General features: G+C 52.7%; 41 protein-coding genes (1 of these 41 cut by a window edge). 21 read left to right on the forward strand and 20 right to left on the reverse strand.

Annotation, left to right across the window (positions count from 1 at the left end; genetic code table 11):
• Positions 1-117 carry the 5' portion of a YebC/PmpR family DNA-binding transcriptional regulator gene (locus LWL52_RS13160; RefSeq protein WP_242920535.1) on the reverse strand. Its footprint begins 642 nt before the window's first position, so only the first 117 of its 759 coding nucleotides appear in the window; the start codon lies at positions 115-117; its stop codon lies beyond the left edge, outside the window.
• A gap of 697 nt (positions 118-814) precedes the next feature.
• Between LWL52_RS13160 and LWL52_RS13165 the strand changes: the two genes are divergently transcribed.
• The 5 genes from LWL52_RS13165 (at position 815) to LWL52_RS13185 (ending at position 7,163) form a co-directional block, all read left to right on the forward strand.
• Positions 815-2,242 (forward strand): DEAD/DEAH box helicase, encoded by a 1,428-nt coding sequence (locus tag LWL52_RS13165; protein ID WP_242920699.1) that lies wholly within the window; start codon positions 815-817, stop codon positions 2,240-2,242.
• Between the two features lie 385 nt (positions 2,243-2,627).
• Entirely contained in the window at positions 2,628-5,042 is a 2,415-nt protein-coding gene (locus tag LWL52_RS13170) for a TonB-dependent receptor domain-containing protein (protein WP_242920537.1), read from the forward strand.
• An 86-nt stretch (positions 5,043-5,128) separates the two neighbouring features.
• Positions 5,129-5,743, forward strand: a complete 615-nt coding sequence (pncA, locus tag LWL52_RS13175) for a bifunctional nicotinamidase/pyrazinamidase (RefSeq protein WP_242920539.1) — start codon at positions 5,129-5,131, stop codon at positions 5,741-5,743.
• Between the two features lie 328 nt (positions 5,744-6,071).
• The gene (locus LWL52_RS13180; protein ID WP_242920541.1) at positions 6,072-6,518 is read left to right on the forward strand and encodes a hypothetical protein; all 447 of its coding nucleotides are present in this window, start codon (positions 6,072-6,074) and stop codon (positions 6,516-6,518) included.
• Between the two features lie 156 nt (positions 6,519-6,674).
• A complete protein-coding gene (locus tag LWL52_RS13185) occupies positions 6,675-7,163 on the forward strand; it encodes a GNAT family N-acetyltransferase (RefSeq protein ID WP_242920543.1) in 489 nt (162 codons plus the stop codon).
• 87 nt (positions 7,164-7,250) lie between these two features.
• Here LWL52_RS13185 and LWL52_RS13190 read toward each other — a convergent pair whose 3' ends face one another.
• The 4 genes from LWL52_RS13190 to rocF all read right to left on the reverse strand — a co-directional run bounded on the left by LWL52_RS13190 (position 7,251) and on the right by rocF (position 11,766).
• The gene (locus tag LWL52_RS13190; protein WP_437179357.1) at positions 7,251-8,147 is read right to left on the reverse strand and encodes a 1,4-dihydroxy-2-naphthoate polyprenyltransferase; all 897 of its coding nucleotides are present in this window, start codon (positions 8,145-8,147) and stop codon (positions 7,251-7,253) included.
• 144 nt (positions 8,148-8,291) lie between these two features.
• On the reverse strand, positions 8,292-8,912 hold the full coding sequence (locus LWL52_RS13195) for a glutathione peroxidase (protein WP_437179348.1): 621 nt from the start codon (positions 8,910-8,912) through the stop codon (positions 8,292-8,294).
• Positions 8,913-9,004: 92 nt separating this feature from the next.
• Positions 9,005-10,795, reverse strand: coding sequence for an arginine--tRNA ligase (argS, locus tag LWL52_RS13200; RefSeq protein ID WP_242920547.1), 1,791 nt, complete (start codon positions 10,793-10,795; stop codon positions 9,005-9,007).
• The gene (gene rocF / locus LWL52_RS13205) at positions 10,795-11,766 is read right to left on the reverse strand and encodes an arginase (protein WP_242920549.1); all 972 of its coding nucleotides are present in this window, start codon (positions 11,764-11,766) and stop codon (positions 10,795-10,797) included. Before rocF ends, argS begins: the two co-directional genes overlap by 1 nt.
• A 75-nt stretch (positions 11,767-11,841) precedes the next feature.
• Between rocF and LWL52_RS13210 the strand changes: the two genes are divergently transcribed.
• From LWL52_RS13210 to LWL52_RS13230, 5 genes are all read left to right on the forward strand, one after another.
• A complete protein-coding gene (locus LWL52_RS13210) occupies positions 11,842-13,251 on the forward strand; it encodes a type III PLP-dependent enzyme domain-containing protein (protein WP_242920552.1) in 1,410 nt (469 codons plus the stop codon).
• Positions 13,252-13,328: 77 nt separating this feature from the next.
• A complete protein-coding gene (locus LWL52_RS13215) occupies positions 13,329-13,496 on the forward strand; it encodes a hypothetical protein (protein WP_242920554.1) in 168 nt (55 codons plus the stop codon).
• A 335-nt stretch (positions 13,497-13,831) separates the two neighbouring features.
• Positions 13,832-14,677 (forward strand): alpha/beta hydrolase, encoded by an 846-nt coding sequence (locus LWL52_RS13220; RefSeq protein WP_242920556.1) that lies wholly within the window; start codon positions 13,832-13,834, stop codon positions 14,675-14,677.
• Between the two features lie 3 nt (positions 14,678-14,680).
• Entirely contained in the window at positions 14,681-15,172 is a 492-nt protein-coding gene (locus tag LWL52_RS13225) for an RNA polymerase sigma factor (RefSeq protein ID WP_242920558.1), read from the forward strand.
• Positions 15,159-15,761 (forward strand): hypothetical protein, encoded by a 603-nt coding sequence (locus tag LWL52_RS13230; RefSeq protein WP_242920560.1) that lies wholly within the window; start codon positions 15,159-15,161, stop codon positions 15,759-15,761. The genes LWL52_RS13225 and LWL52_RS13230 overlap by 14 nt, the downstream gene beginning before the upstream one ends.
• Before the next feature lie 30 nt (positions 15,762-15,791).
• Here LWL52_RS13230 and LWL52_RS13235 read toward each other — a convergent pair whose 3' ends face one another.
• The gene (locus LWL52_RS13235) at positions 15,792-16,313 is read right to left on the reverse strand and encodes a D-glycero-alpha-D-manno-heptose-1,7-bisphosphate 7-phosphatase (RefSeq protein WP_242920562.1); all 522 of its coding nucleotides are present in this window, start codon (positions 16,311-16,313) and stop codon (positions 15,792-15,794) included.
• 168 nt (positions 16,314-16,481) lie between these two features.
• Here LWL52_RS13235 and hemG point away from each other — a divergent pair, with 168 nt between their 5' ends.
• The 8 genes from hemG (at position 16,482) to LWL52_RS13275 (ending at position 25,105) form a co-directional block, all read left to right on the forward strand.
• Positions 16,482-17,828, forward strand: a complete 1,347-nt coding sequence (gene hemG, locus LWL52_RS13240) for a protoporphyrinogen oxidase (protein WP_242920564.1) — start codon at positions 16,482-16,484, stop codon at positions 17,826-17,828.
• Positions 17,829-17,845: 17 nt separating this feature from the next.
• On the forward strand, positions 17,846-18,580 hold the full coding sequence (locus tag LWL52_RS13245; protein ID WP_242920566.1) for a polyprenol monophosphomannose synthase: 735 nt from the start codon (positions 17,846-17,848) through the stop codon (positions 18,578-18,580).
• 216 nt (positions 18,581-18,796) lie between these two features.
• The gene (locus tag LWL52_RS13250; protein WP_242920568.1) at positions 18,797-19,735 is read left to right on the forward strand and encodes a TerC family protein; all 939 of its coding nucleotides are present in this window, start codon (positions 18,797-18,799) and stop codon (positions 19,733-19,735) included.
• A 298-nt stretch (positions 19,736-20,033) separates the two neighbouring features.
• Positions 20,034-21,140, forward strand: coding sequence for a chorismate mutase (locus LWL52_RS13255; RefSeq protein ID WP_242920570.1), 1,107 nt, complete (start codon positions 20,034-20,036; stop codon positions 21,138-21,140).
• Positions 21,141-21,407: 267 nt separating this feature from the next.
• On the forward strand, positions 21,408-22,301 hold the full coding sequence (locus LWL52_RS13260; RefSeq protein ID WP_242920572.1) for a prephenate dehydratase domain-containing protein: 894 nt from the start codon (positions 21,408-21,410) through the stop codon (positions 22,299-22,301).
• Positions 22,298-23,491 carry a pyridoxal phosphate-dependent aminotransferase gene (locus LWL52_RS13265; RefSeq protein WP_242920574.1) on the forward strand — a complete coding sequence of 398 codons (1,194 nt, stop codon included), beginning with the start codon at positions 22,298-22,300 and terminating at the stop codon, positions 23,489-23,491. The genes LWL52_RS13260 and LWL52_RS13265 overlap by 4 nt, the downstream gene beginning before the upstream one ends.
• Positions 23,478-24,593, forward strand: a complete 1,116-nt coding sequence (locus tag LWL52_RS13270; RefSeq protein WP_242920576.1) for a chorismate mutase — start codon at positions 23,478-23,480, stop codon at positions 24,591-24,593. Before LWL52_RS13265 ends, LWL52_RS13270 begins: the two co-directional genes overlap by 14 nt.
• Before the next feature lie 173 nt (positions 24,594-24,766).
• Entirely contained in the window at positions 24,767-25,105 is a 339-nt protein-coding gene (locus LWL52_RS13275; RefSeq protein ID WP_242920578.1) for a DUF3817 domain-containing protein, read from the forward strand.
• Between the two features lie 7 nt (positions 25,106-25,112).
• Here the strand turns inward: LWL52_RS13275 and LWL52_RS13280 are convergent, their stop codons facing one another.
• On the reverse strand, positions 25,113-26,102 hold the full coding sequence (locus LWL52_RS13280) for a bile acid:sodium symporter family protein (protein ID WP_242920702.1): 990 nt from the start codon (positions 26,100-26,102) through the stop codon (positions 25,113-25,115).
• Between the two features lie 252 nt (positions 26,103-26,354).
• Here LWL52_RS13280 and LWL52_RS13285 point away from each other — a divergent pair, with 252 nt between their 5' ends.
• Positions 26,355-27,104: a tetratricopeptide repeat protein gene (locus LWL52_RS13285; RefSeq protein ID WP_242920580.1), complete on the forward strand. Its 750-nt coding sequence runs from the start codon at positions 26,355-26,357 to the stop codon at positions 27,102-27,104.
• Positions 27,105-27,168: 64 nt separating this feature from the next.
• Here the strand turns inward: LWL52_RS13285 and LWL52_RS13290 are convergent, their stop codons facing one another.
• On the reverse strand, positions 27,169-29,145 hold the full coding sequence (locus tag LWL52_RS13290) for a biosynthetic peptidoglycan transglycosylase (RefSeq protein WP_242920582.1): 1,977 nt from the start codon (positions 29,143-29,145) through the stop codon (positions 27,169-27,171).
• Positions 29,146-29,490: 345 nt separating this feature from the next.
• Between LWL52_RS13290 and purB the strand changes: the two genes are divergently transcribed.
• Together purB and LWL52_RS13300 are read left to right on the forward strand one after the other, a co-directional pair.
• Positions 29,491-30,843: an adenylosuccinate lyase gene (gene purB / locus LWL52_RS13295; protein WP_242920584.1), complete on the forward strand. Its 1,353-nt coding sequence runs from the start codon at positions 29,491-29,493 to the stop codon at positions 30,841-30,843.
• Positions 30,844-31,010: 167 nt separating this feature from the next.
• A complete protein-coding gene (locus LWL52_RS13300; protein ID WP_242920586.1) occupies positions 31,011-32,093 on the forward strand; it encodes a fatty acid desaturase family protein in 1,083 nt (360 codons plus the stop codon).
• Positions 32,094-32,123: 30 nt separating this feature from the next.
• On the opposite strand, the gene LWL52_RS13305 is transcribed toward LWL52_RS13300, so the two are convergent.
• From LWL52_RS13305 to LWL52_RS13360, 12 genes are all read right to left on the reverse strand, one after another.
• A complete protein-coding gene (locus tag LWL52_RS13305) occupies positions 32,124-32,927 on the reverse strand; it encodes an NAD(P)H-binding protein (RefSeq protein ID WP_242920588.1) in 804 nt (267 codons plus the stop codon).
• 258 nt (positions 32,928-33,185) lie between these two features.
• A complete protein-coding gene (locus tag LWL52_RS13310) occupies positions 33,186-34,097 on the reverse strand; it encodes a TolB family protein (RefSeq protein WP_242920590.1) in 912 nt (303 codons plus the stop codon).
• A gap of 98 nt (positions 34,098-34,195) precedes the next feature.
• Positions 34,196-36,646, reverse strand: a complete 2,451-nt coding sequence (locus LWL52_RS13315; RefSeq protein ID WP_242920592.1) for a hypothetical protein — start codon at positions 36,644-36,646, stop codon at positions 34,196-34,198.
• 11 nt (positions 36,647-36,657) lie between these two features.
• Positions 36,658-37,812, reverse strand: coding sequence for a DUF4249 domain-containing protein (locus tag LWL52_RS13320; RefSeq protein ID WP_242920594.1), 1,155 nt, complete (start codon positions 37,810-37,812; stop codon positions 36,658-36,660).
• 5 nt (positions 37,813-37,817) lie between these two features.
• Positions 37,818-40,595 (reverse strand): TonB-dependent receptor, encoded by a 2,778-nt coding sequence (locus tag LWL52_RS13325; protein ID WP_242920704.1) that lies wholly within the window; start codon positions 40,593-40,595, stop codon positions 37,818-37,820.
• Positions 40,596-40,682: 87 nt separating this feature from the next.
• On the reverse strand, positions 40,683-41,459 hold the full coding sequence (locus LWL52_RS13330) for a hypothetical protein (RefSeq protein ID WP_242920596.1): 777 nt from the start codon (positions 41,457-41,459) through the stop codon (positions 40,683-40,685).
• A gap of 621 nt (positions 41,460-42,080) precedes the next feature.
• Positions 42,081-43,223 carry a glycosyltransferase gene (locus LWL52_RS13335; protein ID WP_242920598.1) on the reverse strand — a complete coding sequence of 381 codons (1,143 nt, stop codon included), beginning with the start codon at positions 43,221-43,223 and terminating at the stop codon, positions 42,081-42,083.
• Complete coding sequence (locus LWL52_RS13340) at positions 43,223-44,197, reverse strand: glycosyltransferase family 2 protein (protein ID WP_242920600.1); 975 nt, start codon at positions 44,195-44,197, stop codon at positions 43,223-43,225. Before LWL52_RS13340 ends, LWL52_RS13335 begins: the two co-directional genes overlap by 1 nt.
• A gap of 5 nt (positions 44,198-44,202) precedes the next feature.
• Complete coding sequence (locus LWL52_RS13345) at positions 44,203-44,721, reverse strand: DUF4199 domain-containing protein (RefSeq protein ID WP_242920602.1); 519 nt, start codon at positions 44,719-44,721, stop codon at positions 44,203-44,205.
• A 27-nt stretch (positions 44,722-44,748) separates the two neighbouring features.
• Positions 44,749-45,258: a DUF4199 domain-containing protein gene (locus tag LWL52_RS13350; protein WP_242920604.1), complete on the reverse strand. Its 510-nt coding sequence runs from the start codon at positions 45,256-45,258 to the stop codon at positions 44,749-44,751.
• A 52-nt stretch (positions 45,259-45,310) separates the two neighbouring features.
• Positions 45,311-46,582 carry a dihydroorotase gene (locus tag LWL52_RS13355; RefSeq protein ID WP_242920606.1) on the reverse strand — a complete coding sequence of 424 codons (1,272 nt, stop codon included), beginning with the start codon at positions 46,580-46,582 and terminating at the stop codon, positions 45,311-45,313.
• A gap of 1 nt (position 46,583) precedes the next feature.
• Entirely contained in the window at positions 46,584-48,587 is a 2,004-nt protein-coding gene (locus tag LWL52_RS13360; RefSeq protein WP_242920609.1) for a BatA domain-containing protein, read from the reverse strand.
• Positions 48,588-49,039 lie beyond the last annotated feature (452 nt).

Raw genomic sequence — 49,039 nt, forward strand, 5'->3', positions numbered from 1 at the left:
GCCTTCTTTTACAGCAACAGTAATTTCCTTGATGAGTTTGGTGAATATTTTTGAGCGCTTGGCGTCGAGGGCACCCTTTTTACGCTTGATGGTCGACCACTTGCTATGTCCTGACATACGGGTATGCTGTTAATGGAGACTACGTGTCCGTTCCTATACTTAACAGCACAAAATACGACATTGATTCCTCAAAAACCACAAAGGAGCAGCACTACCCAGCGGGTAATGCTGCTCCTCAGGTATAGGAATGCCGCCGTAAATACCGGCTAGCGCAGTAGCATAAAAATGGCGTTGATGATATTTAGCCCTAACAACAGGAAGAAGTTAGGCGAGTTTAGTATAACTTTTTTCATGGTCCTTCCTTAATAGCAGTTACATTTCCGAGGACTGATGCGCCGGATTTATCTGATTTACGCCGCAACACCTTCAAAGTTGCAGCAAAATATAATTTTACATATATATCACTTAATATATTCTGAATATCATATGTTTAGAAGCTGCATTTTTATTCCAAAAATCACGTTTTCAGGTGGAACAGTTCTCCGGGATAGCCTGTTGTTAATTTGCACCCTTCCGGAAGTTTCACAATCCGGTAACCGCATTATGCAGTAATCAGGCCGTAAAGAAATTGTACTGCCGGGCTGCTAGGTAGTATTGCACATACAAATTATTTTTGTTGTATCTTTACATAGAAAAGAACCAGCCGGCTCCCACTCAGGGAGAGGTGTTGCTTCGTAATTAATCACCAAATTGATCGATTTTGGATTTTCGCTCCTTTAACTTACACGACGACGTACTAACCGGTATTGAGTCAATGGGATACCGTACGCCCACCCCTGTGCAGGAACAGGCGATACCGCTTATACTTGAACAAAAAGATATGATTGCCTGCGCCCAGACCGGCACTGGCAAAACGGCCGCTTACCTACTCCCGCTCCTGGACCGCATCTCGCACGGCAACTACGACCATACCAGCACGCTGGTACTGGTGCCTACCCGCGAACTGGCCAAGCAGATAGATGAGCAGGTAGAAGGCTTTGGCTACTATGTTTCGGCCAGCTCTATTGCCATTTATGGCGGTAGCAAAGGCGATGAGTGGGACCAGCAGAAACGCGCCCTCACCAGCGGAGCCGACATAATTATTGCTACGCCGGGCCGCCTGATGTCGCACATGGCCCTGGGCTATGTGAAACTGGACAAGCTCAATTACCTGGTGCTGGACGAGGCAGACAAGATGCTGGACATGGGCTTTATGGATGATATCCTGAAGATCGTGCGCTCCCTGCCCACTGAGCGCCAGACACTGCTCTTTTCGGCCACTATGCCCAAGAAGATCCGCGACCTGGCCCAGCAGATCCTGAAAGACCCGGCCCAGATAAACCTGGCAATTTCCAAGCCAGCCGAAGGCATTGACCAGCGCTTATACTTAGCCTACGATAACCAGAAACTACCTCTGCTCGAGCACCTGCTGCAACAGCAGGACGTGCAAAGTATGATCATCTTTACTTCGCGCAAATCAAACGTGAGCCAGATCGTGCGCTCGCTCCGCAAAATGGGCTTCGCTGCCGATGGCATTCAGTCGGACCTGACGCAGGAAGAACGCGAGAAGGCGCTACAGGGCTTCAAAAACAAGCAGTACCAGATCCTGGTGGCGACCGACATCATGTCGCGCGGCATCGACATCGACAGTCTGAGCCATGTGGTAAACTTCGATATGCCACAGGATGCCGAAGACTATGTGCACCGTGTGGGCCGTACCGCCCGCGCAGCTTCTACGGGTGTAGCCATCACCTTTGTGAACGAAAAGGATATGTACCGCGTGCGCAAGGTAGAGCAACTCATTGAACGCGAGCTGCCAAAACTTCCTTTACCGGATGGCTTTGGCGCAGCACCCGCCTATGACCCGACCCGCCGTGATGATGGCCGGGGCGGTGGCCGCTCAGGCGGTGGTGCCCGCACAGGTGGCGGCGGCAGCAGCCGTTCTTCTGCAGGAGGCCGCAACCGCAGCAACGATCGCAGAGGCCCTAAACCAGGCGCACCCCGCCACGAAGGAAACGACCGGCCTATAAAAGCGGCCAACCATACGCCCCGCACCGAAGGCACACCAAAAGCAGCCGACGGGCAGCAGCCGGAAGCCAGCCCACGCAAGCGCAACAACCGCCGCAACAACCGTAACCGGCCGAAGAGTGCGGCCACACCGCAACCAAATGCCCCGCGCAACCAGGATACGCCACAGGAATAGTAAAGACAAGCATATGCTTATAAGAAGAGCCGCCCGATGGAGCGGCTCTTTTTTGTTTGTGATCATCCCCTCCGTTTTTCTGCATACACGCCTCCTTGTTTCCAACTTAACTCTTCACCTTGTCACCATTGGTTTTACCATACGTCTTTGCATTGTGCTATCACCTGAATTAAAAACTCAAAAAAAGCCTATTCCCTTAAAAATAAATAACTATATTAGTATAAATATATTGTTTGCAGAATTATAACGTTACTCTCTTAAATACTATAACAAATTCCATTCTGAAGGAATACAGTCGTTTTACTTAGAAGCATTTAAAAGCAGCGATCCGGCTTATTACGGGCAGTATAGATCACTAAAATTAGCACCAAATAATCTACTTTATATGAAACAAACGCTACTGGCAGCGCTGCTGTGTTGCTTTCTCTCTTCGTTTGCCGCTGCGCAAACGGGCACCGTAAAAGGCACCGCCCTCGATTCTGCCACCACCAAACCCCTGAGCTATGTCACCGTGCTGGTGCAGGAACAAGGCAAAACAGAAGCCCTTAAAACCACCTTTACCCAGCCAGACGGCTCTTTCGAGCTGGCCGGCCTGCCTCTTGCCGGGCAGTACCAGTTGCTGCTGACCTATGTAGGCTTTCAGACGAAAACGATCAAGCTCCCGGCCTTTACAGCTGACAAACCGCTTATCGCGTTAGGCAAGATTACCCTGGCGGGAACCACCAACAAGCTGCAGGAAGTGCAGGTAACCACCGAAAAGCTGCTGGTAACGCAGGACATCGACAAGATCAGCTATAACGTAGAGGCCGACCCGGAAAGCAAGACCATGACAGCTCTGGACATGCTGCGCAAGGTACCGCTGCTGACCGTGGACGCCGAAGACAACATCAAGCTGAACGGCAGCGGCAGCTATAAGGTGCTTGTTAACGGCAAGACCTCCTCGCTGTTCGTCAACAGCCCCAAAGACGTGTTTAAAAGTATGCCGGCCAGCTCCATTAAAAGTGTGGAGGTGATCACCAACCCACCCTCGAAGTATGAGGCGGAGGGCGTAGGCGGCATTATCAACATCATCACCCACAAAAACGAGAACAACGGCTATAACGGCTCTGTCAATTTAGGCCTTGGCCTTCCCAAATCCTCGTATGGCAGCGGGTTCTTTACAGCCGTACAGGGCAAGTTCGGCTTCTCGGGGTATGGCGGCATGGGCAACAATAATTCGCCCAGCAACAGGAGCACCTTGTATCGCCAGGACCCGTCCGGCACGATCATGGACCAGGAGGGCAGCGGCAAAAACAGCGGCCGCCATGTATATTTTTCCGGCGAGCTAAGCTTTGAGCTCGACACGCTCAACCTGTTCACGGCCAACTTCAGTACCAACCGCAGCAACGGCGACAACAGCATGCAGCAGCTCGTCCGCAACATCAGCCCCGAAGGACAGCTGCTGAACGCTTACAGCAGGCAGAACACCGGTACCAACTATTGGGAAAACCAGGACTTTGGCGTGAACCTGCAGCATACTTTTAAACGCAACAAAGAGCAGCTGCTTACCCTCTCCTATAGGTATGGCAAAAACGGCAACGGCAATTTCTCCGATTTTATCTATAATCAGGACATTGGTACCACCGATAATAACGGCGATGCGGTAGAACAGACCCTGCAGGCCGACTACGTGCACCCCTTCGGGAAGCATAACCTGGAAGTGGGCGCCAAATCCATTTTCCGGAAAAACACCAGCGACTATTACTACAAGCAATACGACCCGGAGCAACACCTATACATCCTTAACCCTGGCCTGAGCAACAATTTTGCCTATGATCAGGACATCAACGCTGCCTATACGGCCGTGAGCCTGAAGAAAGACAAATGGGGCCTGAAAGTTGGCGCACGCCTGGAAGCTACCTCCGTGGATGCTGACTTTAAATCGTCGGGCACGGTGGCGAAGAACGAGTACACAAACCTGATCCCGAATGTGTCCCTCTCGCGCATGCTGAAGGGAATGAGTACACTGCGCCTCTCGTACACGCAACGCATCGAGCGGCCCAGTTTATACTACCTCAACCCCTACGTGAGCCCTATTGACCCGAAAAACATCAGCTATGGCAACCCAAACCTGAATGCCGCCACCAGCAACGTGTTTAACCTGGCCTATAACACCTTTGTAAAAGGCACGTCGGTTAATGCCAGCGTGTTCCACAACTTTACCAACAACTCCATTCAGCGCGTTACCACCTTCAACCCTGCCGACTCGGTGGCCAGCACCACGTACGGCAACATTGGCCGCAACAGCACCACCGGTTTATCGCTTAACGGCAACACCACCTTCTTCAAAAAACTAAATGTGAACCTGAACGGCGGCATCAGTTACGTGGACCTGCACAGCTCGCTGTACAGCAACAGCGGTTTCTCGGCAAACGTGTTCAGCTACATCAGCTATAAATTTGAGAAAAACTGGCGCGTGAGCACCAATATCGGTTACTACTCGCCGAATGTGCTGCTGCAGGGCACGTCGGCGGCGTATATGTTCAACAGCTTCTCGGTAAACAAGCAGTTCCTGAAAGAAGAGAAGGCGGGGATCAGCCTGTCGGTGAGCAACCCTTTTCAGGAGAACCGCCGCTGGGTAAACGAGGTGGCTTCCGAGGGCTTTTATCAGAAACAGGTGTCTTATTTCCAGGCCCGGCGCTTTAGCCTGTCGTTTAACTACCGCTTTGGCAAGCTGAAAGGCGGCATCAAGAAAAACAAACGCGGCATTAAAAACGATGACCTGCAGGGCGGTGGCGACCAGAAAGAAGGCGGCAACTAAGGCTGGTAAGTATACCCTCCTGGTGCGCCAGAAAGGGGCTGCTTGCAGCTGTAGCATTTCTGGCGCATTCGCATTATACTTGCTGTATGAGAGCTTTATTATTGATCGATATTCAGAACGACTTTTTACCGGGCGGCGCGCTGGCCGTGCCGGAAGGAGACCGGATTATCCCGCTTGCCAATCAGATGCAGCCACATTTCGATTTGGTGGTGGCTACGCAGGACTGGCATTCCCAAAACCACAAAAGCTTTGCCTCCCAGCACCCGGGCAAAAACGTGTTTGAGGTGACCACCTTGCAGGGCCTGGAGCAGGTGTTGTGGCCAGACCATTGCATGCAGGATACGGCAGGCGCTGAACTCGCCAGGGCATTGGAGCAAAACCGCATCGAAGCCATTTTCCGCAAAGGCACCAACCCGGAGATAGACAGCTACAGCGGTTTTTACGATAACGGCCGCCTGAAAAGCACCGGCCTGGCCGATTACCTGCGGGGCAAAGGTATAACCCAGGTATACTTAGCCGGTTTAGCCGCCGACTACTGTGTTTATTTTTCCGCGAAGGATGCGCTGACGGAAGGGTTTGAAGTATACTATATCGAAGATGCTGTTCGCGCTATTGACGCTGCAGGATTCGAGAAGGCCAAAGCTGATCTGGTAGCGCGCGGCGGGCAGCTTGTGCAGAGCCATACGCTGCTACCTAAGTAGCAAGAAGCAATCCGCACATAGTATAGCTATACCGAAGTGCTATGCTGTTTATTTACTATAGTGCAAGTATAAACCGGATCATGCGGTTTGGCAGGGAGTTAATCTATTTGACAAACCGTAAGCAATGTATAGATCTGCTTTCCAATGCAGGGAAGATGAGCCAAACTCCATTTGCAGTTTAAAATGGCAAGCAAACAGGCAAAGCGTACTCCGGCTAAAGGGCTAATAATCGGAATAACTCCTTATATACTATAGTTGAGCTTCATAAAAAGCCTTTATGGTAAAAATATTCTTTCCTTCCCTTATAAGATAAAGTAAAGTATAATAGATGAAAAACTTCAATAGGTACTTTATTCAAAAAACTATCATAGCAGTTGGGTTCTTATTGCTGCCTTTTATAACTTATGCACAGGATGCAGGTGCTTTGCCTTATCATGAAAACCAGGTTGAACCTGATCAGGAAATGAGTCCGTCAGGAACAGCAACAGATAAATTCAAAGCTGTTCATATTATTTCTACTAGTTTAAGAGGGGTGCGTGGCGCCAACGGAGTAGTCTATTGGGTTAGTAAGGATAAGGCGACACTATCGACCTATAAAGGAGCGCAACTACTCTGGCGGGCAGATGTGGCTGAAGCCTTTAAACCTGACATCCAACAGCCACAAATTGAGAAGCTTGTTTTTGCATCCAATGTGGTTTTTGTATTCGTCAGTAAAAGAGGATTTACTGAAATTAACCGGGACACCGGTCAATTAGGGAACAAAGTTATAAACTGAGACATCCTTTATGATTGGAAACGAATTGGCTATAACCACCAAATAAGTAACTTCTTCACCAAGCACACCCATGGGCAGCTTAGCCGTCTCATAGCCCAACCGTAATAGGGCAATTTAAAACATCACCAACCGAAAAATCAATTTGAACTAGACAAAATGTCTAACATCAAACCTGACATAAAACTTAGCCCAACAGAAGTTGCCGACTTAGATAGTTTATTTCTATTTCAACTTGACAAAGAAGGAAGATATTTAGCAGCGTTCACACCAAAAGACCCGACAGACAAAGCAGCGTATTTGCTTAAATACACAAAATTATTGCATGATCCGAGCGTCAATAACCAGACCATTATAGCGGATGATGTTATTGCAGGAAGTATAGCAAAGTTTGTAATAGAAGGCAATGCGGAAATTACTTATTGGCTAGACAGAAAATTCTGGGGAAAAGGAATTGCCACAAAAGCACTTCAGGAATTCCTTACCATAGAAACTGCCAGACCCATTTTTGGACGCGTTGCATTTGACAATTTTGGCTCGCAAAAGGTTTTAGAAAAATGTGGTTTCGTTAAGATCGGAACTGACAAAGGTTTTGCCAATGCCCGGCAAACAGAGATAGAAGAATTTATTTATAGGCTTGACTACTGAGCAACAGAAAAACGCCCATAACAGCAGCTACTAAAAGTGGCCAGCACCCGAAGGTACTGGCCACTTTTTTGTATATCCTTTTCATGACTACAACACCTGTCCTATTCCAAACAGCAGCACGAATAGCAGTGTGGTCAGCGCCATTTGCTTTAAGTAGGGGTCCAGTTCCTGGGAGGTTTGCCTGCGCCATACGTTTACGCCATTGATCACCACCAGCGGCAGCACTAGCACAAACAAAAACTGCCAGGCGTTCTGGTAGTGCAGCACCACGTACAGCACGGCGCTTAACACGCCTCCGGCAAGCAGGAAAAGGTGGTAGATACGCGCGCGCTTTGCTCCCATGCGCACCGGCAGCGAGCGTTTGCCCGCCAGTGTATCGGATTTAATGTCGCGGATGTTGTTTACGTTGAGCACCGCCGTGGAGAAAAAGCCGCAGATGAGCGCCGGAAGAATAATCATGCTATCAAACGCCTTGGCCTGCAGAAAATAGGTACCCAGCACCCCCACCAGCCCAAAGAAAAGAAACACCGAGATATCGCCCAAACCGGCATAGCCGTAAGGTTTGGCGCCCGCCGTATAGTTAATGGCGGCCCAGATAGCCGCCAGCCCGATAGCCAGGAACAGTAGGAACAGCAAAATGCCGCCCGTGCCAAACGATACCCACAGCAGCAAAATACCCGACACCAGCGAGAGCATGGTGAGCACGGCCATACCACCCTTCATTTGGTCGGCGGTAATGTGGCCGGCCTGCACCGCCCGCATCGGGCCTTCGCGGTGGGCACTGTCAGCGCCATGTTTGGAGTCGCCGTAATCGTTGGCCAGGTTAGAAAGCACCTGCAGAAATAACGTGGTGAGCACGCAAAGGCTTACTACCGTGCCATTAAAAACATGATTGGCCGCAGCCATAAAAGCGCCCATCCCAATGCAGGAGAAAGCCAGGGGCAACGTGCGGGGTCTAAAAGCCGAAATCCAGGCCCTTGCCAGACCTGGATTCTGCGTACTTGTGTGTTGTGATGTATTCAATTTTGTAAGAGAAACGAATTTCCGGCGCAAGCGTCCGCTTGTGCCTTACAGGCATTTTGTAGGGCGCAAGCAAACGCCTTCGCCATGTTACTTTCTAGCTAAGTATTATTTTTGGGCAATGGCTGCCAGTATCTCCTCGCCCATGGGCTTTACTTTGGAAGGATAAAAGGCCACTACTTTGCCGTTCTCGTCTACCAGGTACTTGCAGAAGTTCCAGGTTGGCTCCTCGTGGTTAGGGGCGTTTTGCTGCAGCCAGGCATATAAAGGCGCTTTGTCCTCTCCTTTCACCGATATCTTCTCAAACATCTGGAAACTCACGCCATAGTTCTTCTGGCAGAAGGTCGCGATCTCTTTGTTGGAGCCAGGCTCCTGACCACCAAAGTTATTGGCCGGAAAACCCAGGATCACCACATCCTTGCCGTGTGTTTCGTTCAGCTTCTGCAGGTCTTCGTACTGAGGCGTAAAGCCGCACTCGGAGGCCGTATTTACCAGCAATACCTTTTTGCCTTTATACTGCGAAAAGTCGATTTCCTGGCCATCCAGCGAGGTCATCTTAAAGTCGTAAAAGTCACTTTTCTGCACATCGGCTGTGCCGGCCGTGTTTTCTGTTGCCATAGTTGCCGCTTTAGGTGCGTTGCTGCCGGCCGGTTGGTGGCAAGCTACAAAGATACTCAGCACTCCTGCCAGTGCCACCATTTGTACCAGGATTGTTGATTTTTTAGCCATATCAGTTTTTAGTAATTACGTGTTCTGTGCCTGTGACGTTCAAACAGCAAACGCCTATACTTGTTTACTGCAAGCCGCTAAAACTTTTATACTTACATGCGCTCCGGCACCTCGATGCCCAGCAGGCGCATGCTGTGGCGTATAAAGCGTGCCACCATAGCCGACAGGGCAATGCGGAAATGCCGCGCCTGCTCGTCTGTCTCGTTAAAGATCGATACTTCTTGGTAAAACCGGTTATAGGCTTTAGCCAGCTCGTAGGCATAGTTGGCGATAATGGAGGGAGCATACAACTTGCCGGCTTCTTCTATCACGGCCGGATAGGCCGCCAGCTGCGCGATCACCTCCTGCTCGGTTTCGTGCAGGTTCTCAAAGCTACCAAACGCGTTCACATCCACCGTTAAGCCCATTTCGGTGGCTTTGCGCAGGATGGCTGAGATACGGGCATGCGTGTACTGCACAAACGGCCCGGTGTTGCCGCGGAAATCGATCGACTCCTGCGGGTTAAAGAGCATGCGCTTTTTAGGGTCTACTTTCAGCAGGAAGTACTTCAGAGCGCCCATGGCCAGGGTATGATACAGCGCCTGGGCCTGCTCCGGGGTAAAGCCTTCTATTTTGCCCAGTTCCTCGGTCTGCTGGCGCGCCGTGTCGATCATTTCCTGTACCAGTTCGTCGGCATCCACCACGGTGCCTTCCCGCGATTTCATCTTGCCCGATGGCAGATCCACCATGCCGTACGAGAGGTGATAAATGCCTTCGGCGTAAGGCTTGCCCAGCTTTTTGAGCACGCCCTTCAGCACCTGGAAGTGGTAATTCTGCTCGTCGGCCACCACATACACCGACTGGTCGTACGGGAAGTCGTTATACTTGAGTTGGGCCGTGCCCAGGTCCTGCGTAATGTATACCGAGGTACCGTCGGCGCGCAGCAGCAGCTTCTCATCCAGGCCTTCGTCGGTCAGGTCTACCCACACCGAACCGTTCTCTTTCCGGAAAAACACTTCTTTCTGCAGGCCTTCTTCCACCAGTTCCTTGCCCAGCATGTAAGTGCCGGATTCGTAGTAATATTTATCAAAGTCTACCCCAATGGTGCGATAGGTTTCGTCGAAGCCGGCGTACACCCAGCTGTTCATCTGCTTCCAAAGGCTCACCACTTGCGTGTCGCCTTCCTCCCACTTGCGGAGCATGTCCTGGGCTTCCAGCATCAGCGGGGCTTTTTTCTTGGCTTCCTCCTTGTCTGTGCCCTGAGCAACCAGCTCTTCTACCTGCTCTTTGTATGCCTTGTCGAACAGCACATAGTACTTGCCCACCAGGTGGTCGCCTTTCAGGCCACTGCTTTCCGGGGTTTCGCCATTGCCCATCTTCTCGTAAGCCAGCATCGACTTGCAGATATGAATACCGCGGTCGTTCACCAGGTTAGCCTTCATCACGTTATGGCCATTGGCTTTCATGATCTCCGCCACCGAGTAGCCCAAAAAGTTATTGCGCAGGTGGCCCAGGTGCAGCGGTTTGTTGGTGTTTGGCGACGAATATTCCACCATCACGTTGCGGCCGCTGGCTTCGGCTTGGCCATAATCGGGCTGCTGCATGATGTGCCGGAAAAGGCGCAGCCACTCGGCCTCCTTCACTTCCAGGTTCAGGAAGCCTTTCACTACGTTAAAGTCTTTTACTTCCGGGGCGTGCTCCTTCAGGTATTCGCCCAGGGCCTGGCCGATCTGTTCGGGACCTTTGCCCACTTGCTTGGTAAAAGGGAACGTAACGAAGGTAAACGAGCCGGCAAATTCTTTTCGGGTGGGTTGCAGGGCAATTTGGGTACCATCAACAGAAATCTGGAACAAAGCCTGCAGCGCCTGGCTGATGCTTTGGGTAAGGGTGTTTTGAAGTTGCATTAATGTATGATCTTGCTTTTAGCTTCTCGGTGTAAAATTGCTTCGGTGGCTGCCTCTAGTATGTCAAAGGCATTTTCGGCCATCGTGTTTTCAGTATCTAAGGTTGGGTTGATCTCGGTCATCTCGTAACATACCACGCGCTCATCCTGCAGCAGGTGGAAACAAAGGTCTTTTGCTTCTTCTACTGTCATGCCGATCTCTACCGGTGTGCCTGTTCCCTTCGAAAATTTAGAATCCAGGCTGTCCACATCAAACGACACGTAAATAATATCGCATGCTTTCAAGCGCTCCAGCGCCTCCTGGGCTACCTGCTCCACGCCTTTGGTGAGCAGCTCGGCATAGGTAAAATTTTTGATGCCCAGCGTCTGGATCAGGTAATCTTCCGGCTCCTCGGTGTCGCGCACCACCATGTATACCAGGTGCTCGGGTTTGAGCTTGGGCCCGTCGAAGCCCACTTTTTTGAGTGAGTTCCAGAAAAAGACCGTTTCCGGTTCCGGGTCGTTTATCTGCCGGTCCAGGTTGTCGATGTTCAGCGCCATAGCCAGCGGCATACCGTGCACATTGCCCGAGGGCGACGTATAAGGCGAGTGGATATCGGCATGGGCATCGATCCAGATCACGCCCAGCGTTTTGTCGGGATAAGCGCTTTTAATGCCGGCAATGGTGCCATGCGCGTTAGAGTGGTCGCCGGAAAGCACCAGCGGAAACATGCCCAAATCGATGGTTTGCGCCACGGTACTGCTGATATTTTTCTGAACCGTTAAAATACTATCGATCCGATGGGCATTAGGGAACACATCTTTCTCAAATAATGTATAGTTAAGGTCCGGTACACTGATAGCGTTGAAGCGCTTGAAATAATCGCATCCTTTGTCCCAGCAAGCAACCCGTAGCGCGTCTATCCCCATGCTTGCTCCGCGTGTTCCGGCACCCAACTCCGACCTGACTTCTATCAGCTTTACTTTTTTCATAGATTTAGAACAAAGTTTTTGCAAAGATGGTAAAATACGGTCAATATTGCATGTTTTCTTAACCCCTTACCATCGATGGATAAATACACGGATCTCATCCACCAAACATTCGATTTCCCTACAGAAGAGTTTACCGTAGTAAATAACGAATTGCAGTTTAACGGCATTCCCCTGATGGACATCATCAAGGAATATGGTACTCCTCTTAAACTAACATATTTACCTAAAATCAGTTCGCAAATACAGCGGGCCAAGCAACTTTTTAAAGAGGGCATGGCGAAAGTAGATTATAAAGGTACTTATACCTACTGCTACTGCACCAAATCCAGCCAGTTTTCTTTTGTGCTCGAAGAGGCACTTAAAAATGATATCCACATCGAAACCTCTTCTTCTTACGACATTCCCATTATCCGGGCGCTGCACAAGAAGGGCAAGCTTTCAAAAGACACCTACATTATCTGCAACGGCTTTAAGCGCGACCTCTACCGCCAGTGGATCTCCGAGCTGATCAACGACGGCTTTAAGAACTGCATGCCTATCCTGGACCACCTGGGCGAGATAGACTACTACAAAGAGCACGTAAAAGAAAAGACAAAGGTTGGCATCCGCGTGGCCTCCGACGAGGAGCCTAAGTTCGAGTTTTATACTTCGCGCCTGGGCGTGCGCTACGGCGATGTGATCGAGCTGTACGAAAAGCAGATAAAAGATGACCCGAAGTTTGAGCTCAAGATGCTCCATTACTTTATCAACTCGGGCATTAAGGATACCTCCTACTACTGGTCGGAGCTGAGCCGCTTTGTGCACAAGTATGCCGAGCTCAAAAAGGTATGCCCCGAACTGGACACCATCGACATTGGCGGCGGCTTCCCAATCAAAACCTCTATCCAGGCCGACTACGATTACAAGTATATGTCGGAAGAGATCCTGCGTACCATCAAGCGCATCTGCAACGAGGAAGGCGTGCCCGAGCCTAACATCTTTACTGAGTTCGGCATTTTTACCGTGGGCGAAAGCGGGGCCACCATCTACTCCATCCTGGATGATAAGCTGCAGAACGATAAAGAGCTGTGGTACATGATCGATGGTTCATTTATCACCAACCTGCCCGATGCCTGGGCCCTGAACCAGCGCTGGCCTTTGCTGAGCGTGAATCATTGGGACAAGGAATATCGTAAAGTACAGCTAGGCGGTATGACCTGCGACAGCCAGGACTATTACAACTCGGAGATGCATTCATTCCAGGTATTTTTACCAAAGTATCCTAAAGATGAACCCCTCTACATTGGCTTCTTCCACACCGGCGCCTACCAGGAAGCGCTGAGCGGCTATGGCGGCATTAAGCACTGCCTGATCCCTTCTCCGAAACACATTCTGGTGGACCGGGAGGACGACGGCACGCTGAAAACATGGCAGTTTGCGCCGGAGCAATCCAGCGAATCGATGATGCGGATACTGGGGTATGACACGCAGCCAAGCGAGGCCTAATTTTTAGCCGGATATTTTGCTTTTCAAGTAATTAGCGTATTTTTGATATTAAAATCTCCCCTAACATTAACATCGCCATGAAGAAAGTTTTCATTTTAGGAGCAGTGTGCCTGGCATTGGGTACGGCCTCTTGCAAAACCTATTGCCCTGCCTACAACTATGCCCAGGCCGACACCCACACGAAAGCCAAGGCTCCGGTTGCCGTAACAGCAGCTAACCAGGGGGCAGAACGATCCGCAAAGTAACAGCACAGGCAAAAACCGCAGGCGAAGTTCTTTCAGTCCGGGGCTTGAGCATGGCGCAGCCACAGGGCTGATTCAGAAACCGCAAGGGCGGCAAATTTTGCTTTTATACTTATAACAACCTGAAAAGCCGGCTTATGCCGGCTTTTTTGTTTCGGCCAGAATCAGCTGGGCTGCTTCCCACAGGTCTGCTGCCTGCAGCGGGTGCGCGCATTTCATGGCTCAGTTTACCGCACAGAACTGCTCATTTTTATACATCTAAAAAAATTATTCTGCTACTGTAATAATCCGGTTGCCCGTGCATCAAAGGAGTGTAAAAAAACAAAAACACATTCGAGATGAAAAAGGTATTACTTTTAGCACTTGCATTATTCACAGTAGTCACAACCTTTGCGCAGGACAAGGCCTTCACAGTAAAGGTTGTTGGCAAAGGGAAACCAATACTGCTTATTCCAGGCTATAGTTGCAGCGGTGAGGTATGGAATGAGACTGTGGAACACCTGAAGAACAAGTATGAGTGCCATGTGCTTACGCTGGCTGGCTTCGCCGGCGCCCCCGCTATTGACGCCCCTATTCTGCAAACTGTAAAGCAGGATATTATTGGTTATGTGAAGCAGAACAAACTAAAAAAGCCTATGTTGCTGGGCCATAGCCTGGGGGCATTTATGAGCCTCTGGGTTAGCAGCGAAGCACCCGACCTTTTCGGCAAGGTGGTTTGTGTGGATGGTGTACCCTTTATATCAGCAATGCGCGACCCTAGCGTAACAGCGGAGGCTATAAAAAAGCAACCGTACATGAACCCGGAACAGGTTGTAAAGAACTTTGAGGCTATGCCATCCGAGGGATTAGTAGACCGAACAGCCCAGGCCATGAAGGCCCAGGTGGAAGACAGCCTCAGGGCTCGCCAGATAGCGATGTGGCAGTTTAACAGCGACCGCAAAACACTGGGCCTTACCCTGGTTGAAATGTCTACGACAGACCTGCGGGAGCAGATAGCAAAGATAAAACAGCCGGTACTGGTTTTAGGCAGTATCTACAACAACAAAGAGAACAGCCAGCGGATTCTGGGTGAACAGTACAGCAAGGTGCCCCAAAAGATCATCCATGTTGCCGACAGCAAACACTTTATCATGTACGACCAGCCACAATGGTTCTATGCTGAGCTGGATGCTTTTCTAAAATAAGGCATGACGCAGCAAGAAACATTTACCCGCCTCTACAAACAGTATGCGCCAGGTATACGAAAACTGTGCATGGGCTATACCGGCTCGGCAGCGCAGGCGGAGGACCTGGTACAGGAGTCTTTTATGGCTGTATGGAACAACATGCCCAAATACAGAGGCGAAGCAAGTTGGGGAACCTGGATCTACCGAATCGCGGTGAACACCTGCCTGCTATATCTACGCAAAGAGCGATCAAAACCGAAGAAAATAGCGGATGATGTACTTCAATATATGGCCCAGGAAGAGCACAACCCGGACAATGAAGTGCAGCAGCTTTACAAATGCATCAGCAGGCTACCCGAAACCGACCGACTGATCATATCGATGGTGCTCGAAGAGCTTCCTTACGAAGACATTGCCTCTATTGCCGGTATCACCGAGAACAATCTACGGGTAAAGATTCACCGGATAAAAAAATCACTAACTGAAATGTTCAATAGTTATGCAAGAGTTTGAAGAACTGAAACATATCTGGCAGCAGAGTACACCTGTACCACTGTCCAGCCACTTACCCGACACAGGAAAGGCATCGGCACAAACTAAAATAAAAATACAGAACCAGTACCGCTACGGGGCCATCTGCCTGCTGGTAACAGCGATCCTTATTGCAAGCATGGCCATCTGGGGGAATTTTAATTTCAAGTATTGGTATACTTATGCCGCTATGGGACTAATCTGTGCCATTTGCCTAGCCCAGGCGGCTATTAAGTTTTATACTTTCCGAAAGATAAAACAGATCGATCAGACTGCACCGCCTAAGCAGCACCTTAGCCAATGGGAAGCATACTATGCTTACAGGCACAGGCTACTCAAATGGAATAAACCGCTCTACTTTATCTTGCTGAATATGGCGCTAGGCCTTTACTTCCTGGAGGTACTAGGCAATGCTTCTACGCAGTTTCAGCTGATATCCTGTACAGTTTATACTTGCTGGATGCTATTTGCTTACTTCTTTATGGGAAAGCGTGTCATCAAGCGAGAAAACCAACGCATCCAAAGCATTATAGCGGAATTGAGGCATCTGACAGCACAGTTAGCAGAGTAGCCTTTAAACGTACCAGTGCTACTTACCAAACTATTCAGCATTTCTAACTATAACCTGGGCCGCCTCCCACAGGTCTGCTGCCTGTAGCGGGTGCGCGCCCGGGCCATACTTATCGCCCACCAGGATGGCGCGCACGCCTACCCGGGCTGCGGCCGCCAGGTCCCGGTCCGAATCGCCTACCAGCCAGCTGGCGGCAGGGTCCAGGTTATACTTGGCAATGGCTTTTTCCAGCATGAGGCTGTCGGGCTTGCGCGCCAATGACTCGGAAACGCTCTGGTGCCCTGGGGCAAAGTACAGCGCATCGATTATGTTGTGGCACGCCTGCTGCAGCTTATGGTGGCAGGCCAGCACATCCTCTCGGGTATATATATTTTTAGCGATACCGGCCTGGTTTGTAACCACTATTAGCAGAAAACCGTTCTGCTTCAGCAGCGCCAGGGCCTCGGGCACGCGGGGCAGCACCTCAAAATGATCCAATTTATAGGCATAGTCGCCAAGCTCCCGGTTCAGCACGCCGTCGCGGTCCAGGAAAACACATTTTTGCTTTTGCATGCGGATTAAATATAATGTAGGCGCTAAAGTAAGGATTTCTACGTTTGAAGGCACGCAGGGCCAGCCATTACAAGTATAAAAGCAGTGCCTTGCGGGGCGTAAAGTAAGCGGAAAAGCAACAGCCGGGTGCATCAAAAACGTACAACAGGCTAGAACTAACAGGTAAGGATGAGAGTAGCAATAATCGGAGCGGGCATTTCGGGTTTGTCGCTGGCATACTACCTGCAGAAGTTCGGTGTGGCCTATGATCTGCTGGAAGCCTCGGCCCAGGTAGGCGGCAACATACGCACCGAACGGGTAAACGATTACCTGCTGGAACTGGGCCCTAACACGCTGCAAACTTCGCCCGAACTAAGCGAGCTGGTCTGCGAGCTTAAGCTGGAACAGGAGGTACAGCCCACTGCCCCGCAGAGCAGCGACCGCTTTGTGCTACGTAACGGTACTGTGCAGCAGCTCCCCGCCTCTCCGCTCGCTTTCCTGACGCAGGATTTTTTTTCATGGCACACCAAACAGCGCATCCTGCAAGAAAAGGACATTCCCCCGGCTGATGTCAGAGACGAAACCCTTGCCCAGTTCTTTGAGCGCCGGTTTGGCCGCGACGTGGTGGACTATGCCGTGGACCCGCTGGTAACGGGCATCTTTGCCGGCGACCCAAATAAGATCCTGCTCGATAAAGTGCTGCCCAGCCTTAAGTTGCTGGAAACAAAGTATGGCTCGGTGCTGAAAGGGCTGGCCAAACACCCGGCAGTGGCAAAACGGAAAGAGACCTTCTCCTTTAAAGGCGGCATGGGTACGCTGCCCGAAGCCATTGCCGATAAGCTCATCTCGCTGCACCTGGAGCACCGCGTGGAAGTAATTGCCCGCAGCCAGGGTAAGTATGTGCTCAGCTGCGCCTCCTCCGGCGACAACGATACCGAAGAGTATGACCTGCTGGTACTGGCCCTGCCCGCACACCAGGCCGCCGACCTGCTGCAGTTCACTTTTCCGGGTATTGCCGCCGCACTGCATAATATCAATTACCCGCCTATGGCCGTAGTACATACCGCCTATAACCGCCGGGAGGTAGAACACCCGCTTTGTGGCTTTGGCGCGTTGCACCCGCAGGCAGAGGCGCCTTTTGCTGCCGGCTCTATCTGGACGAGCTCCCTGTTCCCGGACCGCTGCCGCCCGCACGAAGTGCTGTTCACCACGTTTGTGGGCGGCACCAAATACGCCAGCCACGCCCATATGCCTCCCGAACAGCTGCTCTCCAAAGTGCACCGGGAGCTTTGCAGCACCTATGCCATCCACAGCGAGGCGCCCGCCTTCCAGCACTTGCATGTATGGGAACACGCGCTGCCGCAATACGACCTCTATATTGAAGATGCCCACCAGATGGCCCGCCAAATGGAGCAGGAAGCGCTTTATATAGCCGCTAACTGGCAGGCGGGCGTGTCGGTGCTGGCCTGTATCCGGCATGCCAAAGAGCTGGCCCGTAAAATTAATTTGAAGAGAGCCAACGCCCACAATAGCTGATTGCCTATATTTGAGGCATGAAAGACGCGCTGGTGATCATCCCGACCTATAATGAACGGGAGAACATTGAGGCTATGGTACGCAAGGTAATGTCGCTGCGCCACCCCTTTGATCTGCTGATCATCGACGATGGCTCTCCGGACGGTACCGCTGATATTGTGCGCGATTTGCAAATGGAGTTTCCCGGGCGCCTGCACCTGGAAACGCGGGAAGGCAAGCTGGGCCTGGGTACCGCCTACATCCACGGCTTTAAGTATGCCTTGCGCCACGGCTACGAGTACATCTTCGAGATGGACGCCGACTTTTCCCATAACCCCGACGATCTGATCCGCCTGTATGAAGCCTGTGCCGTGGAGGGCTACGATGTAGCTATCGGCAGCCGCTATGTGCAGGGCGTGAACGTGGTGAACTGGCCGATGGACCGGGTGCTAATGTCCTACTTTGCCAGTGCCTATGTGCGCCTGATCACGGGCATGCCCATCCACGACACCACGGCCGGCTTTAAGTGCTACCGCCGCAAGGTGCTCGAAACCATCCGCCTGAACAAGATCCGGTTTGTGGGCTACGCCTTCCAGATCGAAATGAAATTCCTAGCTTTTAAGTATGGCTTTAAGATCAAGGAAGTGCCCATCATCTTTACCGACAGGACCCTGGGCGAATCCAAAATGTCGTCCGGCATCTTTAAGGAAGCGGTACTGGGCGTGCTCAAGATGAAAGTCAGCAGTTTTTTCCTGCACTTCGACCGGTATTAACCCCGGGCTTTTGCCACCCGCCATGTAAAGCGCAAAGACGACAGCGGGGAGCGCGGGCCGGAAAACCCAGCGTTCGTCCGCCGGCAGGTCTGCAGCAGCTATCCTTAAATTATACTTCCCGTATGCAATGCAATTGTACCTTATTCCGGCTAAATTTACCGTTAAGGTATTGCTTGCATTTATTTGACCAAGAGCCTTACGGGCTGCTATCAAACTATGGATAATATTTTTTTCTGGATCATATTCAACGTTTTCATTTTGCTGCTGCTGGGCCTCGACCTGTTCGTGTTCCACCGGAAAGCGCATGAAGTAAAAGTGAAGGAGGCGTTGCTTTGGACGCTTTTCTGGATCGTCCTGTCGCTGGGCTTCAATGCCCTTATCTACTTTACCGAAGGCCCCGGCCCGGCCCTGGAATTCCTGACGGCTTACCTGATCGAGAAATCCCTGAGCGTGGATAACCTGTTTGTGTTCATCCTGATCTTTAACTTTTTTAAAGTAGAGCAAAAATACCAGCACAACATCCTTTTCTGGGGAGTAATCGGGGCCCTGGTGCTGCGTGGCCTGTTTATTCTGGTAGGCGTTACGCTGATTGCCAAATTCCACTTCATTATTTACATACTAGGTGCTTTCCTGGTGTATACGGGCATCAAGATGGCCTTTACCCAAGAGCAGGAAGTGGACCCCAAAAATAACCCGCTGGTAAACTGGGCCAGCAAGCACCTGCGCCTGACCCGTACCCCGGCTGGCGGCAAATTCTTTGTCCGGGAGAACGGAAAGCTGTTTGCCACGCCCCTTTTCCTGGTGTTACTGATGGTAGAAAGCACCGATGTGGTATTTGCCGCCGACTCGATCCCGGCTATCCTGGCTATTTCCAAGGATCCTTTTATCGTATATACTTCCAATGTTTTTGCCCTGCTGGGTTTGCGGGCCTTATACTTTGCGCTGGCCGGCATCATGCAGTTGTTCCATTACCTGCACTACGGGCTCTCGTTCATCCTGGCTTTTATCGGCATAAAATTGCTCATCAGTGATTTTTACCACATCGACATGCGCATTGCACTACTAGTGGTAGGCGCTATACTTGCCTTGTCCATTATTATGTCGCTGCTCTTTCCTAAAAAAGAAGAAGAACTGCCGAAAGCGAACCAGCCCTAAGCCATTTTGAGGAAAATTTAAAAATAATTTTGCCTGACAATTTGCTTTCCTCGATTTTAATCTTCTATATTGTCATCAAATTAACAGAAGACATGATTTTTAATTGCGCCATTACATTTACCAATTCGCTTAAGGTCCTCTCACGGGGCTCGGATGGTAATCTTTTGCGCTAAGTTAAAGCGATACGATACCTGAAAAAGCCCCGCCACAAGCGGGGCTTTTTTGTTTTTGGGCAAACTGATAAAGCAGGCAGGCATATTCCTGCCGGAAAATAAAAAGAGTAAAATTTAAAACAGTCATGAGAGCAAGTACAACAACCCTCCACGTAGCACCGCAGTCCAGCTTCCGTCAGGCCGACGGCAAGCCTGTGCTGGTGGCGGGCCCCTGCAGTGCCGAAAGTGAAGAACAGATGCTGAAAACAGCCCACGCGCTTCTGAAAGTGGAGGGTATCTCCATTTTCAAGGCTGGTATCTGGAAATCGCGCACGCGCCCCAATAGCTTTGAGGGAGTAGGTGTGGTAGGATTGGAATGGCTTGCGAAAGTGAAGAAAGAAACCGGCCTGCGCACCGCCTGCGAGGTAGCCAACGCCTACCATGCCGAGGAAGCGCTCGCCCATGAAGTAGACATTCTCTGCATCAGCGGCCGCACTGTGGTAAACCCGTTTGCCGTGCAGGAAATTGCTGCCGCACTCCGGGGCACCAACGTGCCGGTGCTGGTAAACAACCCGGTATACCCTGATCTGCAGCTTTGGATCGGCACCCTGGAGCGCCTCAACCAGGCGGGCCTCACCGACTTGGGCGCCATCCACCGGGGTTTCCTGGCCGAGGAGCAGTACCCCTACCGCAGCCACCCCAAGTGGGACTACCTGCAGCAGCTCAAGCAGCTGGTGCCCGAGTTGCCTGTGCTTTGCGATGCCGGCCACATGGCCGGTAAGCGTAGCCTGATGTACCCGGTAAGCCAGCGGGCCATCGACCTGGGTGCGGACGGCCTGTTGTTCGAATCGCACATCAGCCCGGCCGAGGCGCTTAGCAACCCGCAGCAGCAGCTTATGCCGCAGGAACTGGAGCTGCTGGTAAATGCTATCCGCACCAAAGTAACCCTGGCGGAAACCACCCAGCTGGTAGACCAGCTGGATGCCTTGAGCCAGCAGATGGGGAATCTGGATGACGAGCTTTTGGAATTGTTACTGCGCCGCTCCGACGTAACCCGCAAGATCAGCAAGCAACAACTGGGCCTCGGCGGACCGGTGCTGCAGGTAAGCCGCTGGCAAAAGCAGCTGGAAGGCTGGCTGCAAAACCCTGCCCAGGAAGGTATGGACGAGGGCTTGGTAAGGTCTATGGTGCAGCTTATTCACCAGCACACCCAGGACCAGCACAATGAAATGGGCTCCTCGGCGGTAGCGTAATGCCCTGCTTACGCGGTATACTTTCCTGTTTAAGAAGGAGAAATGTGGCGGATAAATAAATTTTATACCGTAATTAGTTGCATTTAACAGAAGGCTTTTATAAGTTGCCGCCATAACACAGACAAGATGACCCTGTTCAACGCATTTTATTTTAGCTACTACTTTTTTGGTACCCACCGGGGCTCCAGAGAGATGGCTATTGCGTTTAACTAACCATAAAAGCTTTCACTTTACAAGCCCCGCCACAAGCGGGGCTTTTTGTTTTATATGGCTACACCACTTACAGTTGCAATTCAGGGCGGACCGGCTTCTTTCCACGACAGTGCCGCAAAAAAGTATTTTGCCGGACAGCAAATAGACGTATTGACGTGCGCTACCTTCCGGCAGCTGTGCGACACGCTGCAGCAGGGCCGCGCAGACAGGGCGGTGATGGCCATCGAAAACCTGCTGGCAGGCCGCCTGCTCTCCAACTATGCGCTGCTGCAGGAGTATGACTTCGCCATACTTGGCGAGCTCTGGCTCCCGATCGATCAGAACCTGATGGCCTTGCCGGGCCAGGAACTGACTGCTACCACAAAGGTGTTGTCGCACCCGGTGGCGCTGCAGCAATGCGGCGGGTTTCTGAAACAGCATGCATACCTGCAGCCGCAGGAAACCACAGACACTGCCGACAGCGCCCGGGAGATACGCGAAAAGCAACTGCGAGGCGTAGCGGCAATTGCCAGCAGGCAGGCCGCCACATTGTATGGCCTGCAAATCCTGCAGGAAGATATCGCCGACAGCTCCACCAACTATACCCGGTTCCTGTTACTCGGGCCGGCACAGCACCCGCAGCACGAAGATGCATCTGCAACCAAAGCCTCGCTTATACTTCAGCTGCCGCTAACAGACGGCGCCCTGGATGCACTTGGCCAGTTGTTGCAAACCCTGCCGCTTACTGTTTCGCTGCTGCAACCCCTGCCCCCGGCCAGGCAACAGCAAACGCTTTCGGTGGCTTTAGACCTGGAAAGCGCCGGCAGCCAGGAGCTGCTTGCAGCCATCGCAGCCATCCGGCCACTGGTGCACACGCTGAAACTGCTTGGCCTATACCCTAAAACACAACACCCCGTGCCAGCCACTCCGGAAACATCCGCCCAACCTTTAAACCACCTAACCCGATGATCATACCCAAAGCCAGCCGCCTGGACCACGTGCAGGAATACTACTTCGCCCGAAAGCTGGCGGAAGTAGGCGCCTTGAATGCTCGCGGCAAAAACGTCATTAACCTGGGCATTGGCAGCCCCGACATGGCGCCCTCTCCGGCCACCATCGACGCACTAACACAAGCAGCGGCGCAACCCGCCGGGCATGGTTATCAGCCCTACCGCTCCCTGCCGGTTTTAAGGCAGGCCATGGCCGACTGGTATGCCGGTACTTTTCAGGTAAACCTGGCAGCCGACACCGAGGTTTTGCCCCTAATGGGTTCCAAAGAAGGCATCTTTCATATTACCATGGCCTTTCTGAACCCCGGAGACAAGGTGCTGGTCCCAAACCCGGGCTACCCTGCTTATGCCGCCACTGCCCGCCTAGCTGGTGCAGAGCCTGTTTTTTACACCCTGCGCGAAGAAAATAACTGGCTGCCGGATATGGCCGAGCTGGAGGAAATAGCCAGCCAGGGCGTAAAGCTGATGTGGATCAACTACCCGCACATGCCCACCGGCGCGCAGGCCACAACGGAAGCTTTGCAAGCCCTGGTAGCACTGGCCACCAAGTATAAATTCCTGCTGGTTAATGACAACCCCTATAGCCTGGTGCTGCCGGCTGCTACGCCCCTGAGCATGCTAAGTATACCCGGTGCGAAAGACTGCTGCCTCGAGCTCAACTCGCTAAGCAAATCCCATAACATGGCGGGTTGGCGCGTGGGTGCCGTGCTGGGCAGGCACGATTACCTGGATGCAATCCTGGCCGTGAAGAGCAACATCGACTCGGGCATGCTGCAGGCCGTGCAACACGCCGCCGTAGCTGCCCTGCAAAGCGACGATGCCTGGCACCTGCTCCGCAACCAGGAATATGCCCGGCGCAGGCAGCTGGTATACCAACTGCTGGACACACTGGGCTGCAGCTGCCAGACCGATACGGTGGGTATGTTTGTTTGGGCACGCGTGCCCGGGCACATCACCGACGTGGAAGCCTACCTGGACGAGCTGCTTTATGAGGCCGGCGTTTTCCTCACGCCGGGCAAGATCTTCGGCACCCAGGGAGAGCGGTTCTTACGCGTTTCCCTTTGCCTCCCCGTTTCGCAAATAGAAGAAGCCATTCATCGCATAACTAAACAACAACAACTAAACACCTTACATCATGAACGCCGCTAGTATAAACATTGACTTAACGCCTACCACCGCTATTTTAAATGGTGGTCCGCTGCCCACTGTGATTGCGGGCCCCTGCAGTGCCGAAAGCGAAGAGCAGATGCTGCAAACAGCCCGTGAACTCAAAAAAGACAAACGTATTTCCGTTTTCAGAGCGGGCATCTGGAAGCCACGCACCCGCCCGGGCTTATTTGAGGGGGTAGGAAAACCGGGCCTGGAGTGGCTGCAAACCGTGAAACAGGAAACCGGCCTGCTGACTGCCTGCGAGGTAGCCAACACCCGGCATGTGGAAGAGGCACTGGCCTATGGCGTTGATATTCTCTGGCTAGGCGCGCGCACTACAGTCAACCCGTTTTCGGTGCAGGAGATTGCCGATGCGCTGGTGGGTGTGAAGGTGCCCGTGCTGGTAAAAAACCCGGTTAACCCCGATATCCAACTATGGGTGGGTGCCATGGAGCGCCTCAACCAGGCAGGCATCACCGACCTGGGGCTCATCCACCGGGGCTTCTCCACGCCCAACAACAAGCCTTACCGCAACCATCCTAAATGGGAAACCATCCAGGAGATCCGCCGCCTGCTGCCGGGTGTGCCGCTCTTTACCGACCCCAGCCATATTGCCGGCCGCCGCGACCTGCTGCAAACCGTAAGCCAGCAAGCCCTGCACCTGGGCGTAGATGGCCTGATGATAGAATCGCATATCAACCCTGATGTAGCGCTCAGTGACGCCTCGCAGCAGCTCACCCCACAGGACCTGGATACCATGCTCACCGCGTTGGACCTGGACGCAGAACACGTAGCGAACCCGGAACAGCTGCAAACCCTGCGCAACTTGATCGACCGCCTGGACAATGAGCTCATCAATGTGCTGTTCCTGCGTTCCGACGTTTCCAGAAGAATCGGAGAATACAAACGAAGCCATGCGCTGGACATTTACCAGGCAGGCCGCTGGAGCCAGGTGCTGGAAAACCGGTTACAACTGGCGCAGCAAACCGGCCTGGATGAAGAGTTTGTGAAGGCCATTTTCGAAGCCATTCACGGGCACTCCTTAGGATTACAGAACGAGGTCATCGCATCAGCCCCGGCCAGCCGCACTCCTGTTCAGTAACTTCGGTTTCTTATTACTTATACTTTAGAAGGGCAGGCCGCATGGTCTGCCCTTGCTTTTGAGGGTAAGGGCTACCGGCAAAAACCAGTCGGCTGTGCATTATTGCAAATACCGGCGTATCTTTGGCACTCATCAGCAACGTGCTGTGTTAAGGACCGGATTATCCCTATTTTATGAGTCAGGAAATAGCAAGCGCCCCTATTAAAAGGCTGCGCATAATAGGCACACTGGAAGGCATTTCGTATTTGGTTTTGCTTGGCATTGCCATGCCACTTAAATATTGGGCCGATATGCCCGTGTTCGTAAAGTATACCGGCTGGGCGCACGGCTTGCTGTTTATGCTCTTCCTGGCCGCCGTAGCCAATGCGGCCCTGGCCAGGCGATGGTCTGCCCGGAAAGTCTTGATGGCGCTGGTTGCTTCCGTGCTGCCTTTTGGTCCCTTTATTCTGGATGCCCGCCTGCTAAAAGAAGAAGAGGCGAAAGCGGCAGCCTCCCGCCAGAAAACAGCTTAACGCCCGCTTATTCTGCTGAGGTATCGGTACCTGCCTTGCGGGCCTGCGCCTGCGCGATGATGCTGGCAGCCAGAAGCTGCAGGGCATGATAGAGCATGATGGGCAGCAGCATAAGGCCTGCCATGTTGGGGTTCGGGAACAGCACCTTCGACATGACCGTGCCATGCACCAGCGATTTTTTGGAGCCGCAGAACACGGCCGTGATGCTGTCTTCGCGGTTAAAGCCCAGCAGTTTGGTAAGCCCGTAGGTGAGGCCGAAGACCACAAAGAAAAGGGCCGCCATACCTGCTCCCAGCAGCATAATATCGCCTATGCGGTAGCCCCGGAACATTTCCCGGGCAAAAGACTCGCAAAAGGAAGTATAAACGATGAGCAAAATAATGGCCTGGTCGAAAAAGCGTAATTTCTTTTTATGTCGGTCGGCAAAGCCTCCCCAATAGCGGTGCAGCACAATGCCCAGCACCACCGGCAGCAGCACCTGCAGCACTAGTTTGCCCATCACCTGCCAGATATCAAAGCCTTCGGTGCTGGCCTCCAGGAACAGCCCCATCCACAGGGGCGTTACAAAAATACCGATCAGGCTGGAAATGCTGGCGTTAAAGATCGCTGCCGGAATGTTGCCCCCGGCAATCGAGACCATCACTACCGATGAGGACACCGTGGAAGGCAGCGCCGCCAGGTAGAATATCCCCAGCCACAGCAGCTCTTCTGAAGTACCGGCAAAAAAGCGGCGCAGCGGCAGTACCAGCAGCGGAAAAAGCACAAACGTGCTGAGCTGCACCACCAGGTGCAGGCGCCAGCTACTCAAGCCGGCGCGCAGCTTTTCGGGGCTCAGGCGCAGGCCGTAGAAAAAGAAGATCACCGATACGCCGTAGTTAGCCACATCGCCCAGCGACAGCGGCTCGCGGTCCACTCCCACCTGGGGCCACAAACGAGCCAGGATAATCATGCCGATCAGGGCTAGCAGAAACCAGTCTAAGCCCATGCGGGCAGCCATTGCACCAATACGCGGCACCAGCCCTACGGCTCTCTCTGCTATTTCTTCTTCCTGGTTTTTTTGATTCATTACTTACTGTATTAAAAGGCAGGCAGCAACGCTTAACCCGTTTTTTCTTATTAATTTAAATTAGAAAATAACTATATTTATTAGCTATTTACTTCTTTTTAAAAACCAGATATGAAGAAAGCCCTCCTTATACTTTCCCTCATTGCCTGCAGTATAGGCGCTCATGCCCAAACTTACGACGAGTTGATCAAAAAATCCAATGCGTGCTTTGAGCAAAATGATTTAGCCTGCGCTATTAACAGCCTTGAAACAGCTATTAAGAAAGAGCCTAAAAATGAAAAGAACTATATTCATTTATCTAATTTAGGCACCATGCACCGCCGGATTGGCAAGAATAAAGAAGCCATGGCTTATTATAACAAGGCGATTAAGCTTAACAACAAATCCGCATTCGTTTATAACAACAGGGCATCCCTGAAGCGACATATGGAAGATTATAAGGGTTCTATTGAGGACCACACCACGGCCCTCGCCCTGGAACCGGCAAATGAAGAGGCGTGGCTTAACAGATCCTATGCCAGAAAACTGTTGGGAGATCAGGAAGGCGCGGAAAGGGATTTGCGGGAGCTGCTGAAAATTAATCCTGCCAATTACCAGGCAAAATCGAACCTGGTCAATATTAAAAAATTGCAGGGCAAGTATGATGAAGCCCTGGAGGACCTGAACACCCTTATCAGTGAACACCCCGGAGACCCCTTACTTTTCAACAACAGAGCCGACCTCTTTTTGCTGATGAAAGCCTATGAAAAAGGAATGGAAGACATCAGCACAGCGCTGAAACTGGACACTGGCTATGGTATTGCCTATGTAACCCGCGCCGAGCTTAAACTGGCTACAGGAGATAAAACCAGTGCCAGGCTTGATCTCGAAAAAGCATTGAAATTAGGTGTGAAAGAAACACAAATTGTCTCTTTGCTTGCTCAGTGCAAATAGCCTAAACAAGTATAAAAAAGCCCCTGCAACAAAAGTTGCAGGGGCTTTTTTATACTTGCTATACTTAAAAATCCAGCAGGTCTATGGTTTCCAGCTCGTTTTGTGTCGAGTCTTCTTCAAAGGTGGCATCCGGCGCGGTTACGATCATGTCGCGGGCGCGGCCGTAGAGTTTCACGTTCGGGTACAGGTTGTCGTAGGCTTCGCGCGAGATAAGCCCGCGGCGCAGCATGTTGCCACCAATCAGGCGGTAGTAACCCGCTTTCCAACTGCGCAGGTTGCCATAGCTATCGAACGAGGCGCGGAAGTTCTTGGGACTGGGGATGATGCTGGTCAGAAAGATGGCCTCGGCCAGGTTGAGCTCGCCCGGCTGCTTGCCAAAGTAAAAGCGGGAGGCATCTTTGGCGCCGTATACGTTGGGTCCCCACTCAATAATATTGAGGTATACTTCAAACATGCGGTTCTTCGACACCAGGTGCAGGTTCTCGATCAGCCATACAATCATGGCTTCCTCCACTTTGCGGGCCACTGTTTTCTTGCGGGTCAGGAAGACGTTTTTTACCAGCTGCATCGAGATCGTGCTGCCACCACGGGCAAACTCACCCTCTTTTATGTTTTTGGCAATCGCCTGCCGGAACGCTTCCTCATGAAACCCGTTGTGGGTATAGAAAAAAGCATCTTCGGCTGTTAAGATCGCATTGCGCAGGTAGGGCGATATTTCGCCTAAGCGGGCGTAAAACGGGTTAGCCGGCCCCACGACAAAGGTGCGTACAGGCTTGCCATACTCGTACACGGTGTGCACAAAAGAACCGTTGATCTTCTGAATGTTGGTGTTGCCCCACTTCACGATCTTAAAGTTCTTGGAAGCATCCAGGTCCGAGTTAAACTTCACGCGGTCCACACTGTCCATGTTCAGGTGAAAGCTCATTTTATACTTGAGCGTACCGCGGGCCTTAATGCCTTCCAGGTTTTCGAACAGGCCGGTGGGCAGCGAGTCAAAAAAGGCAGTGCCAGGAATGGTATCCGTCTTTACATTCAGGTCGATTACCTTGGCTTCCGACGTATGCAGGGCGGCGTATACGTTGGCTTTGATCTGGTTTACGCGCACTTCTGTCAAACTATCCAGCACGAACAGATCAGGACCCAAGGTCACCACGTAGTCAATGGCAGCGTCTTTTACATGGATTTTCTCGTCCGAAAGCTTGGGTTGGGCAAGCACCAGGTTGGCTACCTGTCCGCGGCCCTTCACGGTGAGCATCTCGCGTTTAAAGGTTTTGTCGGTTAGGCTCACATGCAGCGTATCGAACGAAACCTGCCCGTCATACTTCTCTTTGATATAGGGCAGGTGAATACCGCCCGTGTCGGAGGCGTATAGATTTGCCGCAATTTTATAGTCGCGGGGGTTTATCGTGCCCGTTACCCGCATGTTGTTCTGCAACGAATCAGTGCGGATGGCCAGTTGCGTTTTAAAGGTGCCATCGTCCATCAGCAGGTAAGGCATTTTTACATCGATGGTGCGGTGGTCGGAATGGTACGACACGTTCAGGTTCTTGAAGTCCACTTGGTCGGGTACATTGTCAAAAGCGGTTTCGATCACGCGGTTCAGCAGCTCGCCATAATTGCGGCTTTTGCCCGAAGCGGTATCGGCCGGCGCGGCTTTGTTACCTTCCAGCAGAAACGAAAAGTTATTTTGATCTCCCTTTTTTACGGCCGTCAGGTAACCGTCGCGCACTTCCAGGCGGTTAAACACAATGCTGCCCTTGAAAATAGAGCGAAGGCTGACGGTGGCATACACACTGTCGGTAGTGAAGAGTGTATCGCGGTTTTCGGGAACGAAGGCAATGCCCGTAATCAGCACCGAATTCAGGTCCGTAAAGGCAGCATTCTGAATGGTCAGATGGGCTGGGTATTTGGTCTCGACCTTGGCAATGACGCGCGCAATCGTATACTTTAATAAACTGCTTCTGAAAGCAAGCAGGGTAGCAAATAGAACCAGGAGCAAGACCAGCAAGGCGCCAGCCCACAGGAGGATTTTCTTTTTCAAACGATGATCCAAAATATTCCGGTGCGAATTTACATTAATAAGACTCAGTAACTAGAAAGCGGCCCGTAATTATATCAGCGTGACAGCCCGCCAGATGCCAAAATATAGTTTATGCTATACTAACTGTCATACGCGGCAAAGCAGGTTTAGATATACTTTTCAAGCGGATGAAAAACGCATGGCATCCAGGCCAGGCCTTAAAATGCTTTCCTATCCGCTCCTAGCCTAGCAGCAACCGTACCAAAGTATGATCCGGCTTTTACCGTGCCTGTGTAGTATACGGGGAGCTCCTTTTGGCTTTAGAGCATAAAGCTCCTTATATTTGACCAAAGAACCCCGTTTACAATGAACCTGACAACACTCACAGCCATATCGCCGGTAGACGGCCGCTACCGCCGCAGCACCTCTGAACTGGCCGCTTTTTTCTCTGAATTTGGCCTGATCCGCTACCGCGTGCTGGTAGAGGTAGAGTATTTTATCTCGCTTTGCGAGCTGCCCCTTCCGCAGCTGCAGGAGGTGGATAGCAGCCTTTTTCCGCAACTGCGCGCCATTTATGAGAACTTCTCGGAAACGGATGCCCTGATCATCAAGGAAACGGAAAAGGTGACCAACCATGATGTGAAGGCTGTAGAATATTTTCTGAAAGAGAAGTTTGACGCCCTGGCCCTGGGCCAGCACAAGGAGTTCATCCATTTTGGCTTAACCTCGCAGGATGTGAATAATACCGCTATCCCGCTTTCGCTGCGGCAGGCGCACGAGCAGGTGCTGCAACCCGCTTACCAGCACCTGCTGCAAACGCTCCACCAGCTGGCGCAGCAATGGAAGGGTGTGCCGATGCTGGCCCACACGCATGGCCAGCCCGCCTCCCCCACCCGCCTGGGCAAAGAGATCATGGTGTTCGCCGAGCGCCTCGAAGCCCAGTTGCAGCAGGTAAACCAGGTGCCTTTCTCCGCTAAGTTCGGCGGTGCCACCGGTAACTTTAATGCGCACCATGTGGCTTACCCAGGTATAAACTGGCCCGCCTTCGGTAATAAATTCGTGCAGCAGGGGCTTGGCCTCAAACGCAGCCAGTACACCACCCAGATCGAGCATTACGACAACCTGGCCGCTTACTTTGATGGCCTCAAGCGCCTGAATACCATCCTGGTTGATTTTTCGCGGGATGTATGGCAGTACGTTTCCATGGGTTATTTCAAGCAGAAGATCAAAGCCGGCGAGATCGGTTCTTCGGCCATGCCGCACAAAGTGAACCCAATCGATTTTGAGAATGCCGAAGGAAACCTGAGTATTGCCAACGCCTTGCTCGAGCACCTGTCGGGCAAGCTGCCCATTTCCCGGCTGCAGCGCGACCTGACCGACTCGACCGTGTTGCGCAACGTAGGCGTACCGCTGGCGCACGTGCTCATTGCACTCAAGTCGCTGGACAAGGGCATCGGCAAGCTGGAATTGAATCATGCAGCCCTGAACCAGCACCTGGAAGATAACTGGGCTGTTGTGGCCGAAGGCATCCAGACGGTGCTCCGCCGCGAAGGCTACCCGCAACCGTATGAGGCGCTGAAAAACCTGACCAGAAAGAACGAGAAGATAACGGCCCAAACCATCAGCAGCTTTATCGATACGCTGGAGGTGAGCGAACCCATAAAAGCGGAGTTACGCAACATCACCCCCTTTAATTATACCGGTGTGGACCTGCTCTAAACCAGCGGATTGCCCCAAGTATAAAAGGCCCGGCAGGAATTTCCCTGCCGGGCCTTTTGCGTTGGAAAGCAAGGGGCTAAAAGATATGCCCGCAACAGCCAAATTACGTACATGCAAGAAGAACATGGCAACTGCTCCTCTGAAGTATCAAAGCAAAGATCCCGAACATGAAACCTTTCACCACTGTTACAGATCCGGTTTTTGTGCGCCCTGCCCACTACAACTTCTTAGACCGGTTTTTTCTGAAGCTGATCCGGGATGAGCGGGACCTGCCTTTTGTATACCTCACCCTGCAGATCACGCTGTTGATGCTGCCGGCAGGCTTGCTGCTCTACCTGCCCCTGGCCAACTGGCTGTGGTGGGCCCTGGCGACCTTATACTTTATCCTGAACAATTTTGTGTACAAGGGTTCTTTTGGGCTGATGCTGCACTGCACCAGCCACCGCCGCCTTTACAAGCAACGCTATAACTTTCTGAACCTGTACCTGCCCTGGGTAATCGGTCCTTTTTTCGGGCAGACGCCGGAAACGTATTTCAGCCACCACATTGGCATGCACCACGTCGAAAACAACCTGGAAAACGACCTGAGCACCACCATGCACTACCAACGCGACAGTTGGCAGGGCTTTGTGCGCTATTTAGGCAGTTTCCTGTTTCTGGGGGCGGCCTACCTGGTGAACTACTTCCGGGCCCGCAACATCAAGAAGCTCCGCGATAAAGTGATCCGGGGAGAGCTGGTGTTTCTGGCCTTTTGCGTGGTGTTATGCTTTGTAGACTGGCAAGCTACTTTTGTCGTGTTTATACTTCCTTTCCTTATCTCGCGCCTGATTATGATGGTGGGCAACTGGGCCCAGCATGCCTTTGTCGATTACGATGAACCCGGCAACTGCTACAAAAACAGCCTGACCTGCATCAACACCAAGTATAACCACAAATGCTGGAACGACGGCTACCACATCAGCCACCACCTGAAACCCACCTTGCACTGGACCCAGTATCCGGCGCATTTCCAGGAAAACCTGCAGGAGTTTGCCACAAACAAAGCGCTGGTTTTTGAAGGCATACACTGGCTGCACATCTGGCTATACCTGATGACGAAGAACTACCGGCTGTTAAGTGCACACCTGGTTAACATTCACCATGCTTTTTCATCGGAGGAGGAAGCCATCGCCTTGATGCGTAGCCGCACCTCGAAAATGCCGGCGCGGGGCATCAGCATGAAAAGCCTTCGGATGGCAGAAGCACCCTAACGCTTTTCAACCACCATCCTGCCTGCTATACTATACCGCTGCAGCCTCGGGCGCAGGGCGCACCAGCTCATGGGCCAGGAAATAAGCAAGCGTGAAGCGCTCATGCTGCGCCAGCGAGGTATTGGCTTCCGTGCGTGGCGCCACTTCAAAATCACCTTCGTTAAAGGGCTGGTAGAAAAGCCTGTTATCCGGCGTATAGGGCTGTTGCACGTAGGTTTCGCCTGCCGCTGCCGCCAGCTCGGCCATACTATAATCACGGGCACCCAGCAGCGATCTCACTTCAATCCCATTAAAGTCCTGCCGGAGCAGGTGGTTTGCCGCAACAAAGGCTACCTCGTCCGAGGAAACATAGGGCAGCCGGAGATCAGGCAAATACGGGGTATGCAGGCCCCAGTTCAGGTTATCGAAGAAGTTGCCGCAGCGCAGGTGCAGGATGTTCAGGCCAGGTAGTTTATTCAGTTCCTGTTCGAAGGCCACCAGCCGCGTAGGCTGCCCGCCCCGTTTCAGAATGCTGTTGCTGATGTTAACGATGTGCGTCACGGCGCTGCCCTGCAACAGGTGCCCCAGCCGTTCTGCTGTGGCTGCCGGGTTTTCCAGGTGCTCGTTGGGCACGGTCAAAAAAAGGCTGCCTGCAGGTTGCAGCGCTTTCCGCAGCAACGCATCGTCTGCAAAGTCGCCGGCCCAGATGGCTGCGCGCCCTGCAAAGGCACGAAGCCTGTCGGAGCTGCGGCCAACTACGCCCACGGGAGCATCGTTTTCCAGCAATAGCTGTGCAATTTTGCCGCCGATATTTCCGGAAGCGCCAAAGATCAGTGTGTGGGGATATTTTTTCATAGTTCTCCGGCTGCCTGCCGGTTTAGTGCGTTTAGGGCACAAAGAGACAGTAATTTCTTAAATTCCGCTATCCAACTTCGCCAAAAAACATCTTCCTCCGACATACGGCAGCTCCCTATGTGGTAGGTAAGTATAGCTGCTCTCCGAAAAGTGCTTTAACAAGCCTGGCTTTCAAAGTATAACCAGGGTTAGCTACATAAACGAGCCGGCCTTTCTTAACAGTGGAAAGCCGGCTCGTGTAAGGTAAGCGTTATACTTTTATTTTGATGCCGGTATAACGCGATATTGGATATAGGCCACCTGCTTGCTATCCGGCGACCAGGAAGGAACATTGATCGTACCTTGTCCACCAAAGAAAACAGGTGTCAGGTCGGTTATTTTTTTGTCGGCCAAAGACATTAAACGGAGCTTCACATCCCTGCCAAACGGGTGCGCCTGCCCCTGGTCTTTCAGGTAAGAGATAAACACGATCCATTTGCCGTCGGGCGAGGGATGGGCAAACCAGTTTGAGTAGGCATCGTTGGTGAGCTGCTCCTGCGCGGTGCCATCCGGCTTCATGCGCCACAGCTGCATGCTGCCGTTCCGGAAGGCGTTAAAGTAGATGTATTTGCCGTCCGGGGAATACTCGGGGCCATCGTCCAGTCCTTCGGTAGTTGTCAGGCGTTTTTCCTTGCCGCCCTGGGCCGGTATGGTATACACATCATAGTTACCGTTTCGTTCGGCGCAATAGGCCAGCGTTTTGCCGTCCGGCGACCAGCCATGCCAGTAAGAAGGCGTTGCGGAAGTGATGCGTTTTGGCGTGCCGCCAGCGATGGGCAAGGTATAAATAGCAGAGCCTTCGCCCTTTTCAGAATGGCTAATAACCAGCTGCTTGCCGTCCGGCGAAATGCCATGATCGTTGTTGCAGTTATCGGCAAAACCGGTGTTCACCTGTTCCATTTTGCCACCATCCAGCGGCAGCTTATACAGGTGCCCGTGGCTGTTCACCAACAGGTATTTGCCATCGGGGGCCCAGTTGGGCGCTTCGATGTGGCGCTGCTCCTGGTGCACCGTTTTGCTGACTTTGGACGAAATATCGATGAGCTGGATCGTGCTCTCTACCGTATCTACCTGCTGGCTGTACCCCACCCGGGCCAGCAGCAACGTCATAAGCAGGAAATGTAGTTTCATAGGCTTGAAGTAAAATTTTAGAAGTATGATCTGTGATAATGGTAGGTATACTATGGTGTTATCGCACTTTATACATTAAGAAGTACCGCATCCGGGCTCTACAGCGGCTGCTTCACCTCAAAGGTGATGATCCTGCTGCCAGCCAGTCCTCCGCCCGTCAGGCCCTGCATTACCACCACATACGTACCTGCCACGTCGGAGGTAAAGAATCGGACGGCTCCTTTTCCCTGGGCATCTGTCTGGAGGGCAGGATCCCAGTAAAGCAGGTTCCTGAAATCCGGCAGGCGGCTTTGCCGTTGCAGCTGCGTGTTATAAACCGGGCTGTAGAACTCGCGTTGCAGCTGCAGCCCTTCATACTCCTGCAACAGCGCGCGCGGGTCCAGCTGGAAACCGGCCAGGTCGCCCCGGTAAGTAGTATAGCTCACCAGGCCATTGTACAGCAAAGGCCCCTGGATGTATTGCCTGGTCATCACATCGAGCCGCCGTATGTTGAGCGGGTCAAAGGCCATGATCTTGTCTATATCAAACACAGGTACTCCATCGAGCAGTACCATCGGGTCGTCCTGGAAAATAGATTTGTTCGTTGCGTCGTGCACCATAAAGTGGAAGCCGTCGCGGCGGCGCCGCACCTGTACGCCCGGCACATACTCGCGCATCACTTCTTCCATCACCTTAAAGCGGGTATAATCGTCGAGCAGGTAAGTCGCATCCGGTGTGCCATAAAAAGCCGAACTGTCGATGCCCGGGGCGCGAAACCTGTCCAGGTAGCGGCCGCTGTATGCCTGCTGCACCTGCATGGCCAGGTGCCGTGAAGTTAGCTCCGCCGCTAATGCAGGCGAAAGGCGGAATGCCGGCTGCTCGTGCGAAGTATACTTTTCGGAAAACGGGCTCAGCACTTCGAAATGATAGGTGCTGTCTTTCCGGAAGTCTGTTTGCAATACAATCTCCTTGGGCCCGAAAAAATCCTTTACCTCGAACCGGAGCAGCCCCTGCGCATTACTGGTAGCATTATACAGCCGGATGTGTCGGCTCGGCGAAGCTAAGAAAGCGGTTATACCCGGCGCCGGCGAGCCACTGACTGCATTGGTTACTCTAGCTGTGATAAAGTGGCCGTCATACTCGGGCACGAACGGAAATGCGGCTGTAGGCTTCTGCAAAACATCCTGCCACTGAAAGCGGCTCCAGCCATGGGTCAGCATCAGGTTGTCTGCTGCTTCGGTTGCCTCCGGCCCCGTGGCCGACAGGTAATAGTCCGGTTGCTCCACAGAACCTTTTAATTCGGAGGTGAGCCACAGGTAAGCTGCTATGTTGGTTGCGCCGGTGCCCTGTAGCGAGTCCAGCCGGTACACCGCCAGCGAAAGATCGGCAGCAACGGGCTGTCCGGCAGGTGCCAGCGTCTGCATACGCACTGCCACCGAATCACGCGGGAGGTAAGCCTGTTTATCTGTGGCGGCACTCAGTTGCAGCAGTTGCGTGGGGCGTTTAAAGTATAAGCGCTCGCAAACGGGCTGCTTACGGCTGTTAAAAAGCGTGAAATGGGTAATGCCCTCGGCCAGCTTACGTTTATCCACCACAAAACTGGCTGTGCCTGGCGCCAGGGTGGCTACTTCCGCTACCGAGATCATGTGCCGGGCATGGCCCAGCAGGTATACGGGCACCGATGTTTCCCCAGCGCCTGTTACGGTGATCTTTACCTGCTCAGAGTTGAGTTCCTCCAGGTGCAAACTATAGCCCTTTTCCTGGGCCGCAGGCAAAGGCTGCCGCAGCACGCGCCCGCCAGGCAACCGGAGCACAGCCGTGTAGGTGCTGCCCGATGCCGGCGTAAACGTAAAGTGCCCGATGCCGAATTGTAAACTCTGCAAAGTGGCTGCCACGCGGCCTTCCTGGTCTACAATTTCCCCGGAAACCCCTATGCCCCGGCCTGTTTTTTTATCTACTGCCTGAAAAGCGACTTTGCCGGCAATGCCCTGCACCAGGTTGCCGCCTTCCGGGAAAAACTGCACGGCATACCCTGCCGCCTCCTGCTCCGGTGGCAGGCCAGTTGGGGTAAAGGTATTGACAATGGTCACCGGTGATTCAAAGTAATTTTCCGGGCTGAAATTCTTCATCCAGCTGGTATAGGCGCGCACCCGGTAATTACCGGAGCTCAAAGCCACCGGCAATACAAAAGAGCCGCTGCCACTCCCGGCCTTTAAAGCAATCTTTGCCTGCAGCACAGGCTTCTGCGCAGCATCCAGCACCTCGACATACGCTACCTTGCTCATACTTAAAGGCTGGTGCAGCGTTCCATCTACGGCGTATACTTTAAACCACAGGGTTTCGCCGCATACATAGAACGGCCGGTCCAGGTGCAGGTATAATTTCTCCTGCAAGGCATGGGTACGATAGGTATCAAACTGCTGCACCAGGCTGCGCAAGGTATCGGTTTGGGCAAAAACAGGCCCTGCCCCGACCAGCAGCAGCCCTGTGCAAAGTATAGCCCGGCACAAAGCCCTGGCCGCTGTTGGCCCCGGTAAAGCAGAGCGAGATTTGAAAAACGTGATTGCCATGTGGTATGATGTTACTGCCAGAAGGCCGGTTTGACGTTAGTGCCCCGCAGCCGGCAGTCCACGCATTTGTTTTGTGCGATGAGATAACCGATCAGCACTGGAGGACCTACAGGAGCGTAAAGCGCTCCCACGGGCAGGTACGAATGTGACTTTTCGAAATAGGCCGGCACCTCCTCCACCTTAATCGTGTCCATGATGCAGGTCGGGTACGTTACCAACCAGCCTTGCGGAAGTTGCTCGCGGCTCACAAAAATCCGTTTTTCCTGCACCGTCGAAGCGCCCACGTACCCGATTACCGGCTCGTCTGGCGCCGTTAGGCAATGGATGTTGCCCGTCAGCTGGGTGGGCAGCGGGTCGAAGAGGGTGCCGATGCTCTCGGTATTTTTCTTCAGCGCTTCCCAGTACTGGTAGGCTTCTTTGGTGAGGCTATACTGCTTTACCAGCAGGCTATACTTAAAGCGCAGCTCCTCGGAGCGTGGCGGCAGCGCCATCACCGGAAACTGGTGGATCACATCCTCGCTGAGCCGCACCGATGTAGCCAGTTTGATCTCGTGCGAGGCATCCGTACGCCAGCAGCGGTACAAGCTTTCAGACTCAGGGCGGAGTACGATCTGGCGGCTGCCGGCATCATACTTTAGGCTGGAGTTAAAAGCCGCCGTATACTCCCAGGTACCCTCATACTCCCAGCGGTAGTAGCGGGCGTTCTGCGCTGGGTCGTGGGTGCTCACATAAAACTGCAGCGTGTTGTCTTCCGCCGTCCAGGTAATTTCGTCGATGGGCGGCGTTTGCTTTACGGGCACATAATCTGAGGCATATTCCTTTCTATCAGTTGTGCGGACCAGGAGGCGGTACATGCCGGCCAGGTTCAGGTCCAGGCTGTTCAAAGTATAAGTGCCTGCTTCAATTTCGGTCAGCTGCAGCTGCAGGCCCTGCTGTTCTTCTATCACCAGGCTGGCACCGGTTTCAAGTATGGGCGCGCTTTCGTCGGAAAGGTTCTGCGTGCGCGAGAGCCGGAACGTGGTCGTGCCGCTCGGGTTGATAAAGCCATCTACCACCAGGTAGTTATTGGCTCCTTCGAGCACCTTGGGTTCAAAAGGCTCCACGCAGCTCACCAGCAGCAGCAGCCACAGCCAGCAGATATATTTCAGGCAGTTTGGGGAATACATGCGCGCTAAAATTTAAAGTTGTAGGTGATGGTGGGAATAGGCCGCCCGAAGATGGAGAGCTTGTACCCGTTTATTTTGCCGTTCTCCGATTTAAAATAAATGGAGTAAGGATTTTGCCGGCCGGTCAGGTTATAAATTGCCAGCGTCCAGGAGCTGTGGGCTAGCTTTTTGATCTTATGGTTGCCTTCGATGTTCATGGCAAAATCTACCCGGTAGTAATCCGGCACCCGGTAGGCGTTGCGTTCGGAATAATAGATGCGGGGGCTGTTGCCGGCATTATACCGGGCCAGCGGCAGCGTAATGGGCCGGCCGGTGTTATAGGTAAAGTTAAGCGAGGTGCTAAAGCGCTGGCTGAAGCGGTAATTGCTGATGAGGGTAAAGTCGTGGGGCTTGTCGAAATTGCTGGGGTACCAGGCGCCGCCGTTTATCTTCTCGCCGGTTTCCTCGTCATCCACGCGTACCAGCGTGCGGGCGTAAGTATAGCTCACCCAGCCGTTGAGCTTGCCCGTGGCTTTTTTAAGCATCACCTCCACGCCGTACGCCTTACCCGCGGCATTGACCACGTCTGTTTCGATGTGGTGGTTCATCACCAGCGCTGCGCCGCTTTTATAATCGAGGAAATCCTGCATCCATTTATAATAGCCTTCCACCGAAAGCTCAATGGTATTTGCCCGGAAGTTGCGGTAATAGCCCAGCGCCACCTGGTCGCCTACCTGGGGCTGGATGTTGCCATCGCTCAGCTTCCAGATATCAGTTGGCGACATGGTGGTGGTGTTGGAAAGCATGTGTATGTACTGCCGCAGGCGGTTGTAGCTCAGTTTTACAGACGAGTTGTCCGTCAGCCCCAGCCGCGCCGAAAGTCTGTACTCCGGCCCGTGGTAGGTGGCAATAGACTCGCCGGCTTTATACGTCACCGTGTCCTGGATCGTGCTTTCCGACCTGGAAGCGCCGGGCGCATACGTGTATACCTGCCGGGCACCCAGCGCCTGAAACACCGAGTAGCGCAGCCCGAAAATAACCGATAGGCGCGGGCTCTCATCAAACTTGTCGGAAGCATAGAGGGCGCTCTCCAGGGCTCGCTCGGTTTGCAGCCGGTCCGGCGCCACCAATGATTCCGGGCCATTGGGCAGCAGGCTGCCGGCATTTACATGGTAGTAAATGGTGCTGGCGCCAAAATCAACGGTATGCTTCGAAGTAGGAAAGTAGCTGAAGTCGGCCTGCACGTTTTCCTGGTTCAGCCCGAAGGTCAGTTCCGAGGCATTGACCGGGTTCTTCTCGCTTGTCACTTTGTAATCGTAATGGCTATGGGCACCGGTAAATACGCCGTAAAGCTGGTTTCGGAAGATGTGCTTCCATTTGAGGCTGGCCGTCTGGTTGGTGAACTGGTAGAGCGTATCGGCTGCCAGCCTAAAGCGGTCTTTGCTGCGGTAGCCCGTCAGATAAAGCGTGTTCTTCTCATTCAGCTCATGGCTGATGTGGGCGTTCAAATCATAAAAAGAGGCTTTGCTCTCCCGGAAGGATTTATTGGGCAGCTCCCCGAGTAGCCAGTCCGAGTACGTGGTGCGGCCCCCGATGATAAAGGAGGTCTTGTCTTTTTGGATGGGGCCTTCCAGGGTAAGGCGGCTGGTGAGCAGGCCGATGCCGCCCGAGCCGGCAAAGGTTTTCTTATTGCCATCCCGCCCGATCACCTCCATCACCGACGACAAGCGTCCGCCATAGCGAGCTGGAACACCGCTCTTATATAGCTCCACCGTTTTGAGCACATCCGGGTTAAAGGCCGAGAAAAAGCCGAACAGGTGCGAGGGATTATAGATGGTGGCATCATTGAAAAGGATCAGGTTCTGGTCGGTAGAGCCGCCGCGCACGTTCAAGCCGGTGCTGCCCTCTCCCACCGATTTCACGCCCGGCAGGGTAAGCACCACCCGCAGAATATCCGTTTCGCCAAAGGCGGTGGGCACCTGTTTGATAGTGCGGATATCGAGCCGCTCCATGCCCATCTGCATGCCCGACACATTGCGGTCCTTCTCAGCCTCTACCAGCACTTCTTTCAGCGTCCGCACGTCTTCGGCTACGTCAATGTCCAGCTTTCCGTCGGAGTAGAGCATGATCTGGCGGCGGGTGTTCTGCAGCCCGATCGCTTTTACCTTCAGTTCGTGGCGGCCCACAGGCAGGGTGAGGGAGTAATACCCATACTCGTCAGAAGTGGTGCCCACCAGCGGCGATTCAATGTAGACAGAAGCCCCGATGATCGGCTCGCCGGATTTGGTGTCGCGCAGGTGGCCGGCCAGGCTAGCGCTGCCGCTGGGGTTGTCTTTCTTTATGCCGATCTCATAAAGCTTGAGCTCCGAAGCGGCTTTACGGGGGCTCTTATCTGCGGATGGTGTATAGGCGATTGTTGCTTGGGGTTGCTTTTTTTCTTGCCCGGCGCCGGATTCAAAGTAGTTTTCGGGCAGCGCCACGCTCAGCTGCTGCCCTTTGGTAATGAACACCCGATTCCCGACATCAATGGCAAACTGAAAGGGCGTATTTAGAAAGATACGGCTGAGCACCGCCGGCAAAGGCTGCTCGCGCACCTGCAACGTTATGGAAAGGCTATCAGTAGCCACAGGGTTGAAGTAGAAATGGTAAGGGGTTTGGGCCTCCACGGCCCGGGCAAACTCCTCCAGGGTAGCCTGCTTAAAATCGCCGCTTACCAGCACGCCTGTGTTTTGCTGCGCCTGCGCCTGCCTGGCAAAACAAACAACCATCGTAAAAATCAAAAACAGGCGGTACAGGTGCGTCATAGGAAATATACTGGGGTTGTCGTGTGCTTTTCGGGTAGCTGCAGCCGTTGCTTTTGCCTGGCTTATCATTTTCGAAGTATAACCCGGTTAAGGTGTATCGCTGCCCGGCTCCTTTTCATCGGCAAGGCTGTCGTAATAGGTGACCAAAGCCAGGATGGTCTCTTCGCGCTTTTTCCGGAACCGCAGGTGCTCCCGGGCGGCATACTTGCGGAGCTGCTTCTTTTTATCGCGAAGTGCGGCATATACCGATCGCTTGCTGCTCACGGGCTGACAGGTGCCGTCTTTGCAGATATAACGCCTGTCGTCTACGTGATACTCGCCCTCCATGCCGCGGTCTGTTGCCCGCTCCTGCAGGTTCTTGCTGCGCCGCACCAGAAACTTTGTTTGCTTGCTGTACAAAACATCATACATGCCCGGCTGCAGCGCCTCGTGGCCGTTGCCAAAGCGTGCGAAGGTGTGGCCCTGCACCCGGAACGTGTCGATCTTTGCGTTAATGAGCTTCATCTTATTGCCACTGACGTTGTGGGTGATGATCACATCGTCGTGCAGCACATCGTAGAGCATAAATACCGGTTTGTGCCAGGCACCGTCGTAATAGATACTGCCGGCCGAAAAAGTATTCGATCCGAAAAAAGGGTGCCCTTCCAGGTAAGGTTTGTAATCGTCGACGTACTCGGTGCCGTTGTAAAGGTGCGTCTGCATCCCGACCGTTTCCTTGTAAGCCTGCACGGCATTCCGCACAGCCTTTTGCACGAAGGCTGTATCGGGAGCCACCGCCTTTTGTGCCTGGCCCACCACAGCCGTACCCCCAAGTATGGCGATTAAAACAAGTAGGATAAGGGCGTTGGGTCTACAAGGCGGCATGTTCCAAATAAAAACTTATGTTTAAACTAAGGTAAGTTATACTTAAAGCGTAATCCAACCAAGTATTGTTAGAAGTATATTTTTATACTTGCTCCTGCGCATTCGGGCATGCTCATACTTTGTAACCCAGCTCCTTAGCTTACTTCAGATCATTATGGTAAAGGGCGCATTGCGGGTGTGTTAGCGGGGTGTTTCTACTGTAAGGATAGCAGCAGCCAATTCTTAGTATAACCAGCAGGCGTGAACATCCCCTATCCTGCAAAGGAGGACTTTATCCGATAATGTAAAATATTTTACCTCTCGGTGCAGATTTCCCCCTTAGAAGACAGGGCTGTTTCATGCTTCATTTGCTGGCGCGGTTTTGTAACCCGTGTTTTCCATGTCCTGCGGATCTGTAATCCAACCCGGACAGAAGCCCAAGCGATAGCATGTCACAAGTATGGACGCTCGCGAAATACTTTTTTTATCAGAATGAAACGACACTGCCTTCGAAGGCAACTCTTGTTATTCGCTGGCTTAACAGCTCCTTACCTGCTTTTTCATAAAAACCATGAAACCGGATAAGACATCTGCTTGCGCATTGCATCAGCAGAAAAGGAATGATCAAGAAGATCCGGTGCTTTATACCTTGCCGGCCAGGCTCCATACTTCTGCCACAAAGTGGCGCCAGCTAAAGCGGTTCTTGTAGGACTGAATATTTCGGATAAAGGAAGGGCCTTTGCCGCTGGCATAAAAGTCGTGTATGGCCGCAGCGATCCGATGGGGATCAGGTTCCACCACATAGCCTACTTCGCCGTCCGGTACCAGTTCGGCCAGGCCGCCTACATTGGTTACCACCATGGGTTTGTCGAAATGATAGGCTACTTGGGTTACGCCACTCTGGGTAGCATGCCGGTAGGGCTGCACCACCAGGTCGGCCGCGCAGAAATAGTGGCGCACCTGGGCATTGGGTATAAAATCAGTGTGCAGCACTAGCTTATCTTGTAACTGCAACTGCGCAATCAGGACATGGTATGGCGCTGCCTCTTCGTAAAACTCGCCAGCTACCAGCAGCCGTATGTCGGGGCGTTGCGCCAGCGCGGAGTCTGCCAAGGCTTGCAGCAGCAGGTCGAGGCCTTTGTAGGCGCGGATAAAGCCGAAAAAAAGCAGGTAATTATACGTTGGGTCCAGGTCCAGCGCCGCGCAGGCTTCGGCCTTGCTCTCCGCATCACCGAAGTTATCATAAAGCGGATGCGGCAGGTAGAGGTTGGGTTTGCTGGGCGCAAACCGTGCCAAATCCTGTTGCACGGCCCGCGACATGGTCACAAAGCCCTGGCAGGAACCTAGAAAATAGTTGGTAAAGGGCAGGTCGCCGGGGCGCTTTTCGTGCGGTACCACGTTATCGGTGATGGCCAGCACGCGGCTATACTTGTTGCGGCGGATGATGCGGGCAATAGTGCCCAGGCAGGGCCCCATAAAAGGCAGCCAATAGCGGAAAATAACCAGTTCCGGCTTTTGCTTCCGGATGTAGTTGCCGGCTTTCCACCAGCTCAGCGGGTTTACTGAGTTGATGAGCACTTTGATGTCAAGCCCTTCGGGGGCCACTTCGTAGGAATACTGGCTCTTACCCGGAAACAGAAAGGACGGATACTGCAGGCTGAAGGTCACGATCTCCACACTATCGCCTGCCTCCTGAAAAGCGTAGGCCAGGCGCTCGTTGAAGGTAGCCATGCCGCCGCCCCGCAGCGGGTATGCCGGCCCCACAATGACTACGCGCCGCGCCATTATTTCTGGATGGAACCTACCCGCCCCCGGATCAGGTATTCGTTTTTCCGGTTAGCCCCCAGCGAGATCATCTCGGCCAGGAAACCGGCCAGGAACAGCTGCACGCCAAGTATAACGGCTACCAGAGACAGGTAAAACAAGGGCTGGCTCACAATATCGCGGGCGTGGCCGTTGGCATAAAGCTGGAACACTTTCTGCAGGATCAGCCAGATGGTAATGCCCAGCCCGACCACGAACATGAGCGTGCCCAGGGTACCGAAAAAGTGCATGGGGCGCTTTTTAAAGCGGCTCACAAACGTAATGGAAAGCAGGTCGAGGAAGCCGTAGATAAAGCGCTCCAGGCCAAACTTGGTGGTACCATACTTGCGCTCCTGGTGCTGCACCACCTTTTCGCCGATCTTGGTAAAACCGTTCCATTTGGCAATTACCGGTATGTAGCGGTGCATCTCGCCGTGCACTTCAATGCTTTTTACCACCAGCTGGCGGTAGGCTTTCAGGCCGCAGTTAAAGTCGTGCAGCTGAATGCCCGAGAGCTTGCGTGTGGCGGCGTTAAAGAGTTTGGTCGGGATGGTTTTGCTGGCCGGATCAAAGCGCTTCTTTTTCCAGCCGCTCACCAGGTCATACTTCTGGTTTTTGATCATGTCGTACAGCGCCGGAATTTCTTCGGGGCTGTCCTGAAGGTCGGCATCCATGGTGATGACCACTTCGCCAGCGCTCCGGCGGAAACCCTCGTTCAGGGCGGCCGACTTGCCATAGTTGCGGTTAAAGCTGATGCCCTTTACGGCATTATCCTCTTCGCTCAGGTCGGTTACTACTTCCCAGGAGCGGTCGGTGCTGCCATCGTCCACCAGAATTACTTCGTAAGAAAACTCGTGCGCGTGCATCACGCGTTTGATCCAGCGCACGAGTTCAGGCAGTGATTCCTCTTCGTTAAAAAGCGGGATCACGACCGAGATATCATAAGGGTATTGCATGTAGTCTATTCAAACTCAGGTCGTTTGTTCTTCATGATGGCGGCAATGATCAGCGACAGGATAAAGCCGATAATCAGGAACACCGCCATCGAACCAAAAATCATTGTAAGCGGGTTCTGGAATTTTTCCGCCATTCCAAGGGCCATTTCAATCTGCTCATCGCTCAGGCCCTGCTCCAGCATCTTGGCACGCTGCACCTCCTGCATGCGCGCCATAAATCCCGGATCGATGTAGGTGGAATAAACATAGGAGAAAATGCCTGAAAACAGGCCGAAAATAGCCGATAACAGCGCACCCAGCCCCAGCCCCTGGCCATACGACAGGTAGCCATAGTTGCGGGCCTTAAACTCCTTCATGGCAAAAATCAAACCTGCTGCCAGAATAACGTATACGATCCAGGTCAGCCAGGCATTGGTCGCCTGATCGAGTATGTTCAGGATCAGCGTGTATACAATACCTACCAGGGCCGTTATAAAGCCATACTTAAGGGCAACAGCGGTAACAGAGGGTTGATTTTCAGTCATGGTGATTGGTTTATGGTTAGACGTTTACTACTTACGAAAAAACACGGCCGCCACCAATGAAAATAACAACCCCGCAAAGATCCTCCGCACAAAATCATCTGTTGCCAGCATACCTGGTGTAATCGAACTGATGGCTTTGTAGCCCTGCTCGTACATTTCCTTGCCGATAAGCTTTATCTGCTCCTCGCGTGTCTGCTCCAGCAGGGCCTGCGTTTCGGCAATATGTTGCTGCAGCAGCCCTGGCCCGGCCAGGTACACGAGTATAAATACGAACATGGCCGTGCACAGCGCCGCATAGAACGATACGGCAAACCCGACGCGCAGCCCTTTTCCGAAGCTTATCTCCCCCTCATGAAATTTTTTATAATAGCGGATGGCCCAGAAGATGAAGAACGGAATGGGAATAAAGCTGACCCGACCGAAATCGCCAAAAGGATTAGCGCCCAGAAAGTATAGCACCAGTACCAGCGCAAAACAGGCCAGCCCACACAGTACGCCGTAGCGCACACCCACCCTTACTATAGCTTGATTAAACATTTGCCTCCGTCTTGCTGTCCTTTACCACCCACTAAATATAGGTATAAATGTATTAAAAAGAATCCTGCAGTACTACCTGCCCTTTGTGAATGATACCCAGCACGCTGCCGGTAAGCTGGCGGCCGAAGAAAGGGCTGTTATCGGATTTGGACCTGGCCTTTTCCGGTGCCGGTACCCAGGTGCGGGATGGATCAAAGAGCGTCAGGTTGGCTTTTTCTCCTTCTGCCAGGCGTGGCTGCGGTAAGCCAAGTATGCGGCGCGGGTTGGTTGTCAGCTTTTCTACCAACTGGGCGGTACTCAGGGTATCGCTCAGGGTGGTGTTGGCCACGGCAAAAGCAGTCTCCAGGTTAATGATACCGAACTCAGCCAGGTCAAATTCCAGCTTTTTAGACTCCGTATCCTGCGGCACGTGCGCTGACACCAGCGCATCGATGGTGCCATCTTTTAAACCTTCTTTGATGGCTTGTGCATCGGTCTGCCCTCTGAAAGGCGGCGTTACTTTGTAGTTGGTATCAAACGGGGGAATCTCCTCGTCGGTAAAGGCCAGTTGGTAACTGGCCACGTCGCAGGTTACCTGCAGGCCGGCTGCCTTGGCCTGGCGGATTGCTTCCACAGCGGCTGCCGTAGAGACCAGCGAGAAATGCAGTTTGCCACCGGTATAAGCCAGCAGTTGCAAATCGCGCGTCACCATCACTTCTTCGGCCAGCGCCGGAATGCCTTTCATACCCAGGCGCGTACTTGCCTGCCCTTCGTGCATCTGGCCATGGTCGCTCAGGCGGGTATTATCGGGCCTGTTAAGCAGCAGGCCATCAAACGATTGCAGGTACTGCAGCGCCTTTAGCAGCACGTCCGCGCCCTGTACCGGCCGAGTGCCGTCGGTAAAGGCAAGAGCGCCTGCCTGGTGCAGGTCTATCATTTCGGAGAGGTCTTTGCCATCTGTGTCTGCTGTAACGGCTGCCAGCGGGTGCAGTGTAACCGGCAGCAAAGCCGAGCGGCTTTTAAGGTAGCTTATACCTGCTTTGCTCTGCACCACCGGTTGGGTGTTGGGCAGGCAAAGCACTTCCGTAAACCCCCCTGCAGCCGCAGCGGCGCTCAGGCTTTCCAGGTCTTCTTTGAACTCCAGCCCCGGTTCGCCCACGGCTGCATACATATCCACCCAACCTGCTGATACGCAGAGGTTTTCAGTTGAAATGACCTGGTCGGCTTCCGGCTCATCCGGACCGATGTAGGTGATCACGCCGTTCTCAATAAGTATGTGCTGTTGCTGCTGGTGAAAAATGGATTGAGAATCGTAGATTGTTGCTGCCCGCAGTAATATTTTCATGTTAGAGGAATCTGATAAGGGCTATTTCAGCCATCAAGAAAATCAGACACAATATTAGACAATATTTCCAAAGCTTGACGCCAAAAAATCGTTTTTCGAACGCAGCTTTCGCCGAAAAGGCATCATCATAATCATAAACATGGACATTGGTCTGATTTTTTGTGACCAGCTGCCGCAGTTCATCGGGTGTATACTGGGCCAGGAACGATTCTTTTTTGGCGTAATTAAAGGCCAGCGTTGCCAGCACCGAGTCCTGCAGCTGCAGGGTATAAAAACCGGCATCGGCCATGGCTGGCGGCACTGTAAATAATAGCTTGCCGCCCTGCACCCGCTGCTCCGGTATCAACTCCAGGCTATCTTTTTTTAACGTATACACGCCTTCCTTGCCCTTGCTGCCGGCTGCGGGTACCTGAATTGTCGTGTTATCCAAGGTATAGGCCAAATCCTGTTCCTGCTTATAACCTGCAATAGCTATTTTATACATGATGGGCACAAACAAGGCATGGCTTGCCAGCGTGTTATAGGCTGCCTCCAGGGGTGCTGCCAGCAAGTATAAACGCCCATTCCCCCTATCGAAGCGGGACAGGAATGCGCCGCCGCCTCTAAACAGGAGAATATCTTCCGAAGCCCTGGACCAGGCCAGTGTGCGCACAGAAGCTGGCATTTCGACCTTTGCATCGTAAGTAGAGAAGATACTTTTGAAAAAGGGATTATCGGACTTTGGTGCCAGCACATTTACTTTGATACTGCCCGTAGCGGCCCCTGTTATACTTGCCGGAATGCTCAGGTTCTGGAAAAGATTTGCATAGCTTCCTGCCTCGGCTTCCTGGCCTGGTATAACGGCCACCGTGCCCCCGGCTTTCACAAAATTAGAAACCGTGGCAGCGAGCGCCGGGGTTATACTTGGTAGCCCGTTCAGGAGCAGCACATCGGCACCGGCCAGCCGGCCATAGTCGATCTGGCTGCTGGTATACTCCCGAAAGGTAAACGCCGGTTCACTTTTGTAGAGGGCGGCCAGCGAGTCCTCCGGCTTATCCGTCAGTGCGATTACGGTGATATTAGCCGATGGCGCAAGCGTAAAGTAGTAGGTATTATCAAACTCTACCGGATAATCATCAATGATGACAGAGGCTTGCTGCGCCTGGCGCCTGTTCAACCGGAAGCCGATCACGGCCTCGGCCGTTTGCTTTGCAGGAACGGCTATACTTAGGGCACCTGCCTGCGCCCCACCGATAAAGAGCTTGACGGGCAAGGCATCCACTGCTTCGCCTCCGCTGTTAAAGAGCTTTATATGCAGCATGTTCTCTGCATCCTGGCGCACAAAAGCATCTTCCAGGTATACCGAATCGATGGCGACATTATTAGTCTGCGCTGCCTGCAACGGCACTAAGTGGAGCTGCACGGTTGTATCAAGCGAGCGAAAAAGATCGGGCTGAAAGGTGCTCTTCTGGAAATCCGAGATCAGAAAGACATTGCCTGTACCGCTCAGGGTCTTCTTACTTACAAATTCCGGACGGGCTACATACGAGAGCGCATTTAAGGTGGCCAGCACATCCGCACGCTGGTGCACGCCGGCATGTTGTTCCCCAGCAGCAATCAGCGAAAAAGAAGTAGTGGGTGGGAAAAGAGTCGCAATACTCCGGCCCCTGTCCACGGCCATACTTAAGAGGTCGACATCCTGATCGGCACTCCGGTTCTGCATACTAAAGGAGTTATCCAGCCATAAGGTGACATGCGATGTATCCGCGGCAGCCTGTTTATCGGAAGCAGGTATAAAGGGTTGCGCAAAAGACAGCACCAGGAAGACGATAAACAAAACCCGGCACAGCAGGATAAGCCATTCTTTCAGATTCCGTTGGCTGGCAGTAAGATCTTTGGAAACTTGGATAAACCGCACATTACTGAACTGCACGCGTTTTGCACGCCGCAACTGAATAAGGTGCAGGATAATAGGGATCGCAATTGCCGCGAGTGCAAATAAGAATGACGGATACAGAAAGGTCATAGCCTCAAGGTAGAGAGGTTTGAAGGAAAAAGCAATGCGAAAGCAGAAGAGAGATGCTTCCGTGGGCCTTATTACGGGATTATGTGCCCTGTGGCTGCCAAGGGTTAGAAAGAAGTGAAGCGATCAAGGCTTTATTATAGCGATACTTCTGCTATAGAATAGCAATTTTGATTAAGGCCGCTCTGGGCTTTCCGCCATTGGATATCGCTGGCTTCGCCTATTATGTTGGATGCATGCGTGGCTTTAGGCGCAGAGCAAGGGAGATAGACTTGATTCGTGTGAAGTATAAACTAACCGACTATCCTTTCTATAAATAGAAGTTGCTACACATTTGCAGCTAAAGGAGATCGCCTATGTATACGCCAGCCTCTTTACCAGGTAATAGGTATACTCCTCTGCTTTAGGAGTTGGTATAGGGTAAAAACAGCAACACCCCCTGTTCCGTGAAGGAG

This window comes from Pontibacter liquoris (assembly GCF_022758235.1).
Taxonomy (GTDB): Bacteria; Bacteroidota; Bacteroidia; order Cytophagales; family Hymenobacteraceae; genus Pontibacter; species Pontibacter liquoris.

Excerpts from the sequence above, each read along its gene's own strand:
- LWL52_RS13325 (WP_242920704.1), bottom strand. The coding sequence starts at position 40,595 with ATGACGCACCTGTACCGCCTGTTTTTGATTTTTACGATGGTTGTTTGT.
- LWL52_RS13220 (WP_242920556.1), top strand. The coding sequence starts at position 13,832 with ATGAAAAAGGTATTACTTTTAGCACTTGCATTATTCACAGTAGTCACA.
- LWL52_RS13320 (WP_242920594.1), bottom strand. The coding sequence starts at position 37,812 with ATGTATTCCCCAAACTGCCTGAAATATATCTGCTGGCTGTGGCTGCTG.
- LWL52_RS13235 (WP_242920562.1), bottom strand. The coding sequence starts at position 16,313 with ATGCAAAAGCAAAAATGTGTTTTCCTGGACCGCGACGGCGTGCTGAAC.
- LWL52_RS13255 (WP_242920570.1), top strand. The coding sequence starts at position 20,034 with ATGAGAGCAAGTACAACAACCCTCCACGTAGCACCGCAGTCCAGCTTC.
- LWL52_RS13280 (WP_242920702.1), bottom strand. The coding sequence starts at position 26,102 with ATGGCTGCCCGCATGGGCTTAGACTGGTTTCTGCTAGCCCTGATCGGC.
- LWL52_RS13270 (WP_242920576.1), top strand. The coding sequence starts at position 23,478 with ATGAACGCCGCTAGTATAAACATTGACTTAACGCCTACCACCGCTATT.
- LWL52_RS13265 (WP_242920574.1), top strand. The coding sequence starts at position 22,298 with ATGATCATACCCAAAGCCAGCCGCCTGGACCACGTGCAGGAATACTAC.
- LWL52_RS13335 (WP_242920598.1), bottom strand. The coding sequence starts at position 43,223 with ATGGCGCGGCGCGTAGTCATTGTGGGGCCGGCATACCCGCTGCGGGGC.
- LWL52_RS13305 (WP_242920588.1), bottom strand. The coding sequence starts at position 32,927 with ATGAAAAAATATCCCCACACACTGATCTTTGGCGCTTCCGGAAATATC.
- LWL52_RS13345 (WP_242920602.1), bottom strand. The coding sequence starts at position 44,721 with ATGACTGAAAATCAACCCTCTGTTACCGCTGTTGCCCTTAAGTATGGC.
- LWL52_RS13250 (WP_242920568.1), top strand. The coding sequence starts at position 18,797 with ATGGATAATATTTTTTTCTGGATCATATTCAACGTTTTCATTTTGCTG.
- LWL52_RS13315 (WP_242920592.1), bottom strand. The coding sequence starts at position 36,646 with ATGGCAATCACGTTTTTCAAATCTCGCTCTGCTTTACCGGGGCCAACA.
- LWL52_RS13310 (WP_242920590.1), bottom strand. The coding sequence starts at position 34,097 with ATGAAACTACATTTCCTGCTTATGACGTTGCTGCTGGCCCGGGTGGGG.
- LWL52_RS13300 (WP_242920586.1), top strand. The coding sequence starts at position 31,011 with ATGAAACCTTTCACCACTGTTACAGATCCGGTTTTTGTGCGCCCTGCC.
- LWL52_RS13330 (WP_242920596.1), bottom strand. The coding sequence starts at position 41,459 with ATGCCGCCTTGTAGACCCAACGCCCTTATCCTACTTGTTTTAATCGCC.
- LWL52_RS13260 (WP_242920572.1), top strand. The coding sequence starts at position 21,408 with ATGGCTACACCACTTACAGTTGCAATTCAGGGCGGACCGGCTTCTTTC.
- LWL52_RS13360 (WP_242920609.1), bottom strand. The coding sequence starts at position 48,587 with ATGACCTTTCTGTATCCGTCATTCTTATTTGCACTCGCGGCAATTGCG.
- LWL52_RS13230 (WP_242920560.1), top strand. The coding sequence starts at position 15,159 with ATGCAAGAGTTTGAAGAACTGAAACATATCTGGCAGCAGAGTACACCT.
- rocF (WP_242920549.1), bottom strand. The coding sequence starts at position 11,766 with ATGAAAAAAGTAAAGCTGATAGAAGTCAGGTCGGAGTTGGGTGCCGGA.
- LWL52_RS13225 (WP_242920558.1), top strand. The coding sequence starts at position 14,681 with ATGACGCAGCAAGAAACATTTACCCGCCTCTACAAACAGTATGCGCCA.
- LWL52_RS13275 (WP_242920578.1), top strand. The coding sequence starts at position 24,767 with ATGAGTCAGGAAATAGCAAGCGCCCCTATTAAAAGGCTGCGCATAATA.
- purB (WP_242920584.1), top strand. The coding sequence starts at position 29,491 with ATGAACCTGACAACACTCACAGCCATATCGCCGGTAGACGGCCGCTAC.
- LWL52_RS13245 (WP_242920566.1), top strand. The coding sequence starts at position 17,846 with ATGAAAGACGCGCTGGTGATCATCCCGACCTATAATGAACGGGAGAAC.
- pncA (WP_242920539.1), top strand. The coding sequence starts at position 5,129 with ATGAGAGCTTTATTATTGATCGATATTCAGAACGACTTTTTACCGGGC.
- LWL52_RS13195 (WP_437179348.1), bottom strand. The coding sequence starts at position 8,912 with ATGGCTAAAAAATCAACAATCCTGGTACAAATGGTGGCACTGGCAGGA.
- LWL52_RS13350 (WP_242920604.1), bottom strand. The coding sequence starts at position 45,258 with ATGTTTAATCAAGCTATAGTAAGGGTGGGTGTGCGCTACGGCGTACTG.
- LWL52_RS13180 (WP_242920541.1), top strand. The coding sequence starts at position 6,072 with ATGAAAAACTTCAATAGGTACTTTATTCAAAAAACTATCATAGCAGTT.
- LWL52_RS13185 (WP_242920543.1), top strand. The coding sequence starts at position 6,675 with ATGTCTAACATCAAACCTGACATAAAACTTAGCCCAACAGAAGTTGCC.
- LWL52_RS13165 (WP_242920699.1), top strand. The coding sequence starts at position 815 with ATGGGATACCGTACGCCCACCCCTGTGCAGGAACAGGCGATACCGCTT.
- argS (WP_242920547.1), bottom strand. The coding sequence starts at position 10,795 with ATGCAACTTCAAAACACCCTTACCCAAAGCATCAGCCAGGCGCTGCAG.
- LWL52_RS13355 (WP_242920606.1), bottom strand. The coding sequence starts at position 46,582 with ATGAAAATATTACTGCGGGCAGCAACAATCTACGATTCTCAATCCATT.
- LWL52_RS13170 (WP_242920537.1), top strand. The coding sequence starts at position 2,628 with ATGAAACAAACGCTACTGGCAGCGCTGCTGTGTTGCTTTCTCTCTTCG.
- LWL52_RS13340 (WP_242920600.1), bottom strand. The coding sequence starts at position 44,197 with ATGCAATACCCTTATGATATCTCGGTCGTGATCCCGCTTTTTAACGAA.
- hemG (WP_242920564.1), top strand. The coding sequence starts at position 16,482 with ATGAGAGTAGCAATAATCGGAGCGGGCATTTCGGGTTTGTCGCTGGCA.
- LWL52_RS13210 (WP_242920552.1), top strand. The coding sequence starts at position 11,842 with ATGGATAAATACACGGATCTCATCCACCAAACATTCGATTTCCCTACA.
- LWL52_RS13215 (WP_242920554.1), top strand. The coding sequence starts at position 13,329 with ATGAAGAAAGTTTTCATTTTAGGAGCAGTGTGCCTGGCATTGGGTACG.